At 59.0% G+C, this 57,671-nt stretch carries 46 protein-coding genes and 3 pseudogenes (2 of these 49 only partly in view); 23 read left to right on the top strand and 26 right to left on the bottom strand.

The window, feature by feature from the left end; translation table 11 throughout:
• Positions 1 to 21: the start of a FadR/GntR family transcriptional regulator gene (locus tag PAB09_RS12780; protein WP_271034012.1), read on the bottom strand. Its footprint begins 729 nt before the window's first position; the window shows 21 of its 750 coding nt (coding positions 1-21); it begins with the start codon at positions 19 to 21; its stop codon lies beyond the left edge, outside the window.
• A gap of 171 nt (positions 22 to 192) precedes the next feature.
• Between PAB09_RS12780 and PAB09_RS12785 the strand changes: the two genes are divergently transcribed.
• The 4 genes from PAB09_RS12785 to PAB09_RS12800 all read left to right on the top strand — a co-directional run bounded on the left by PAB09_RS12785 (position 193) and on the right by PAB09_RS12800 (position 5,451).
• The gene (locus PAB09_RS12785) at positions 193 to 1,098 is read left to right on the top strand and encodes a proline iminopeptidase-family hydrolase (RefSeq protein ID WP_271034013.1); all 906 of its coding nucleotides are present in this window, start codon (positions 193 to 195) and stop codon (positions 1,096 to 1,098) included.
• 11 nt (positions 1,099 to 1,109) lie between these two features.
• Positions 1,110 to 2,507 carry an APC family permease gene (locus tag PAB09_RS12790; RefSeq protein ID WP_271034014.1) on the top strand — a complete coding sequence of 466 codons (1,398 nt, stop codon included), beginning with the start codon at positions 1,110 to 1,112 and terminating at the stop codon, positions 2,505 to 2,507.
• 821 nt (positions 2,508 to 3,328) lie between these two features.
• Positions 3,329 to 3,532 carry a hypothetical protein gene (locus PAB09_RS12795; protein WP_442873676.1) on the top strand — a complete coding sequence of 68 codons (204 nt, stop codon included), beginning with the start codon at positions 3,329 to 3,331 and terminating at the stop codon, positions 3,530 to 3,532.
• A 491-nt stretch (positions 3,533 to 4,023) separates the two neighbouring features.
• Entirely contained in the window at positions 4,024 to 5,451 is a 1,428-nt protein-coding gene (locus tag PAB09_RS12800; RefSeq protein WP_271034015.1) for an APC family permease, read from the top strand.
• Positions 5,452 to 5,601: 150 nt separating this feature from the next.
• Here PAB09_RS12800 and PAB09_RS12805 read toward each other — a convergent pair whose 3' ends face one another.
• From PAB09_RS12805 to PAB09_RS13400, 7 genes and pseudogenes are all read right to left on the bottom strand, one after another.
• On the bottom strand, positions 5,602 to 6,564 hold the full coding sequence (locus tag PAB09_RS12805) for an NAD(P)-dependent oxidoreductase (RefSeq protein WP_271035402.1): 963 nt from the start codon (positions 6,562 to 6,564) through the stop codon (positions 5,602 to 5,604).
• A gap of 8 nt (positions 6,565 to 6,572) precedes the next feature.
• Entirely contained in the window at positions 6,573 to 7,352 is a 780-nt protein-coding gene (locus PAB09_RS12810; protein ID WP_271034016.1) for an amino acid ABC transporter ATP-binding protein, read from the bottom strand.
• Complete coding sequence (locus PAB09_RS12815; protein WP_271034017.1) at positions 7,349 to 8,260, bottom strand: amino acid ABC transporter permease; 912 nt, start codon at positions 8,258 to 8,260, stop codon at positions 7,349 to 7,351. Before PAB09_RS12815 ends, PAB09_RS12810 begins: the two co-directional genes overlap by 4 nt.
• A gap of 53 nt (positions 8,261 to 8,313) precedes the next feature.
• The gene (locus tag PAB09_RS12820) at positions 8,314 to 9,243 is read right to left on the bottom strand and encodes an ABC transporter substrate-binding protein (RefSeq protein WP_271034018.1); all 930 of its coding nucleotides are present in this window, start codon (positions 9,241 to 9,243) and stop codon (positions 8,314 to 8,316) included.
• A 112-nt stretch (positions 9,244 to 9,355) separates the two neighbouring features.
• Positions 9,356 to 10,567, bottom strand: coding sequence for an aminotransferase-like domain-containing protein (locus PAB09_RS12825; protein WP_051645758.1), 1,212 nt, complete (start codon positions 10,565 to 10,567; stop codon positions 9,356 to 9,358).
• Positions 10,568 to 10,641: 74 nt separating this feature from the next.
• Positions 10,642 to 11,070 (bottom strand): cupin domain-containing protein, encoded by a 429-nt coding sequence (locus tag PAB09_RS12830; RefSeq protein WP_333780172.1) that lies wholly within the window; start codon positions 11,068 to 11,070, stop codon positions 10,642 to 10,644.
• Between the two features lie 3 nt (positions 11,071 to 11,073).
• Positions 11,074 to 11,154: pseudogene (locus tag PAB09_RS13400) on the bottom strand (XRE family transcriptional regulator); the annotation flags it as partial.
• Positions 11,155 to 11,371: 217 nt separating this feature from the next.
• Here PAB09_RS13400 and PAB09_RS12835 point away from each other — a divergent pair.
• The 4 genes and pseudogenes from PAB09_RS12835 (at position 11,372) to PAB09_RS12845 (ending at position 15,510) form a co-directional block, all read left to right on the top strand.
• Positions 11,372 to 12,385: a dimethylarginine dimethylaminohydrolase family protein gene (locus tag PAB09_RS12835; protein WP_271034019.1), complete on the top strand. Its 1,014-nt coding sequence runs from the start codon at positions 11,372 to 11,374 to the stop codon at positions 12,383 to 12,385.
• 54 nt (positions 12,386 to 12,439) lie between these two features.
• Positions 12,440 to 12,754 (top strand): annotated as a pseudogene (locus tag PAB09_RS13250) (thiamine pyrophosphate-binding protein); the annotation flags it as partial.
• 39 nt (positions 12,755 to 12,793) lie between these two features.
• Complete coding sequence (locus PAB09_RS12840; RefSeq protein WP_333780200.1) at positions 12,794 to 14,122, top strand: thiamine pyrophosphate-binding protein; 1,329 nt, start codon at positions 12,794 to 12,796, stop codon at positions 14,120 to 14,122.
• A gap of 143 nt (positions 14,123 to 14,265) precedes the next feature.
• Positions 14,266 to 15,510 carry a M20 family metallo-hydrolase gene (locus tag PAB09_RS12845; protein ID WP_271034021.1) on the top strand — a complete coding sequence of 415 codons (1,245 nt, stop codon included), beginning with the start codon at positions 14,266 to 14,268 and terminating at the stop codon, positions 15,508 to 15,510.
• A gap of 268 nt (positions 15,511 to 15,778) precedes the next feature.
• Here PAB09_RS12845 and PAB09_RS12850 read toward each other — a convergent pair whose 3' ends face one another.
• Both PAB09_RS12850 and PAB09_RS12855 read right to left on the bottom strand, forming a co-directional pair.
• A complete protein-coding gene (locus PAB09_RS12850) occupies positions 15,779 to 17,017 on the bottom strand; it encodes a M20 family metallo-hydrolase (protein WP_271034022.1) in 1,239 nt (412 codons plus the stop codon).
• A gap of 33 nt (positions 17,018 to 17,050) precedes the next feature.
• Positions 17,051 to 18,670, bottom strand: coding sequence for an amidohydrolase (locus PAB09_RS12855; protein WP_034652031.1), 1,620 nt, complete (start codon positions 18,668 to 18,670; stop codon positions 17,051 to 17,053).
• A gap of 128 nt (positions 18,671 to 18,798) precedes the next feature.
• On the opposite strand from PAB09_RS12855, the gene PAB09_RS12860 reads away from it, so the two are divergent.
• From PAB09_RS12860 to PAB09_RS12870, 3 genes are all read left to right on the top strand, one after another.
• Positions 18,799 to 19,947 (top strand): helix-turn-helix domain-containing protein, encoded by a 1,149-nt coding sequence (locus tag PAB09_RS12860; RefSeq protein ID WP_271034023.1) that lies wholly within the window; start codon positions 18,799 to 18,801, stop codon positions 19,945 to 19,947.
• 157 nt (positions 19,948 to 20,104) lie between these two features.
• The gene (locus tag PAB09_RS12865; protein WP_271034024.1) at positions 20,105 to 21,490 is read left to right on the top strand and encodes an MFS transporter; all 1,386 of its coding nucleotides are present in this window, start codon (positions 20,105 to 20,107) and stop codon (positions 21,488 to 21,490) included.
• Between the two features lie 131 nt (positions 21,491 to 21,621).
• A complete protein-coding gene (locus PAB09_RS12870) occupies positions 21,622 to 23,268 on the top strand; it encodes a thiamine pyrophosphate-dependent enzyme (protein ID WP_271034025.1) in 1,647 nt (548 codons plus the stop codon).
• Between the two features lie 259 nt (positions 23,269 to 23,527).
• On the opposite strand, the gene PAB09_RS12875 is transcribed toward PAB09_RS12870, so the two are convergent.
• Both PAB09_RS12875 and PAB09_RS12880 read right to left on the bottom strand, forming a co-directional pair.
• Complete coding sequence (locus PAB09_RS12875) at positions 23,528 to 24,907, bottom strand: aldehyde dehydrogenase family protein (RefSeq protein WP_271034026.1); 1,380 nt, start codon at positions 24,905 to 24,907, stop codon at positions 23,528 to 23,530.
• A 284-nt stretch (positions 24,908 to 25,191) separates the two neighbouring features.
• Positions 25,192 to 26,664: a PucR family transcriptional regulator gene (locus tag PAB09_RS12880; RefSeq protein ID WP_271034027.1), complete on the bottom strand. Its 1,473-nt coding sequence runs from the start codon at positions 26,662 to 26,664 to the stop codon at positions 25,192 to 25,194.
• 158 nt (positions 26,665 to 26,822) lie between these two features.
• Between PAB09_RS12880 and gabT the strand changes: the two genes are divergently transcribed.
• Both gabT and PAB09_RS12890 read left to right on the top strand, forming a co-directional pair.
• A complete protein-coding gene (gabT, locus tag PAB09_RS12885) occupies positions 26,823 to 28,148 on the top strand; it encodes a 4-aminobutyrate--2-oxoglutarate transaminase (RefSeq protein ID WP_271034028.1) in 1,326 nt (441 codons plus the stop codon).
• A 29-nt stretch (positions 28,149 to 28,177) separates the two neighbouring features.
• A complete protein-coding gene (locus PAB09_RS12890) occupies positions 28,178 to 29,677 on the top strand; it encodes an NAD-dependent succinate-semialdehyde dehydrogenase (protein ID WP_271034029.1) in 1,500 nt (499 codons plus the stop codon).
• A 132-nt stretch (positions 29,678 to 29,809) separates the two neighbouring features.
• Here PAB09_RS12890 and PAB09_RS12895 read toward each other — a convergent pair whose 3' ends face one another.
• The 6 genes and pseudogenes from PAB09_RS12895 to PAB09_RS12920 all read right to left on the bottom strand — a co-directional run.
• Positions 29,810 to 30,673 carry a 3-hydroxyacyl-CoA dehydrogenase NAD-binding domain-containing protein gene (locus PAB09_RS12895; RefSeq protein WP_271034030.1) on the bottom strand — a complete coding sequence of 288 codons (864 nt, stop codon included), beginning with the start codon at positions 30,671 to 30,673 and terminating at the stop codon, positions 29,810 to 29,812.
• Between the two features lie 185 nt (positions 30,674 to 30,858).
• A complete protein-coding gene (locus PAB09_RS12900) occupies positions 30,859 to 31,959 on the bottom strand; it encodes a Wadjet anti-phage system protein JetD domain-containing protein (RefSeq protein WP_271034031.1) in 1,101 nt (366 codons plus the stop codon).
• Positions 31,943 to 35,287, bottom strand: a complete 3,345-nt coding sequence (locus PAB09_RS12905) for an ATP-binding protein (RefSeq protein ID WP_271034032.1) — start codon at positions 35,285 to 35,287, stop codon at positions 31,943 to 31,945. Before PAB09_RS12905 ends, PAB09_RS12900 begins: the two co-directional genes overlap by 17 nt.
• Complete coding sequence (locus PAB09_RS12910) at positions 35,280 to 35,891, bottom strand: DUF4194 domain-containing protein (RefSeq protein ID WP_231494063.1); 612 nt, start codon at positions 35,889 to 35,891, stop codon at positions 35,280 to 35,282. The genes PAB09_RS12905 and PAB09_RS12910 overlap by 8 nt, the downstream gene beginning before the upstream one ends.
• Complete coding sequence (locus PAB09_RS12915; RefSeq protein WP_271034033.1) at positions 35,881 to 37,338, bottom strand: DUF3375 domain-containing protein; 1,458 nt, start codon at positions 37,336 to 37,338, stop codon at positions 35,881 to 35,883. Before PAB09_RS12915 ends, PAB09_RS12910 begins: the two co-directional genes overlap by 11 nt.
• 1,352 nt (positions 37,339 to 38,690) lie before the next feature.
• Positions 38,691 to 38,984, bottom strand: a pseudogene (locus tag PAB09_RS12920) (class I tRNA ligase family protein); the annotation flags it as partial.
• Between the two features lie 330 nt (positions 38,985 to 39,314).
• On the opposite strand from PAB09_RS12920, the gene PAB09_RS12925 reads away from it, so the two are divergent.
• Together PAB09_RS12925 and PAB09_RS12930 are read left to right on the top strand one after the other, a co-directional pair.
• The gene (locus PAB09_RS12925) at positions 39,315 to 39,881 is read left to right on the top strand and encodes a Panacea domain-containing protein (protein WP_271034034.1); all 567 of its coding nucleotides are present in this window, start codon (positions 39,315 to 39,317) and stop codon (positions 39,879 to 39,881) included.
• 3 nt (positions 39,882 to 39,884) lie between these two features.
• Positions 39,885 to 40,364, top strand: a complete 480-nt coding sequence (locus PAB09_RS12930) for a type II toxin-antitoxin system death-on-curing family toxin (RefSeq protein WP_271034035.1) — start codon at positions 39,885 to 39,887, stop codon at positions 40,362 to 40,364.
• A gap of 61 nt (positions 40,365 to 40,425) precedes the next feature.
• On the opposite strand, the gene leuS is transcribed toward PAB09_RS12930, so the two are convergent.
• Positions 40,426 to 43,290 (bottom strand): leucine--tRNA ligase, encoded by a 2,865-nt coding sequence (leuS, locus tag PAB09_RS12935; RefSeq protein ID WP_271034036.1) that lies wholly within the window; start codon positions 43,288 to 43,290, stop codon positions 40,426 to 40,428.
• A 639-nt stretch (positions 43,291 to 43,929) separates the two neighbouring features.
• On the opposite strand from leuS, the gene PAB09_RS13405 reads away from it, so the two are divergent.
• Both PAB09_RS13405 and PAB09_RS13410 read left to right on the top strand, forming a co-directional pair.
• On the top strand, positions 43,930 to 44,163 hold the full coding sequence (locus PAB09_RS13405) for a BRO family protein (RefSeq protein WP_271034037.1): 234 nt from the start codon (positions 43,930 to 43,932) through the stop codon (positions 44,161 to 44,163).
• A gap of 44 nt (positions 44,164 to 44,207) precedes the next feature.
• Entirely contained in the window at positions 44,208 to 44,621 is a 414-nt protein-coding gene (locus tag PAB09_RS13410) for a phage antirepressor KilAC domain-containing protein (protein ID WP_271034038.1), read from the top strand.
• 117 nt (positions 44,622 to 44,738) lie between these two features.
• On the opposite strand, the gene PAB09_RS12950 is transcribed toward PAB09_RS13410, so the two are convergent.
• From PAB09_RS12950 to PAB09_RS12960, 3 genes are all read right to left on the bottom strand, one after another.
• Positions 44,739 to 45,452 (bottom strand): ABC transporter ATP-binding protein, encoded by a 714-nt coding sequence (locus PAB09_RS12950; protein WP_271034039.1) that lies wholly within the window; start codon positions 45,450 to 45,452, stop codon positions 44,739 to 44,741.
• A 54-nt stretch (positions 45,453 to 45,506) separates the two neighbouring features.
• On the bottom strand, positions 45,507 to 46,598 hold the full coding sequence (locus PAB09_RS12955; protein ID WP_271034040.1) for an ABC transporter permease: 1,092 nt from the start codon (positions 46,596 to 46,598) through the stop codon (positions 45,507 to 45,509).
• A 337-nt stretch (positions 46,599 to 46,935) separates the two neighbouring features.
• Positions 46,936 to 47,394: a hypothetical protein gene (locus tag PAB09_RS12960; protein WP_271034041.1), complete on the bottom strand. Its 459-nt coding sequence runs from the start codon at positions 47,392 to 47,394 to the stop codon at positions 46,936 to 46,938.
• A gap of 265 nt (positions 47,395 to 47,659) precedes the next feature.
• On the opposite strand from PAB09_RS12960, the gene PAB09_RS12965 reads away from it, so the two are divergent.
• The 3 genes from PAB09_RS12965 (at position 47,660) to PAB09_RS12975 (ending at position 50,145) form a co-directional block, all read left to right on the top strand.
• Entirely contained in the window at positions 47,660 to 49,117 is a 1,458-nt protein-coding gene (locus PAB09_RS12965) for a sensor histidine kinase (RefSeq protein ID WP_271034042.1), read from the top strand.
• A 2-nt stretch (positions 49,118 to 49,119) separates the two neighbouring features.
• Positions 49,120 to 49,737, top strand: coding sequence for a response regulator transcription factor (locus tag PAB09_RS12970; RefSeq protein ID WP_271034043.1), 618 nt, complete (start codon positions 49,120 to 49,122; stop codon positions 49,735 to 49,737).
• A 195-nt stretch (positions 49,738 to 49,932) separates the two neighbouring features.
• The gene (locus PAB09_RS12975; RefSeq protein ID WP_271034044.1) at positions 49,933 to 50,145 is read left to right on the top strand and encodes a hypothetical protein; all 213 of its coding nucleotides are present in this window, start codon (positions 49,933 to 49,935) and stop codon (positions 50,143 to 50,145) included.
• A 356-nt stretch (positions 50,146 to 50,501) separates the two neighbouring features.
• Here PAB09_RS12975 and PAB09_RS12980 read toward each other — a convergent pair whose 3' ends face one another.
• On the bottom strand, positions 50,502 to 51,995 hold the full coding sequence (locus PAB09_RS12980) for a DUF1846 domain-containing protein (RefSeq protein WP_271034045.1): 1,494 nt from the start codon (positions 51,993 to 51,995) through the stop codon (positions 50,502 to 50,504).
• A gap of 84 nt (positions 51,996 to 52,079) precedes the next feature.
• Between PAB09_RS12980 and PAB09_RS12985 the strand changes: the two genes are divergently transcribed.
• Positions 52,080 to 52,733, top strand: coding sequence for a cation transporter (locus PAB09_RS12985; RefSeq protein WP_271034046.1), 654 nt, complete (start codon positions 52,080 to 52,082; stop codon positions 52,731 to 52,733).
• Positions 52,734 to 52,799: 66 nt separating this feature from the next.
• On the opposite strand, the gene PAB09_RS12990 is transcribed toward PAB09_RS12985, so the two are convergent.
• From PAB09_RS12990 to PAB09_RS13000, 3 genes are all read right to left on the bottom strand, one after another.
• Positions 52,800 to 53,471: an NAD(P)H-binding protein gene (locus tag PAB09_RS12990; RefSeq protein WP_271034047.1), complete on the bottom strand. Its 672-nt coding sequence runs from the start codon at positions 53,469 to 53,471 to the stop codon at positions 52,800 to 52,802.
• A 71-nt stretch (positions 53,472 to 53,542) separates the two neighbouring features.
• A complete protein-coding gene (locus tag PAB09_RS12995; protein WP_271034048.1) occupies positions 53,543 to 55,081 on the bottom strand; it encodes a multicopper oxidase family protein in 1,539 nt (512 codons plus the stop codon).
• 23 nt (positions 55,082 to 55,104) lie between these two features.
• Positions 55,105 to 55,731, bottom strand: coding sequence for a CueP family metal-binding protein (locus PAB09_RS13000; RefSeq protein WP_271034049.1), 627 nt, complete (start codon positions 55,729 to 55,731; stop codon positions 55,105 to 55,107).
• A 307-nt stretch (positions 55,732 to 56,038) separates the two neighbouring features.
• On the opposite strand from PAB09_RS13000, the gene PAB09_RS13005 reads away from it, so the two are divergent.
• Together PAB09_RS13005 and PAB09_RS13010 are read left to right on the top strand one after the other, a co-directional pair.
• Positions 56,039 to 56,764, top strand: coding sequence for a response regulator transcription factor (locus PAB09_RS13005; RefSeq protein WP_271034050.1), 726 nt, complete (start codon positions 56,039 to 56,041; stop codon positions 56,762 to 56,764).
• On the top strand, positions 56,761 to 57,671 hold the 5' portion of the coding sequence (locus PAB09_RS13010) for a sensor histidine kinase (protein ID WP_271034051.1). 310 nt of this gene lie beyond the right edge of the window; the window shows 911 of its 1,221 coding nt (coding positions 1-911); it begins with the start codon at positions 56,761 to 56,763; its stop codon lies beyond the right edge, outside the window. The genes PAB09_RS13005 and PAB09_RS13010 overlap by 4 nt, the downstream gene beginning before the upstream one ends.

Here is a 57,671-nt window from a genome sequence, read left to right on the forward strand (position 1 = left end):
AGTTCCTGCTTGAATTCGCATTCCTCAAGCTTTCTTCTGAAACGACCTAGACAATCAACTTGAGGATACATTCCCTACCCCTCATAGCCCCATTTCCCTCAAACCTATTGCTTAATAGAAATATGGACGGTATAAAAGGTATTGCGGCTATTCCTTTAACGAACTTCCCAGTTCAGAAAGTGAGGCTTCCGAATGTCTAATGTCGTAGAACGACAAATTCCCTTCGCCAATGGTTTCACCTGGGTGCGCATCACAGAGCCAGCGAATCCCACTGAAACCGCGTTGCCGCTAATCGTTCTTCATGGCGGCCCTGGCTTTTGCCATAACTACCTTCGTCCTCTCGAAGAACTCGCCGATTTAACAGGCCGAACAATCATTCACTATGATCAGTACGGTTGTGGAAACTCGACTCATGAACCGGACACATCAGCCGATTTTTGGACACCTGCATTATTTGTTGAGGAGTTTGAAAACCTGGTCACGTCGCTAGGCATCAATAGTGCGCATATTCTAGGCCAATCATGGGGAGGAATGCTTGCCGCAGAACTTGGCGTACGAAAACTTCCGGTAATAAAGTCGCTCATGATTTGCAATTCACCAGCCTCGATGCAGCTTTGGTCCCGAGCAGCCGACGAACTACGTTCTCATCTTCCTAGCGAAATCCAAGATACGCTCGCCAAGTACGAGGCAGCAGAGGATTATGACAACTCAGAATATGTCGAAGCTGCAGAGTATTACGACAGTCAGCATGTGATTCGGATCCCGGGAGGTCACCCTGCCTATGAGGAGTCCAAAAGGCAGGTTGAAAAAGATCCCACTGTATATCACACAATGAATGGTCCAAATGAATTCCACGTAGTTGGAACCTTGAAGAATTGGTCAATTATAGATCGGCTGCCTCAGATTAGTGTGCCAACCCTCGTTCTAGCAGGCGAGTTTGACGAGGCACAACCTATTGTGTGGCGACCTTTTGTGGAACGAATTCCAAAGGTTGAATCCGTGGTAATCGAGGGAGCTAGTCATGCTTCTCACCTAGAAAAACCAGACCAGTTTAACGAAATTGTCTCCCGATTCATGTCGGATCATGATCTTTCTTGAGAGAGGTTCTCATGTCAGAAATGCTATCTGCTGAAAAGGCCACCGCACAGTTAGAAGAGTTCGGATATAAGCAGGAACTTTCTCGAACTGTTTCTACGTTTGACCTCGTTGTTTACGGCCTTGTATTTATGGTTCCAATTGCTCCTTGGGCCATTTTTGGCACTGTCTACAACGAGTCAAAAGGTATGGTTCCACTTGTCTACCTCATCGGCGTGATCGCGATGATCTTCACCGCCTTAAGCTATTCACAAATGGCGAAGGCATTTCCTCTCGCCGGAGGTGTATTCAGTTACGTCGGTCGCGGCATCAACCCAAGCATTGGCTTCTTTGCAGGTTGGCTCATGCTGTTGGACTATCTTCTAATTCCGACATTGCTTTACATCATGGCCTCGGAATCTATGGTGGGACTGTTCCCGGGAACACCACGATGGATGTGGGGCTTGGTCTTTGTCATACTCAACGTATCGGTGAATCTCATGGGCGTTTCTTCCCTCAAGATTATGAACCGCATCTTCCTTGTAATGGAGCTATGTTTCGTCATTGCCTTTTTTGCCATCGCGATCATTGGACTCTCCGGAAACAAACTTCCCGAAGCTCACTGGTCTATGGATCCGATCTGGAACAGCGACTACGTAACTCCATCCCTGCTAGCAGCTGCACTTTCCATTGCGGTCCTGAGCTTTCTAGGATTTGACGGCATTTCTACCCTTGCCGAAGAAACCACAAGTGGTTCAAAGGCTCCGGGCAAGGCTATGATCATCGGTCTTATCACCGTCGCAGCCCTTTTCATTTCCCAAACTTGGTTAGCTTCGATGCTTGCCGGTAACTTCCACGAGGTACCAGAAGACAAAGTCGGAAACTATTTCTTCGATCTAGTTCAACAAGTTGCTGGAACTGGCGTTGTTAATGCCTTCTTCGTCTGCAACGTCCTGGCCGTAGGTATTGCAAACTCTATGGCGGCTCAAGCTGCAACATCACGACTCCTGTTCTCAATGGCTCGTGATAAGCAGATCCCAACCTATTTGCGACACATCAATTCTAAAAAGGTTCCAAGTTATGCCATCCTTACGGTGGGTGCGCTCTCGGCTGTTTTAGTTGTCGCTTTTGCTGGCCAAATTGACACAATGAGTTCAATGGTTAATTTTGGTGCTCTCGCTTCTTTCTCGCTCCTCCATATCGCCGTCATTTGGTATTACCTTAAGACAAAACAGTCCAGGAACTTCATTTCTCACCTGGTATTACCACTCATTGGTTTCTGCATTATTTTTTACGTGCTAATCAATGCAGGGGTTGAGGCACATGTAGCTGGCGGTGCATGGTTCCTGGTAGGTTGTGGCGTATTTGCTTACAACAAGCTCAAGGGCAATTCGATTGAGATTCGCGGGGAAAACGAATCGGTCGATTTCTAGAAATAGCATTTCACCAAGCGACGATTTTCCGATATCCGACTAGATTTGAAATCGTGTGAAGATTATGAGCTTCAGCCCTGTGTGCCACTGACTGCTTCATAGCAGCAGTCAGTGGCACACAGGGATTACTTTTTGCTAGTAAGTTTTCCTATTCACTAAAAACAGATCTAACACCTGTTAAGCAGAGTTGGCACCTAAAGCTAGAACCCACGCAAGCCAGTGAAGACTTTAGTGAAGACCTTAGACACTTTAGACACAATGGGGCAAGCACCCGGCCTTAGCCGTCAGTAAGTTGGTGCCGGTACGTATTTAGGCCAGGTTTGACAAAAATATATCAACATTGAGTTCGTCTGCCCTTAACGAGGGTCGCAATCAGCCGTCCTCGTAGACAAATTTGGCACCTCCTTTTAGATGCAAACAAATTTCTAAAGACCATTCCCTCTTGTGCCAGTCAATAAGCCGACCTGCGTTTACCCTCAATCTGTACACACACCCAATTAGTGTCTTTCGGCTACGCATACGTTGTTAGATGGGTTTGGATGCAGGGCTGTCAATTCAAGCGGAAAAAGGCGGTCCCCGCATCTTTGCAGGGACCGCCTTTGTTGGGGAGTTATCTTCCCGTTAGCACTTCGCGGATGGCAGAGGAGTTTTGCGCAATGCGCACTATAGAAACTATTAATTCGAGATAGATTCGGATCAGCATCATCACCAAAGACGATGCCGGTCGTGGAATTGAAACTGTAAGAAGAAAGCAAGGCCTGCTCGTTCACGAGCCAGCTCTTGCAGACCTCTCTGATGTCGACCGCACCTTCTTGCTGTATATGGCTCAAGACGATGGGCCGTCGAAGATCTCGGATATCGCCGAACGCTTCGGCAAGCAGGGCAGCTACGTCGGCAATTACCGCCGCCGCCTCATTGACGCCGAGATGATTACCCCAACCGCCCGCGGCGAGGTCACGTTCACCCTGCCGTATCTCAGGGATTACCTGCGCGAACACGCTGCCAGCCCCGTTGCCGATGTCTGATACTGCCAAGCCGGGAATGAACCCAGCTCAACCGCACACCCGCCGACGGCGGGCATCGAAGAAATGCGTGAAAAGCGGCGGAGTAAGAACCGCTTTAGCCGGTACTAGAAGGCCATAGGGGCCAAGAGAATTCCCCCACTCATAGTGGTGATTTAACCGAGCCTTCTTGGTTGCACCACCCAGTGGGTAGGCAACGGAGCGTCGAGGCCATTCAGCCGGATTCTACTTCCACTTTTTGAATTTAACGATTGACCTATAGAAACTCATTGGTTTAAGCTTTGTGCTGATCACCGTATGTTGGTCGATCGCAGAATCTTTTTATCAATACCTTTTCATAACTCACAAGCGGGCCGGCACCACGCGCGAAGCGTCGCCCTGCCACCGCATCGTGAATTCCCTTGCGCACCCCAGGGCGTGCGAAGCCACAAGACTGCACGGGACTTCCGCCGAGGGGCCGCAAGAACAACAAATCAATGAAGGAGTGGGGAGAAATGGCTATTCTTGCCCCGAACGTATCCACGCGCGCCGCCGAGCCGGGCGAGAACACCCAGCTTTCGGCCGGAACCTTGGGCGTGGGCTCGATCGTTTTCATGGTCATCGCCGCCGCGGCACCGCTGACCAACATCGGGGCGGTGGTTCCGCTGGGGATCATCAGCGGCAACGGGGCCGGTTTCCCGGCCATGTACGCGATCAGCGCACTGATCCTCCTGGTCTTTTCGGTGGGCCTGACCACAATGGCCCGGCGCATTAGCGAGCCCGGGGCATTCTTTTCCTACGTGGAGGCATCCATGGGGCGTCGGCTCGGAATGAGCACGGCCTACCTTGCCATCTTGACCTACACCGCCGTGCAGTACGCGGTCTACACCTATCTTGGATCCCAGCTTTCCCACTTGGCATCGATGATCGGGATTGACCTGCCCTGGTGGGTCTTTACCGTGCTCATGGTCGCCGTCGTGGGAACCCTGGGGTATCGGCACATCGAGCTCAGCTCCAAGGCATTGGGCGTTGCCCTCATCGGCGAAATCGGTATCACGCTGGTCATCGTCGCAGGCATCGTACTCAAAGGCGGTGCCGAAGGGCTGAGCATGACCTCCTTCGAGCCCTCGACGATTCTTTCCGGCACGCCCGGCGTGGGCCTCATGCTGGCGTTCGCCTGCTTCATCGGCTTCGAGTCCACCACGGTCTTCCGCAGCGAGGCCAAAGACGCGGACACGACCATCCCGCGGGCAACTTTCGTCGCGGTCAGCGTGATCGGTGTGTTCTACACGCTGTCGGCCTGGGCGATCGTCGAGGCCTGGGGACCGAACCACGTCGCCGAGGTGGCCGCGGCCGACCCGGAGGCAATGGTGATCACCACCGCCGTGGACTACGCGGGCCCCTGGGCCGGAGTTGTGGTACAGATCCTGCTGCTGACCAGCCTTTTTGCAGCCGCGCTATCCTTCCACAATGTGATCTCACGCTACCAGCACGCCGTGGCACGCAAGGGCTGCTTGCCCGGCCCCATCGCGCTTATTCACTACCGCCACCACTCGCCGCATAACTCCTCCCTGCTGCAGTCGGCGACAGTTGTGGTCCTCACGCTGGTCTGCGCCGCGCTGGGCTTCGATCCGGTCCTGGAGCTGTTTACCTGGGGCGCAGGCCTTGCCACCTTCACCATGGTGTGGCTCATGCTCGTCGTCGACGTAGCCATCCTCCTCTACTTCCGCACCCACCCCGCCGGCAAGGACAGCGCCTTCAAGCGCATCTACGCACCCTTGCTCGCACTCGCCGGCCTGGGCATCGCGGGCTACTTCATCACCACCAACCTCGTGAGCCTGGTCGGCGGCTCCATCACGGTGGCCTGGGTCCTGGGACTCTCGGCGCCGGTGGTCTTTTTCGCCGGGTGGCTCGTAGCTAAGTTCACCGAAGAGCCGGCATAGAGCCCGCGTGATTTCGGGCCGCAGTCGCGTCATTGACGCACTGTGGCCTGTTTTTTTGCTTTCCGACGATCAATGAAGGGCCTCCCGCTGCGCGGGAGGCCCTGTGTGTAGGGGAGCGTGCCGCCTTGGCCGTCGGCAAGCGTAATGCAACTACTTGAGGTAGTCGATGATCGACAGCGCTGGCTGCTGGGCATAGAGCAGCTCGGAGGTGGTCGAGAGGAAGGCAATATGGGGCGTGAGCAGCACGTCCGGTGCGCCCGTCAGTTCGGGTGCACCCTGCGGGGGCTCGACGGCGAGGACATCGGCGACGTAGGCGCGCAGACTCCCAGCCGCAAGGGCCCTGCGGATATCGCCCTCGACCACTAAATCGCCGCGCGATACATTGCACACAATCGTTGATGGTTGGAGCCTCGCTAGAAATGCCTCATTTACTATCCCCCTGGTCGCGGGGGTGGAGGGGACATGGAGGCTCAGCACGTCGCTGGCCGAGAGCAGCCGGGCTTCGTCCACCAGCCGCACACCCGCGGGGACACGTCCGTGCGGTGCGGCCGCGACGAAGGGATCATAGGCCACGATGTCCCTAAACAGGGGCGCCGCGAGCCGGGCGAGCTCAGCACCGATCCGGCCCAGGCCATAAAGACCCAGCGTGAGCTCGCTCAACCGGCGCGGCCGCCAAGAAAACTCCTCGGTCCAGCCACCTTTTGCTACGGTCTGCAGTCCAGGGATCAGGCCGCGTTCGGCGGCAAGGATGAGCGCGAGTGCGTGGGAGGCCACCTCCTCCGAGGCCACGCCCGCGAGGTTGAGTACGGCGATGTTGCGCCGGCGGGCAGTCTCGACATCGACCATATCGGTACCTACCGAGCAGGTGGCAATGACCTTGAGGTCCGGGAAAGCGTCCATCACCTCGGGCGTGATCCGCGCCCAACCCACGATCATGCCCACGGCCGTTTCAGCACCCGGCGATAGAGTTGGAGTGCCGGTGTGCATGGCGCCGGTGGGAAGGTCCAAGCGAAGCGTCGAATATCCGGCCCCATGAAGTGCAGCTTCGGCTGGGGCCGGATCGAGATCAGTGATATCACTGAAGACGATCAGACCCCGGCCGGTGGGTTCCATGCTCACGGCTACTGGATCCCTTCTAGCTGCAGGAACTTCCGGGTACGCTCGGCCTGCGGGTTGCCGATCACTTGCTCCGGCGCGCCCTGCTCCACGATGTATCCCTTGTCCATGAAGATGATCCGGTCACTCACGTCGCGGGCGAAGGGAATCTCGTGGGTCACGATGATCATCGTCATCCCGTCGTTCGCCAGGTCACGCATGACGCGGAGCACATCGCCCACCAGCTCCGGGTCTAGCGCGGAGGTCGGCTCGTCGAAAAGCAACAGATCCGGTTCCATAGCCAGCGCGCGGGCGATGGCCACGCGCTGCTGCTGGCCGCCGGAGAGTTGGGAGGGATACAGGTCCGCCTTCTCCTTGAGGCCGACCTTATCCAGGAGTTCGAGGGCGTGCAGATGGGCCTCGTTGCGCATTCGCTTGCGCACAATGATTGGGGCCTCCACAATATTTTCGAGCGCCGTCTTGTGGCTAAACAGGTTGAACCGCTGAAACACCATTCCCACGGCACGGCGCTGATCCGCGATCTCGCGTCGGCGCAGCTCATAGAGCTTGCCGTTCTTCTCGCGGTAGCCCAGGTACTCACCGTTGATCTTGATCTCTCCCGAATCCGGCATCTCCAGCCGGTTCAGACACCGCAGGAAGGTGGACTTTCCAGAACCCGAGGGCCCCAGGATGGAGACCACCTCGCCGCGTCTGACGGACATAGAGATGTCGTGCAGCACCACATTGTCCCCGAAGGACTTGCGGATGTGCAGCGCCTCGATCACGGGCGTGTCACGACTAATCATGCTGCTTGCTCCTTTCGGGAGGGGACGAGTGCCCTTGCATAGGAAGTAAGACCCCGCTTGGTGGGCGTTAGCTGCCCCTTGCTCTTTCCGAGCCGCTTTTCTAGGTAGGCTTGGCCGACGGTGGCAACGGAGGTCAGTGCTAGGTACCAGAGGCTCGCCACGATAAACATCTCCATGCGAGTGAAGTCGGTAGCACCGACCGCCTGTGCGCGAGTCAGCAGGTCACCAGCGCCGATCACGGATACCAGGGAGGTCTCCTTCAAGAGCGTGACCAGCTCATTACCCATCGGGGGAACGATGCTGCGCATCGCCTGCGGCAGGACGATCCGCCGCATCGCTTGACCGTCCGTCATGGACAAGGCCTCGGCCGCCTCCTGCTGACCAGAGTCAACAGAAACCAAGCCCCCGCGGATGATTTCGGATGAGTATGCGGCCTCATTCAGCGACAGCCCTAGGATCGCCGCAAACAATGGGGTGATGAATTCCGTGGTGTTCACCGAGAAGAACACGAAATCGAGGGCCGGAAGGAACAACGCCAGGTTGAACCAGATGAGGATCTGCACCAGGATCGGCGTTCCCCTAAACAGCCACACGAAAAAGGAGGAAATCGCGACGAGAACCTTGTTTCGGGAGATACGCATAATCGCTAAGATGGTACCGCCGATTATGCCCAAGACCATGCTCACCACAGTGAGGACCACGGTGATCCACAGGCCATTCATCAAGGTATCGAGGAACATCCTGCTTCCGATAACGTCCCACCTGATGAGGCCATTGGCCTTAATATCAAAGGCCAGCTTGACCAGCAACAGGATGATTAGGGCGGCAGCAACAACGTTTCCATAGTGCCGGAGCGGGACGACCTCCTTTGGCTTCCACTCGGCACCTTGAGGCTTTTCGCTTGTCATGAGAACTGACCTACCTTGATCTAATTCGGTTCCCGATCGGGAATCCGGCTGATTTACTTGCCGCCACCGTTAATGGTGGCCTCCGTCAATGCGCCGGTTGCCACATCGTGGGACTGAAGGATCTCCTCGTAGGTACCGTCATCCATGAGCGACTGCAGGGACGCCTGGATCGCCTTTTGAAGTTCAGTGTCGCCCTTGCGGAACACATAACCCAGGGGCTGCATGGCCGCAGGCTCAGCGTTGGCCACCTTGAACTGGTTGCCGCCGCCGACGTTCTTTGCGTTGTACTGGGCAACCGGATCCTGGCTTACCACGCCCACCGCGCGGCCGTTTTGTACCTGGAGAAGTGCGTCATTATCAGTCTGCAAGGCAAGGATGTCGATCGGGCTGTCTTTGCAGGTGGTGGAGTTGAGCTCCTTGAGGAACGTCTCCTGCGCCGAAGAGGTCAAGACACTGACAGTCTTCCCGCACAGGTCCGGGAAGTCAGTGATGTTATTGGGATTATCCTTGGTGACCACGATCGACTGGCCGGCCGAAAAGTAATCCACGAAGTCGTAATTAGCCTGACGCTCAGCATTGTCGGTCATGGCACCGACCACCGTGTCGAAACGCTTGGAGTCCAGAGATGGCAGAAGCGAATCGAAGGCGATGTTTTCCATGGTGTAGCTCACGCCAAGTCGATCCACCACCGCCTGGAATAGGTCGGGATCGAGGCCGACGACGGTATTTCCATCCTCGGCAAGGTACTCGTAGGGCGGATAGAAAGCTTCAGTTCCTACCTTGATGGTTCCGGAATCTTTAATCTCCTGAGGGAGCATGTCATGCAGTGCCGAATCGACTTCGACGGAAACGCTTGCCGCTGCAGCTGAGGTCTCAGTCGAGCTGGAGGAATCGGATGAACAGCTTACTAGGGAAAATGCGGCCGCAGATGTGGCAATGATCGAGCCAACAGCCTTGAAGAGTTTAGAAGCGGGCAACATCATCGTGTGCTCCTTTGAGAGGGTCCGTGAAGGTTGTCTGGGGGTTATTGCTGATGCAACAACCCCCAGAATATCTATACATCGACCGTTTTACAAGTGCGCAAACAATATTTACTTACAGGCAATTTATTAATTGTTTCTCCACGACCTTGCCGAGGCGCCGAGCACCCTGGATCAACCGCTTTTCCGGTACTTGAGAAAAGGCAAGGCGCAATTCATTGCGACCTTCCGAGCCTGCATAAAAGGCAGTGCCTGGAATAAACAGCACTCCATCATTAATAGCCGACTGCAGCATGACCTCGGAGTCGCACCCTTCAGGCAAGGTCAACCAAGTAAAGAAACCACCTTCAGGGTGAATCCAGGACACTCCTTCGGGCATAAAAGTGTCCAAGCCTTCAAATAGTGCCTCCATGCGCCTGCGATAATGCCCCACCGCCACCTCGAGATTCGACGCCCAGTCCGAATGCAAGAAATAAGAAGTGGCCAATACCTGGCTATACACAGACGGGCAGATAGCGGCGTTCTCAGCAGCCGCCTCCAGCAAGACCCGAAGCTCGACCGGAGCCGCCACCCATCCCAGCCGGAGACCAGGGGAGAATATCTTTGAAAGGGAACCGAGGTAAATGACGTTTTCTGGATCAATCTCCTTGAAGGATTCCGGCCTATGGTCGGTAAATGAAATAAGACCGTAAGGATTATCCTCGACGATCACTATTTCGGCCTCGCGACAAAGCTGTGCAATGACTCTTCTACGAGAATTCGACATGGTCACACCCGTAGGATTGGCAAAAGTTGGAATCAGATAGAGAAATTTCACAGCGTCGCCATTGCGGCGGCAGCGCTCGATCTCCTCCCGCAAGGCAACTGGGCAAATCCCCTGCTCATCGGATCGCAACTGAATGACCTTCGCCTCCATGCCTTGAAACGTATTGATGGCACCGGGGTAGGTGGGAGAGGTCGTAAGCACGACGTCGCCGGGATTAATAAAAAGCTTTGAGATAAGGTCGAGCCCCATTTGCGAACCACTGGTTACGAGGAATTCCTCCGAGCTTGCAGAAATCCCTTCGAGATTCATCAGCTCGATCATCTGCTCTATGAAAGGGTCATAACCTTTTGTTGCACCATATTGGAATGCAATTTTCCCCTTTTCAAGGACGGATTCTTGGGCACGTGTGGCAAGCTCCTCAAGCGGCAGGAATCCAAGATCTGGGTTTCCCCCAGCCAGTGAAATGCAATCCTCGCCCAGCTCTAGATTGAACACCGCACGGATGGGCGAGGGCTTATAGAAATGAGAACGCCTAGCTAGGCGCGTGGAGAACGTGCTCATCAGACTCCTTTAACTGTCATTAGTTAGATACTCTTTCGCACGCTCACCCCCTTACGTAGGGGACAACTAGTGCGTCAGAAACCTGAATTCCACGGGGCGGGAATGAGCGTCCACATGATCCGCGTCTCCACCGAGGGATCAGCAGATCGCCACGTGTGCGGCTCCCTACCACTGAAGGTCAAGGTATCGCCCGCCTTCAATGACCAGTGGTTTCCATTGAGATTGAAATCCACCTCACCACTTAGCACGGTCAAGACATCTACTTCGCAGTTGATGGTGTACAGCTCATCGCCACCCGAACCCGTTTCACCCTGGTCAACCACGGTAAGCACGATCTGACAGCGACGCTCCGAGCGTGGGCTCAACAAGTACTCAGTGACATGCTCGCCACCAAGGTTAATGCGTGGCGCGCGCTCCAATGAGGTCAAGTGAGAGTCCGGCTCATGAAACAAATCCCCTACGGAGATATGCAGAACGTCGCAAATCTGGACCAAGGTACTCACACTGGGCGAGGTTTGGTCACGCTCAACACGAGAGATAAAACCCTTGCTCAACCCCGTGACCTGCGAAAGCTGGTCAATGGTCATTTGCCTCGCTTGCCTAGTTGCGCGAATGCGGGAACCGATTGCACGTCGATCCGGACGAGGCTCGATTGGTGTGGGTCGCAAGATTTACCTCCAACTAAGAACAGATGGTTGATTTCAATTTACCTTGCCAAGTCTTGAGGTAGTTACTATATTTACCAGCAGGCATCATTGATTGCCTATTCCACAACCTATCAAATTATTGAATAGAGGGTAAGAAATGGGACACGAAGACCCAACCGTACGCATGCCGGATGCAAAGTTTCACCACATCTTGGGCCCTGAACCAGCGCCTGCATTTCTCGAGGAGTCGGAATTGCAGTCCGTGTGGGGTGCCAAGTGGGGTGCTGCCGACGAGTTCAGCCGCCTGCGTACCGTCATGGTTCGCCGCCCGAGCAAGGGGTTGGAGGAGGTTGCCCAGCTGGGCGAGTCGGCCTATCGCCCGGACCTAAATTGCTACCTCGACCCGAATCACCACTGGTACTGGGGCGGCCACGAGCTTCCCGACCTCGAACTCCTGCACAGCCAGTGGGACAACTTCATCGCTGCAATGAAAAGAGAAGGTGTCGAGGTCGTCGAGGTCCCCGAGGCCGAGGCTCGTTTCACCAAGTCAGTATTTACCCGTGATCCGCTGTTCACCATCCCGGGTGGTGCCATCATCGGCCGCATGGCCGCCCGCATGCGTCGCGGCGAAGAACAAGCAATCACACAAACCGTTGCCGCGCAAGGCCTGCCGATCCTCGGCACCATTACCGGCACCGGTCTCGCCGAAGGCGGCTCCTTTGCCAAGGTTCGTCGCGACCTCGCCTTCTTCGGCACTTCGGTACGCTGCAATGCTGAAGGATACCGTCAGCTGGCGAACATCCTTGAGGAACAGGGCATTCGCTTGGAGCGCGTCTCCATGCCGGGCTACCAGATACATATCGATCTTTGCTTGGCCATGCTCGACGATGACCTAGCTCTCGTAAACTCGAGGATCGCTCCGTATGACTTCCTTAACCGCTTGTCGGAGTTGGGGATCGAAACGGTGGAAGTTGAACCCGATGAAGACTGGGCTTGCAACCTGCTCTCCCTCGATCGTCGAAAAATCTTCTTCCCGGCACACCTGGTGAAGACCGCCGAGAAGCTGAACTCGAAGTACAACGTGGACATCATTCCGATCGAGTACCGCGAGATGAACAAAAACGGTGGCGGCCTGCACTGCTCCACGATGGAGCTTCGGCGCGACTGGTAAAAAGCAAAGTCCATCCCGTTAGGCCAACTACTCTTCACTTTCGAAAGGCAACCTATGTCCGCTAAGGCAACTTCTTATACCGGTGGCGACCTAGTCATTGATACGCTTGTGGCGTTGGGAGCCACCCACGTAGTTGGTCTGCCGGGCCAACACGCCCTACCTATTTTCAACGCCTTAAAGGACTCGGGACTGCAGTACTACGGTGCCCGGGTAGAAAACAACGCGGGGTTTATCGCTGACGGTGCTGCTCGGGCTACCGGAGCACCCATACCTCTCTTACTCTCTGCAGGTCCCGGCGCGTTGACCGTCCTGCCAGCCTTGCAAGAAGCTTTGACAGCTTCTTCCCCTGTCATCGTCATCGCCGCACAGATTCCGCGGGCTGGATTAGGCTCCCATAGGCGTGGATTTTTGCACGAGCTCGATGACCAAGAAGGGCACTTTCGAAATGTTTGCAAGAAGACCTGGAGCATTCGCAGTGTAGAGCAGATTGTGCCAATCCTCACTCAGGCGTGGAATCTTTCAGCGGCAGCCCCCTATGGTCCGGTCTTTGTCGAGATCCCCTACGATGTCCAAATTCAGAAGCTTTCCTCCGCTGCTTCATTTCCATCAGCACTTTCCCTTAAGGAACTTGGCTCGTCACCAAAGCAGCTTGCTGCCCCAGCATTCCTCCAAGCGGCCATCGACGTCCTCAACAATTCGAAAAACCCGCGCATTTATGCAGGTGGCGGAGTAGTTCGTTCCGAGGCATCAAAGGAGCTTCAAGCAGTTGCAGAACGCATCGGGGCGCCCGTTGTGACTACTTTCGCAGGCCGCGAAGCACTGCCTTGGAATCATCCATTGTCAGCACAGGGATGGATCGAAGATATCGCGACCACCGAATTCCTTGAGGAAGCGGACGCACTTCTCGTTATCGGTACCGGATTGGGCGAGCTGACAACTAACTACTTCACCTTGCGTCCGCGGGGAACAATCATCCACATCGACGCCGATGAACGCGTCTTAGGTGCTCATTTTCCGAGCATTGGCCTGTGCGGTGACGCTCGGATGATTCTCCAACAATTACTTCCTCAACTAGAACAGAAACACACGTGCGCCCGTGACGATATTCAGGAACTTCTGAACACGGTAACGAACCGACTCGACGCCCAAGACCTCGGGATGGAACGCACGCTGCTTTCTAGCATGAGAGCCTCAGTTCCTGCCTCGGTCGGTACCTACTGGGACATGACAATTCTCGCCTATTGGGCATGGTCGGCCTGGGACGCCCAGGGTGGACAATTCGAGAATGCGCAGTGTGGAGGCTTGGGTTTTGGACTTCCCGCTGCCATTGGGGCAAGCTTCTCCGGACAGGACGCGGACAACCCTCATGGCCTAAAGGCGGTTGCCGTATCCGGTGATGGTGGTGGACTATATTCCATTGCCGATCTTGCGTCACTTGCGGAGTCAGGGTTAGACGTGACGTGGATTGTTATCGATGATGGTGGCTACGGTGTGCTTCGAGGTTATATGGATGGTGCATTTGGCCAACACATGGGAACAGACCTCCAGGTACCTGATTACGTCGGCATTGCCCAAGCTATGGGGATCCCTGCGCAAAGAGTTCGCGGCGAGGAGACCGAGAAAGTCAGCTCCGTGATCGCAGAGGCTATCAAACAAGCAGGTCCTCGGGTCATCGTGATTGAGGCACATCCTGAGCTTTTTGCCGCAACACACCTTGATCGGGTTCCTCTGTACTGATGGAACCAATGTTTCACCGGATGGTTTTTGAAAAACGGCAAGCGTGTGATCGGTTCATTCTGCCCTAGGTTGGCGCAGAAGCAGTCCATACATCCAATTCAAGGTTCACGGGAACGCACCTTTTTAGGACGAAAGAAGCAATCATGACTTATCCGACTTCGGATCAGCAATTCCTTTCTGATTTTCAAACTATGTCTTCTCACGGCGCGACCGCTGGTGGTGGTGTCGAACGTCAGGCAGCCAGTGCCGGCGACATTGACAATCGTGCGTGGTTTAGCACGGTGTTGCAATCAATGGGCGCCCGCGTCATTTACGACGAAATCGGTACCCAATATGGTCTTTTCGAGTTCATCGAGGATGCACCGTTTGTCGGGCTAGGATCTCATCTTGATTCTCAACCGCTGGCGGGACGTTACGATGGTGCCTACGGCGTACTCGCAGCAGCCCACGCAGCCGCCAGAATAAAATGCAACATCGAAGCAGGCCTTATCAAGCCTAGGTTTAATCTAGCGGTCATCAATTGGTTCAATGAGGAAGGATCTCGCTTTGTCCCTTCCATGATGGGTTCCGGCGTATTTACTGGAGTGTTGTCTTTAGATGAGGCGCTTCGTTCTCACGACCTCGAGGGAGTTTCGGTAGATAAAGCGCTTGCAGCGGCAGGATGGGGTCCCATTGAGAAGCAACCTCAAGTCGTTTCGTATGCGGAAATCCACGTGGAGCAGGGTAAAGAACTTGAGATAGCCGGAAACACCATTGGCTTGGTCACTGCAACATGGGGTGCAAAGAAGTTCGAGGCTATTGTCCACGGAGAACAAGGACACACCGGATCCACGCTCATGGCGGATCGCCATGATGCTCTGTTCAGTGCCGCTGTCATCATCGCGGAGGTACAACGGCTCACCAAGGAGTTCGAGGTGGGCAAGCTTCAAGCGTCCGTTTCCCAATTGACCCTGTTGCCCAATTCGCCAGTAACTATTGCTAGGGAAGTCCGGTTCAACATTGACTTACGCTCCCCCGACAGCGATATTCTCGCTAAGGCTCAAGCACGCTTAGATGAGATTATCCACGCTGCGGAGGAAGAGTCTCGAACCACCGTCGAACTGGTTACTACCCACGAGTGGGATCTCAATCCATACCCCTTAGACGGTGTAGAACTTGCCCGTTCTGTCGTCACTGATCTTGGCTACCCCTTTCAAGAAATCTTGACTGTCGCTGGTCACGACTCCACAAATATGAAGGAGCATGTCCCAACCGTCATGCTGTTTATCCCCAGCGTCGACGGCATCTCCCATAACGAGGCCGAATTTACGAAGGACGAGGATTGCCTCGCCGGTGTTGATGTTCTTACCCAGGTCGGTGCACGCCTGGTAGAAGGCGCCCTCGCCTGAGTATCCCTGCGGAGATTTTGGCGAAGGGAAAGCTCGTGTCCAAGCTGTAGGCATAAGCTTGCCATTGTGCCTCACTGAAGGGAGGAGCCTCCTTTGCGCTTAGTGCCTTCGCTGGGCGTTGTCATGCACAAGTAGGGAAACCAAAAGGAGACGAAGGGGCTGCGGTGCTATCGAGTGCAACTCACTTTTATTAGCTCACAACCTACGAATACGGGGCGCCATGAGGAATATCCATCTGATGGCGCCCCGATCAATCTTAAGCTCGGCCCTATATTCCCCCCTCCACCATCTTCTCCGCCACCTTTGCCAGAACGTGCACGCCCGCAACGCAGTCCTGCGCGTTGGTGTACTCGGCTTCGTTGTGGGAGATGCCATCGACGCTGGGGATAAACAGCATGACGGTGGGTACCTCGTCTTTGAGGTTGGTGGAATCGTGCCCGGCCACCGTGAGGATCTCCTGGTAGGGGTAGCCCAGCGCCTCGACGACCGTACGGGCGAGTTCGACGCCCGGGCTGGGGTAGGGGTTCAGTTCCCAGGAGTGCGTTAGATGCAGGTCAACGGATGTGTCTGAGGTCTTGGCGGCGTCGGCAAGCAAGGCCTCGAGCTTGCGGTGCGCGGCGTCGAGGACGGCGCTGTCGGGGGAGCGTAGGTCGATGTTGAAGCTCACCTCGCGGGCGATGGTGACGGGGGAGTTTGGTTCGATGAGCATCTTCGATACCGAGGATTGCAGGTGGCCTTCCGGGAATTCATCGGCGAGAAAACGCACGCCCGTAACGATGAGCGAGGCCCCGAAGAGGGCATCCTTGCGGTCGGCCATCATGGTGGAGCCGGTGTGGCCTTGTTCGCCGCGCACGGTCACTTCGAACTTGCGCGCACCCCAGGTGGCGGTGACAAGCCCGATGGTATTACCCGCCTTTTCCAGCAGTTTCCCCTGTTCCACATGGATTTCGGCATAGGCGGCGATAGGCGGCAGGGCCACGACAGGTTGCCAGTTGGCCGCGGTGATGGCGCTGGCAACGCTGGTGCCGGCCACATCCGTTGCGCCCATCGCTTCCGCGAGCGTGAGCTTGCCGACGTACACCGCACTGCCCATCATCGAAGGCTCAAAACGCGAGCCCTCCTCATTAAACCAATTGACCACAATGAGATTGCGTTTCGGCACCACCGAGCCCTCTTCAACGGCCCGCTTCACGCGCGCGGCGGCATGCGCGCCCGCGAGCACCCCGTAGGCGCCGTCGAAGCGCCCGCCCAGCGGTTGGGAATCCAGGTGCGAACCCACCGCGCAATAGGGCGCGCCCTCAACGAAGGTGAACAGGCCAAACTGGTTGCCGATCTCATCGAAGTAAACCTCGGCGCCCATCTCCTCCAGGACACCGGTCAGCCACGCCCTGGCCTTGCGGTCCCCGTGGCTGGCCGCCTGACGCTCAACGCCGCCGCCTGCGGTGGCCCCGCGCGCCGACATGGCCTCGAAGTCCGCTAGAAACTGCTGGTCACTGGTATCTCTCATCGTCTTTCCTTCTAGTGCTGTGCGCATCCGATATCAGAGCTCACCGAAACGGCGCTCGCCGCCGACGAAGGTGGAGACCACCTCGATATCGCCGACCTCCTCAACGGGGACCTCGAGCGGATTTGCGGCGAGCACCGCAACGTCGGCAAGCTGGCCGGGAATGATCTGCCCCTTGCGGCCCTGCCAGCCGGTCGCCGCGGCCGAGCCTGCCGTATAGGCATACAGCGCCTCGGCGACGGAAATCCGATCGGCCTCGCCGTAGACATGGCCGGTTGCCGTCAGGCGCTGCGCAAACGCCTGCATGCCTTTAAGTGGATGCCCCTCCGCCACCGGGCGATCGGAACTACCAGGAAGGATGAGGCCCGCATCCAGGATCCGCTTGCCCGGATAGGACAACGCGGTGCGCTTTGCCCCCAGCTTCGCCGCCATCTGATCCCCAAACGCCGGAATGAAATACGGCTGGCTGGCAATAGCCACATTCAACCCCGACAGCTTCCGCAGCTGCTCATCAAGGGTCACCCCGCCATGCTCGATGCGGTGCGGGGTCGCCGGGCTACCGTAGCGCTTCGTGGCCTCGGTGATGACCTCAATGGCGAAGTCGATTGCGGCATCGCCGATGGCATGCATCGCCAGCGACCACCCGGACGCCGCCGCTGCCAGCGCCTTTGCCTTTAACTCATCCTTATCGCCCTGGAAGTAGCCGTGGTGGTGACAGCACTCGTAGTTCTCGCGCATCGCGGCGGTCTTACCCAAAAGGGAACCATCGGTGAAAATCTTCGTTGGGCCGATCTGCAGCCACTCATCACCCAAACCAGTGCGAATGCCACCATCGAGGCCAACGCCCACGCCATCGTCGGCATGGCCGGCAATCTCATGAAGCGCATCCAAGGTCACCATCACCTGCATGCGCGTATGCAGGTTCGCCTTCTGATACGCGCCCAACTCGATCGGGGAGTGGCTGATCCAGCCGCCCATGATGCCGGCATCGGTAATCGAGGTAATACCCTCGGACACATAGCGCTTCGTGGCCAGATCCAGCGCCTGCCCAATCCGCTCCTGCGACAGCGGCAACGTCACCTTCTGAATATAGCGCATGGCGTTTTCATGCACGAGACCGGTAAAACGACCCTGCTCATCGACGACGAACTCCCCGCCCTCCATCACCGGCGGCGCCAAAGGATCCAGCCCAGCCTCCACCAGGGCCTGCGAATTGACGGTATAGGCATGGCCGGAATTGTGCTTAATCAGCAGCGGATGCCCCTGCGCCGCGCGATCCAACCCCTCCAACTCCAGCTCATCCGCACCCAAATCCCCGGGCACAAAACCGGAAGCCACAATCCACTTGCCGGCAGGGGTGTTCGGCGCCTCCTTAGCAATGAGATCGTAGACCTCGGACGCCGCCTTCACGCTGGAGAGATCGACCTCCATGAGGGTTTGCCCGAACCAGACGGAGTGCGCATGCACATCATTAAAACCCGGCACCACGGTAAGCTTGTGGGCATCTATGCGGCTGGCGATGGGGAATTGGTCAACTGCTGCATCCACAGCGATGATCTTTCCTCCAGCCATGACGAGATTCGAGGCGATTGGATGCTGCGGATCCTGCGTCAACACCGTGGCGTTTTCGATGACGGTGAAGGGGATGTTTGACATGTTGCTGCACTCCAATCGGCATATATGAATCAGTGACACCGAAAGACTATCCCCCGGAACCCCTGGGGCCAGCACCCCTGAAACAATTCGGTTCAATTCCCCATAGATCGACAGGTATTATTGTGCATATGCACGATCCCGAATGGCATGCGGCCATCCTCGCAACCCTCGATAGTGTTCCTGAATTGGCGGATCGATTTCTCGAGACGTTTATGAAAGACGGTGGCTACGGCAATTCCGACATCAGCTCCGAGGAACTCCTTTTCACGGCCCAGGAGGTATTTACCACCCTCTTGGAGACTCTTCTCGGCGAAAGCACCGAAGCCGATCTCAAAATGCATGCCGATTCCCTGGGCCGTCGACGTGCACAGCAAGAGGCCCCCATCGCCACCCTGGTCGACGCCATCCAGCTCGACTTCACCGTCATCTGGAATCACCTACGAACCATCACCGGCGAACAGCCACCCGAGATGCTCATCACTCATGTCGACGAGCTGCATCAGGTTGTCACCCGTTACAACTACTACGTCCGCGATGCCTTCAGAAGGGAAGAGGCGCGCAAACTCCAGGACGCGAGCCTGGCCAACGCGCGCTACCTCGACCGACTTTTCTCCTCCCACACCATCAACTCCATGGGACTCGTGGAGGTATCCAAGGTCCTGGGAATTCCCATCGATAGCACCTATGAGGTGCTCGTCTTTCATCCTTCGGTCTCCGTGGAGGCACGCGCCGCACTGCGCCCAATCACCGCAACCGGCGATGTCCTTGGACATGGCTACCGCGGAATGTTTGCCGTCTTCTGGGACATCAGCGCCACTCCTCCCACGATCCCCGAGCAAGCAATGCACCTCCCAGGCATCAGATTCCAAGACATCAATGGGCTAAAAGGAGTGCGCAACGCCGTACGATCCGCTCCCACGCTTTTCGACGCCACCGAGGTACCAGCCACCATCGAGCTGGCTCGTGACCTCATGTGGGCCGTGGCTGGCGATGCATTGGCAACCATCGACAACGGGCAGCTCGAGAGGGTAACCCGCGCGATCGCTTCTATGAAGGCAAAGAAGGACCCCATCCTGGACACCCTCAAGGCCTATCTCCATACCGGTTCCATCAAGGAGACGGCACAGCAGTCGTATTGCCATCGCAATACGGTCATCAACCGTTTGACCCAGTTTGCCAACGCTAGCGGTGCGGACGTTACCTTGCCCATGGACGCCGCACTTGTGCTCTTGGCACTACACCGCAAGCAGCCACCCCCGAAACCTGTCGAACGATAGATTTTAAATGCCGAAACTATGCTTTTGCACAAAATTAGCCACTATCACTAGCGGTTCTTAACGAATTATCCCCGACAGCTTGGTTCTCCCTTTTCCTTCTCTTAGCGTTAGCCCCGTTCCCTCAACAGCACGATTTCGCAAGAAGGTGAGAGCTAAGATGACGACACTAAGGGAAGGACCTGGTGTACCGGGTAACAACGTTGTCGGGACTTCCAATCAGAAGGACCAACAAAACGTAGAAATTGAGGTGGACTCCAAAGACGTCCTCAAGATTGCAAGCTCCGCCTTCGTCGGAACTGCACTCGAGTGGTACGACTTCTTCCTCTTCGGCACAGCCTCGGCGCTGGTGTTCAACGAGTTATTCTTCTCGGGAGTCTCAGCCAGCGTGGCAACGCTTGCTTCACTGGCAACGTTCGGCGTGGGATTCCTCGCGCGGCCGCTCGGCGCGATCCTCTTCGGCCAGATCGGCGATAAACTTGGGCGTCGCCCAGCGCTGATCCTCTCCATTGTTGCGATCGGTGTCGCAACCGGATTGATTGGCTTGCTACCCGATTACAACTCGATTGGCATTTGGGCACCAGTCGCATTAACCATTCTTCGCCTCATTCAAGGCGTTGCCGTCGGTGGCGAATGGGGCGGTGCCACGACGATGGCAATCGAACATGCACCGGCCGAAAAACGCGGCCGCTACGCAGCCTTCGTCCAGATCGGTTCACCCGCCGGCACGTTGTTGTCCTCCGGCATTTTCTCCCTCATCCTCATGCTGCCCGAGGAGACCGTCAACTCTTGGGCATGGCGCATCCCGTTCCTTCTTGCCTTCCCATTCCTTGCGGTGGCCCTGTGGATCCGCATGAAGGTCGAGGAGTCCCCGGTCTACAAGGCACTGCAGGAGGAAGCCGAGCGCAACGAGGAGGCTCACAAGGGCTCGCTGAAGGAACTATTCTCCAAGCACTTCCCACAGATTCTGCTGGCCAGCGCTGCCGCCTTCCTAGGCATCGGTGGATTCTTCGTCATGAGCACCTACGTCTTAAGTTATGCCACCACGACCTTAAGCTTCGAGCGCCAAGAGGTAGTCAACGCCACTCTCCTTGCAGCAGTCTGTCAGGTCTTCGTCAACCTCGTCTGCGGCCGTCTCGGGGAGAAGCTAGGCCCTGGCAAGGTGATCGGCTGGGGTGGTATTGCAACTGCAGTCGCAGCCTACCCACTGTGGCAAATGATTGACTCCGGCAACACCGCGCTGCTGACTATCGCCGTGTGTGCTGGACTAGGACTGGTTACCGTTACTTATTCGGTCTCCGGCGTGCTGCTTTCCGAGATCTTCCCAGCCAACGTTCGCTACTCTGGCGTCGCCATTAGCGCCAACATCGCTGGTGCCATCTCTGGTTGCCTGCCGTTTATCGCCACTGCCATGAACGCAACGAGCAGCACGCCCAGTTCCACCCCGGGTGTCATCATCCTCGTCGTCGTCGCTCTCATCACCGCAGCCGGTGGCTTCCTCGGCGAGCGTCACCGCATGGTTGATGACGTGGTCATCAAGAACTAGGCAGCAACAATTCGAATCGATGCTTGCCTGTTGACCCACACGATCATCACTCGCCCCGGATGCCGTACCTTTTCTCCGGTACCACATCTGGGGCGTCTCTTCTTGCTCGCACACAATCGAAAAGGAAAAACATGTCCGTCCACGTAGGATCCGCAATTGCCCAATCCTTGAGCGCCCACGGTGTGCCCCGCGTCTTTCTTGTCCCTGGGGAAAGCTTCCTGCCCGTCTTAGATGGCTTGCACGACCTCGATATCTCCACCGTGGTGTGCCGTCACGAAGGCGGGGCAGCCTACATGGCAGATGCGCACGGCAAGTTCACGGGAATGCCAGGGGTTGCGATGGTAACGCGTGGACCCGGCGCGGCTAATGCCTTCGTTGGAATCCATACCGCCTGGCAGGATGCCACACCGCTGGTCCTTTTCATCGGCCTCATTCCGCTCAGCGACCGCGATCGGGAATCCTTCCAGGAGTTTGATCCCAAGGCGTGGTTTGGCACCCAGGCAAAGAAGGTCTTTGTCCTCGACGATCCTGCCCGCGCCAGCCAGGTGGTGGCCGAGGCCTTCTTTATTGCGCGCTCCGGGCGCCCCGGCCCGGTTATCGTCGGATTGCCCGAGGACATTCTCTATGAGGAATTCGCTGGGGTGATAAGCCAGCCGCTTCCGACAACGTGTGGTGCTGTGTCCGCAGCCCAGCTAGAGTCGGTGACAAGCGCGCTGTCACAGGCGGAAAAGCCACTCTTTTTCGTCGGCGGCTCAGGCTGGTCGGCAGCGGCCTCGGCGCAGCTGAGCGACCTCGCGCACAGATATGCCATCCCGGTTGTCCACGACTGGCGTGCCGCCGATCGCATGAGCTTCGATTCCCCCGCGAATGCTGGTTGGCTTGGGTATGGCAGGGACGATGCGGTAGTGGAGCTTGTGGAATCAGCCGACCTCATCGTCCAGATTGGTGCGCACTTAAGCGACGTGCCCACCGACGGTTTCCGCCTGCGCCAAGGCACAAGCAAGCGGCATATCGTCGTAAGCCTTGATACCCAGTTGACCGGCAATGCCACCACCTTTGACATGCAGATCCTTGCCAGTCCCGCGGAGTTTATCACCGAGCTGAGCACGGTCACGATGTCTGCCCCGAGCGAGCACAAGATTCAACGTTTCCGGCGGGCGCACGATGCGTTCGTACAGTTTGCCAGCGTCGGCTCCGACGTCGATGAGCAGGATGAGTTCGCCGACCCGCTGTTGCGCGCGGTTTTTGGCTCCCTTCAGGATCTCTTGCCACAGGATGCCGTCTTTAGCTTCGGCGCGGGCAACCACTGCATTTGGGCGCAGCGTTTCCTTCCTACGCGGTGTTTCCCCTCGCAACTGAGCGTGCGCAATGGCTCGATGGGTTATAGCGTTCCCGCCGCGGTGGCCGCATCGCTGGAATCCCCTGGGCGCACCGTAGTAGCGATCGCCGGCGACGGAGAGTTCCTCATGAATGGCCAGGAGCTGGCAACAGCGGTGCAATGTGGGGCTTCTTTTGTCACGATCGTCCTTGCCAATGGCGAATTCGGGACGATCAGGGATCACCAAGAAAACCATTTCCCGAACCGGGTATCCGGCACCCAGTTGCGCAATCCACGCTTCGCCACGCTTGCCGACGGCTTCGGTTGCCTTGGCGTACAGATTGCAGCTACCGCAAGCGCCCAATCCATCCGCGAGACGGTAGAAGATGCATTGGTACAGTCGCGTGCAAAGAACGTACCTGTTGTCATCGAGGTGCCGATGGCGCGCAAGTTCGATTAATTCCCTATCCAACGCGGTCTGGTCATTGAGCTCTGGGATCTCAACCCAGGCCGCGTTTGCCGCTTGCCGTGCCCTGCGAGGCTGAGGTTCGCACACGGGTTATTGCTTTGGCCTTGTGGCATGAGAAAAGCACACGTTGCCTTTCGCAAAGAAGAAAGGTGACGTGCGCTTCGTGGATGCGAGGGGAATGGCGCTGGACTTGAGGCTCGGGGCCCTAGGGTCTCGTCCCGTGGTTGAATGCTCGACCCTTTTCGCTTTCTTACTTATTGACTCGAATCATGCGTCGGTTGACGAACTCGCCCATTCCGAGCACGCCGAGCTCGCGGCCAAAACCGGAGCGCTTGATGCCGCCGAAGGGCAGCTCGGGTGCGGTTCCCTCAGCCTCGTTGATAAAGACCATGCCGCTGCGGATCTTCGACGCAACCTCCAGTGCCACGGCCTCATCCTCGGAGAACACGGCCGCGCCGAGCCCGAAGGAGGAGTTATTGGCGATAGCGATGGCCTCGTCGATGTCCTTTGCCTTGATAACCATGGCGACGGGGCCGAATAGCTCCTGGTCGAAGACCTCCATGGATTCCTCGATGCCGGTGAGGATCGTGGGCTTAAAGAAGGCGGAGTGCTTGTCCTCGCGCACGCCGCCGGTTGCTACCACCGCCCCCTCGGCGACGGCGGCCTCGACCTGCTGCTCGAGGCGGTTGGCGGCAGCCAGGGAGGACAAAGGCCCAATGTTGACGGAAGGATCAAGCGGATCGCCGACCTTCAACTCCTCGAAGGCGGCAATGAACTTGTCAAGGAACTCGTCGTAGTACTCCTCGAGCACGACGAAGCGCTTGCTGGCGTTGCAGGCCTGGCCGTTGTTCACGGTTCGGCTCAGCACGGCCTCGCTGATGACCGTGTCCATGTCGGTGGTATCTACCAACAGGAAGGCGTCATTGCCACCGAGTTCGAGAACCACCTTGGTCAGGGACTCGGCAGCCTCCTGGGCGACGATGCGGCCCGCGGCGTCGGAGCCGGTGAAGGACACGCCGAGGATGCGGTCGTCGGCGATGATGGTGGCCGCCTGCTCATTGGTCACATAGACGTTGGTGTACAGGCCCGCGGGCGCACCGGCGGCGTCAAAGATCTCCTGCAGGATCGCGGCAGTCTTCGGGCATTGGGGTGCGTGTTTGAGGAGGATGGAGTTGCCGTTCATAATGTTCGGCGCAACAAAGCGCGCGACCTGATAGAGCGGGAAGTTCCAGGGCATGATGCCAAACAGGGGTCCTAGCCCCTCGTTGACCTGGTAGGCGGTGCCGGGCAGGGAGGTCTCGAGCTCTTGGGTTTTCAGCAGGTCCGGGCCGACCTTCGCGTAGTAACGGTAGATGTCGGCAACCAGCGCCACCTCGGCCTTGGCCTGGCCGACGGGCTTGCCCATCTCGCGCACGATGGTCAAGGAGAGTTCCTCGGCGCGGGCCTCGTGCTCCGCTGCCACCGCCTCGAGCAGCTGTGCGCGCTGTTCGAAAGGGCTAATGCACCAGGTGACGAAGGCCTTGTCGGCTGCGGCGATGCTTTCTTCTACCTGGGCATCCGTTGCAACCTCGAAGGTCTCCTCCACCTCGCCCGTAGAGGGATTGGTTACGGCATACATAATCTCTGACATCTGTGGCCTCCGTCGTGATGTGCGTCCTTGTGCAGGTAAGCCTTCAATTGAGCTTTTTCCGTGACTATAACCAGCGCAAATCCGGCTTAACAATCTTCGTGCCAAACTGGCACAAAAAGCAATTTCTATCACCCAATAGTTAGGCATTTGCACAACAGACTAGCCGTACATGGGGGACCTGCACCAACCCGGCCGCACCTCTGCCTGCACCCGTGCTTGCCGACGCCTACGGTTCCTGCGCGCTAGGCAGCCAGCGCCGCTGCGGCCCGTATAGCCGAGGCCGGCTAGTTCGCATCCCGCGATACGGCCACGATGAGCAGCTCCGCGCGGGTGACGGGATCGGAAAGGTCGACCTCGCAGATGTCCTCGATGCGCGCGATGCGGGTGCGCACGGTGTGCCGGTGGATTCCCAGGATGTCCGCGGTGGCCTTCGCGTTGCCGCCGGCATGAAGGAAGGTGATGAGCGTTTGCTCAAGGCCGTGGTTGCTGCGTTTGTCCTCCTCGCCGAGCCGGGAGAAGGTCTCCTGCGCGCGGTGATCGAGCGCGGTGCGCACCTCCGGGTTGTTGATCCACTGCAGGGGAGAGTCCTCCGGGGTGAGAAACTGCCCCAAGGGCAGCGACTTCGCCGTGGTCACCAGCGAATGCACCCGCCGGGTGTCCACGGAATCCCATGCCTGCGGGGTGCCGATGGCCACCCGGGCAAACGAGCGCTGCGGGCCCAGCAGCTTGAGCACCCCCTCGGGCGAGCGCGTGCCGCGGAAAAACAGCAACGTCGTCTTCGGGTCGAGAACCAGGGCGCACAGCTCGCGGTCGGCCTTCGAGAGGGCGGAGTCAATAACGGACAACAGCCTGCTCATGTGCCGATCGACGTTGGTGTGGATGACGACCGGGCGCACATAGCCCTTGCTATCTGCGATGCGGGAAAAGGCGCGGATGAGGTGCTGCGGCTGCGCGTCCAAACCAAGCAGGACGGACATGGCCAGCGAGTTGAGCGAGGCCCTGGCCCGGCGCAGGCTCAGCGGCCGCTGGAGCAAGAGATCGGCCAGGCCCGCGACGTGCTTGATGTACTGGCGGTCATGGGCGGAAAGCGAATGATCGGACAGGGTGACCAGCGAGTGGAAGCGCTCGCCGAAGCTGAGCATGCGGTGGTGGATGTGGTGCTGGCTGCCAGCGGGGGCGTGGGTGGCATCAAGCCCCTCGTAGTCGGTGCGCGCGATGACGCGGTCATCGTTGTCCACGATGGCCACCGCGGCGTGGAGGTCCCTGGCTGCCAGCTCCACCAGCGCGTCCACGCCACCGGCAATGGCGACCTGGGTGGCGTTACGCTGCCGGGTGGTCACGAGTTGCTGCAGCATGCTTTCCCGTTGGGCGAACTCGCGGTTGACCGCCTGCGTGATGGAGATGAAGGCGGTGGCGTGGGGGACTTCGAAAAGCCCCAGCCCGAACTCCTGGCAGGCCTCGACGAGCACGCGGGGCACCTCGCCGAAGATGAGCCCGGTGCCAAAGCCAATAGCCACCACCCCCGCCGCCTGCAGTGCCTCAACATAGGGGCGAAACGCCTCGGGTTGTTCCTCAAACGCCAGCCCGACGCACAAGATGAGCGCCTGCTCGGAGAGGAAGGGGGTGGGATCCCGCAACTCGGTGGCCTGGACAACCTTGAAGGAGACTGGCTGTTGGATGATAGAAACTAGGCCGAGTGTTCGCTGGGAAAGTAGCCAGCGTAGTGGTAGTTCCTGATTCTCCAAAGCGGGTTCCATGAGCCACGATTATACAGTTTGGATAATCTTGAGTCTCAAATTTGTCCAAGTGGGACATAGCCATGCAGGCCTGCCGCAACCACAATGATGCTTACTTGCCGTCGGCAAGCAATAAAAGCAACAACCACAAGCACGAATGACAAGCACAAGGGAAAATCATGGAAGACCTCACCTACCGCCTGCCCCAAACCCGCACCGTCGCCGCAGAATCTGACGGCACCAATCACGCCCTCGACGCCCGCCGTGTGGCCGCCGTGCCGCGCGCGGTGACCCCAGGCCTGCCGGGTTACGTCGTCGACGCCGACGGGGGCGTGCTCGTGGACGCGGAGGGCAACTCCTACATCGACTTCGCCTCCGGCATCGCCGTGACCTCGGTCGGCGCCTCCAACCCGGCCGTCGTGGCAGCGGTGCAGGACGCGGTCTCGCACTTCACCCACACCTGCTTCATGGTCTCGCCCTATGAGTCCTACGTCGCCGCTGCCGAAAAGCTCAACGAGGTCACCCCGGGCGATCACGCAAAGAAGACCGTGCTGCTCAACTCCGGCGCCGAGGCCGTGGAAAACGCGGTGAAGATCGCCCGCGCCTACACCAAGAAGGGCGCGGTCGTCGTCTTCGACAACTCCTACCACGGCCGCACCAACCTGACTATGGCCATGACCGCGAAGTACACCCCGTACAAGACCGGCTTCGGCCCCTTTGCTTCCGACGTCTACCGCGCGCCGATGTCCTACCCGCTGCGCGACGGCCTGTCGGGCCCCGAGGCGGCGGCCCGCGCCATCCACATGATCGAAAAGGAAGTCGGCGCGGAAAACCTTGCCTGCGTGGTCATCGAGCCGATCCAGGGCGAGGGCGGCTTCATCGTCCCGGCCGCAGGCTTCCTGCCCGCGATCGCCGCATGGTGCAAGGAGAACAATGTCGTGTTCGTCGCCGACGAGATCCAGGCCGGCTTCGCCCGCTCCGGCAAGTGGTTCGCCGTGGACTATGAGGGCGTCGTCCCGGACCTGATCACCACCGCCAAGGGCATCGCCGGCGGCATCCCACTGTCGGCCGTCACCGGCCGCGCCGAGATCATGGACGCCCCGGTCGTCGGTGGCCTGGGCGGCACCTACGGCGGCAACCCGGTCGCCTGCGCCGCAGCCATGGCCGCCATCGGCCAGATGGAGGAGCTCGACCTGCCCGGCCGCGCGCTCGAGATCGAGGCGATTATCCGCGAAGAACTCGAGCCGCTACTCGAGCTGCCGCAGGTCGCCGAGGTGCGCGGCCACGGCGCCATGATGGCACTCGAGTTCGTCGACGAGGACGGCCGCCCCAACGCCGCGCTCACCGCCGCCGCTGCCGCTGCGTGCAAGGAACAAGGCGTGCTCATCCTCACCTGCGGCATGGACTACAACGTCATCCGCCTGCTGCCGCCGCTGGTCATCGCCGAGGCCACCTTGCGCGAAGGCCTGCGCGTGCTTGCCGACGCCATCCGCGCCAACGCCTAAGAAGTCCCCATCAGAAAGGCCACAACCTGATGACTAACCCCACCTCCGTCCCCGCAGGCGCACACATCGGTTCCGGCACCCGCACCACCAGCGTGCCCACCGGCATCTGGATCGGCACCACCGCCACCCATTCGAGCACAGGGGCGACCTTCCCGGTTATCGACCCCGCAACCGAAGAGGTTATCGCCGACGTCGCGGATGCCGCCGAGGCCGATTGGATGGCCGCCCTGGAGCGTGCCGAAGCCGCCCGCCCCGAGTGGGAAAACACCGCACCGCGCGTGCGCTCGGAGCTGCTGCGAGCCATCTTTGAGGAGGTCACCCGGCGCGCCGAGGACTTCGCCGTGGCCATGACCTGCGAGATGGGCAAGCCCTATGCCGAGGCCTTGGGCGAGGTCTCCTACGGCGCGGAGTATTTCCGCTGGTTCGCGGAAGAAGCTGTGCGCTCACACGGGCGCCTGGCGTCGGCGCCGAATGGCAACGGCACCATCCTGGTCACCCGCAAGCCGGTGGGCACGGTGGTGGCTATTACCCCGTGGAACTTCCCGCTGGCCATGGCCACCCGCAAGATCGCACCGGCCCTGGCCGCCGGGTGTCCGGTGCTGGTCAAGCCGGCCGCGGAAACGCCGTTGACCCTGTTGCTGCTCGGCGAGGTGATCGCCGAGGTTGCCCAGCGCCTCGGCGCCCCGGACGGCATCGTGTCCATCATCCCCACCACCCAGGCGGCGGATTTCTCCGCCAGCCTCATGGCCGACCCGCGCGTGAAGAAGGTGACCTTTACCGGCTCGACGGGTGTGGGCAAGCTGCTCGTGCGCCAGTCCGCCGATAACCTGCAGCGCACCTCGATGGAGCTGGGCGGCAACGCCCCCTTCGTGGTCGCTGCCGACGCCGACCTCGATGTCGTGCTCACCTGCGCCCTGCAGGCGAAGATGCGCAACGGTGGCGAGGCCTGCATCGCGGCGAACCGATTCCTCGTCCACGAGTCGATCGCCGAGGAGTTCACCGCGCGCCTGACCGAGAAGATGGCCGGATTCACCACCAGCCACGGCCTCGATGACGGCACCACCTTGGGGCCGATCATCACCGCCAAGCAACGCGATAACATCGCCGCCCTGGTGGACGAGGCGCTCGCGCAGGGCGCCACCGCCACCACCGGCGGCGCCGTGCCTGAAGGGCCGGGCTACTTCTACCCGGCCACCGTCTTGGTGGACGTGCCCGCCTCCGCCGACATCCTGCACAAGGAGATCTTCGGACCCGTGGCCACGGTGACCACCTTCGCCACCAACGAGGAGGCGGTCGCGGCTGCGAACGATACCGAGTTCGGCCTGGCGGCCTATGCGTTCACGGAGAACGTGCACACCGCGCAGTACTTCGCCACCCACCTTCAGGCGGGCATGGTGGGCATCAACCGCGGCGCCATTTCCGAACCAGCCGCCCCCTTCGGCGGCATCAAGCAGTCCAGCTTCGGCCGCGAGGGTGGCACCGAGGGTATCGAGGAATACCAGCACGTCACCTACGTGGCCTGGACCTAGACTCCCTCACCTTCCCCAAAGATCACAGCACCTTGTTACGCAAGAAGGTGCTGTGATCTTTGGGGTTAAACCCCTAAAAACGGGAAACCGCTACGGTGCCTGCGGACTGTGGGCGTCGGCAAGCGTAAAAAACTAGCTGTCACCGGGGTCTTTTCGGGCCTCCACCACCGCGCGCAGCTTCCTATCGCGCAGCTGGCAAAGCCGCTCATAGGACTCCTCATCGTTGCCGTAGGCCTCGTCGACCTGTGCAAACAGCTCTTCCAGATGCTCGATATCCGGGGTGCCTGCGGGCATCGATTTGTCCCACGCTCCCGCAATGTGGCCGAAGATGGACGAGATTCCCTTCGGGCCGCCGCCCAAACGGTTCGCCTCAAACGGGCCGATCACGGCATAGCGCAAGCCCAGGGAGTTCTTGATCAGGGTGTCGAAATCCACCGCGCTGATCACGCCCTGCTGCACCAGGGAAATACCCTCCCACAGGATCACCTTCTGGATGCGATTTCCCACAAAACCTAAGATCTCCTTGTTGAGACGGGTGGGTTCGAAGCCGAGGTCCTCATATATCTGCAACGCCCGCCCCATGGTGTCCTCGCTGGTCTTTTCACCGGGAACCACCTCCAGCACCGGCATCAGATTCGGCGGGGCGAAAGGATGCCCCACGATAATGCGGTCGGCTGCCGGATTATCCTTGGCAATCAGCGACGGAAGAATTGCCGACGTCGACGACGCCAGGATCGTATCCTCACCCGTGAGCTGCGCAAACTTCCGGAACGCATCCTGCTTGAACTCCAACGACTCCGGGCCCGATTCCTGCACGAAGTCCACACCGCGGGCGGCCGGTTCTAGTTCCGTGAAAAACCTCGCCCCCATGTCTTCTACCTCATCCTTGAGCGTGGCGTTGACGTCGAAGACATTGACGTCCCAGCCTGCCTCCATGAAACGCCGCGCGAACGACATGCCGATCACGCCGCTACCGAAAATCAAAACCTTGCTCATGATGCCCATCGTAGGAGCCCGGGGAGGAAACCGCAGCCGAAACCGGGCCTCATCCGTGTGGTTTAGCAGTCACTGGGACAAGGCTTTTCTCACAGAAGTCACAGCCCGCCCAATCAAGAAGCTCCGAACTTCAGGTTCGCTGGCCAGGCACCCCCTGCTATGACGCTACCCCGCACTCTCATTTCCTACTCATCGAGTTGGCTGACTGTCGGCAGGGCCACCTGCATTTCAGTATCCTGAATCTCTTTTGAAATCCTGCCTACGGCGTAATCCAGCAAAATCCGCTCTTGCTCGATGCGAAAATTCTTTTCGCGCAGGTAATAAACTGCCTCGCGTTCTTTGTCGCTGAGCCTAGTGTAGGTGAATATGTTCTCTTGGTCGGTAACCGCCATATCTTCGAAAGCACGAACTGTTTCCATATCCATCAGGACAGATCTGGTACCCGGACGAACTTTGCGGAAATTGTCAAGGATCTGAAATCCGTGGACGTCCATATCTCCCCAATAGAAAACGTTCCTATCCTTCAACCAGCTTGCCGCAGCCAAACGACTGGCAGCGAAACCTCCGCCGTTGACGAACGCCATTCCGGGAAGGTCGGGCAAGGCAAGAAAAGTGGTCCGGTTCTCAATAAACAGCACGTGGCGACATGTTTGGGGCAGCTCGATTTTGGCGAGGGGCAGCGCCCCGAGGAAGCCTTGGTAGCGGTGCTCACAGAGATTTACTGGGGTCTTGAAGTTGAGTTCGCTGCACGCTGCCTGCAATACCACGCGGTGGTTTTCCACCCACTTGCTGTGTACTCCCCGAATGGGAAGCTCACGGACGTAGAAGCGCGAGAGGTCGTTGTCTTTGATCCACAAACAGGCCTCCAAGACGAGCTGGGCTTCCTTCGCATCGTAACTACGCCAGTGTCCAAAGGTAGGCTGCAACGCGCTATCGCCGAGTGGGCGTAGGGTCTCGTACACCGCGAGGATTCGCGCAAGCTCATTTGCAACACCAACAAATCGCGCCACCTCCTCCCGACTCGATAGTTTGAGGTGAGTAGGAATCTCGGTGGATCCGTAGTTTCCTAGGCGTTTGCTTACCCACTCAATGTGGCCAGGCCCTGAGAAATTGCTCCACTGTTTTCGCCATTCCAAGACCTCTTCGGGGTCCTCGTTGACCTGTTTCTTAGTAGGGTTGCCGAGCGGGATGCTTATGTTGACCGGGTCGCCGAAGACCCAAGAACGAAGGTTTCTGCTGTAAGAAATTGCGGCCTTGGCGCGGGCTTCTTCAACGCTTCTTAACATCTTCAATCCCGATTGGTGTCACAGTCGAATGCATCCGGTCCTCACAAGACACGATAACCATGCCGTCAATGTAGTGCTCAATTGTTTGAAGCATCTTTTCTGGCGTAGCCAGCACCATATGAAACCCGAACTCCGTGAACACGTCCATGGCCTTGCGAGTAAACGTGGTATCCGCGCGATCGAAAGCCTCGTCGAGGATCACGGTACCGAATCTGGACACGCCCTCTGCTGTGGTGCATCGCTTCGTCTTCTCCGATCCGAGCCCCGCACCCGTCAGCTGATAACGCAGCGCGGCAGCAAGACAGAAGAAAACCAGCTTCTGTGCTTGCCCGCCGGAAAGCCCCTGCGAGGAGTCGTAGACGGCGCCCCTGTTGCCGTCCTCAGAGATCTCTACTCCGAGGAAGGAAACGTGCATCCGAGTGTCAAGGCGAAGTTTGACGATACGATCTGGGTTGGAGTCGGATGCCTGTAGCATGCCGATTACTTCCTTGAGCGTGAGAAACCTTTGTTCGTCCGCTAGGCTGTCCTCGTCATTGAGAACACCGTCAACGACCGCCCTGAGTCTTGTTACCAATTCTCGGGCGGCAGCGGGCTGATCTTCCCGAACCTCAATCTGCAGGTGCGTTCCGCGGTCAAACTCCGCGACCATGAGCGGTGGGTTGATCTCCTCCTCAATCTTTCTCCTGACGTCCGAGGCAGCACGCTGGATCTGCAGGAGGAGGTGATTAAGGTTCTGTGAAGTTTGCTTCCTGAGCAACTCACGAAAATGCGTAACGAACTTTGGTAGGTCATCTCCCTCCAGATGCTCAAGCAGCTTGAGGAAGTCTCCCCGAAACCCTAGGTCGGGTTGTAAATCGCCCCGCCGTTCCGGCCACAGATTGAGGAATTCATTCATCGACTGCAAGACCTTGGCGTTGATCTTGTCGCGGCGGTTTTTGATCTTATCTAGGCGGATTTCAAAACTCTGGGCTGTCAGGCGTTCAATTTCCCTCAGGTTATCGGCCCGCACCGAGCGCTTCCGAGCATGAAACGCGGCATCCAGCCGAGCTCGGCTGGCGGGGGAGATCTCACCATGCTGAGCCACCTCTTCGCTCAGATTCTCACATATACTTGCCGCCTGATTTCGCTCGGTCTCGACCTGCCCGTATCGGCCAGCAGTTGCGCCACGGTTGTCATAGATCTTCTTCCAAAGCGCGCTAAGGGTAACCCGTTCTGCACGCCACTGTTGTAACTTGGTATCGCCCTTTTCAAGACGTTCGACGTTTGCAGCGGATTCTTGAACCCTTAGGGTTGCGCCATTAATGTCCACATCCGCAAAATCCCGCACGTCTAACACCTTCTGTGCGAAGCCCGCACGCCTATTCTCGACGTCTACCTGAGTTTCGAAGGCCACCAGATCCGCGTTGGACTTGTCCACTTCCCGTTTAGCCGCCCGGAGTTGGCGTCTTAATTCGTCAAACTTCTCCTCGGTATTGCCGCTTAAGACCCATCGTGAGCGATCATCGATTAGCCGCCGGTCATCCTTTTCATGGCGGGAATGATCGTGTTTGACCTGCCCGTTAAGGGTCACGGCGCGACGTGCTTTCCGCATGTCGAAGGTAGTTTCCACGCAGCCATAGTCGAAGCGGGACTGTAGCTGAGTTTGAATCCAGCTAAAGAAACGACCATCCTCCACATCGATTTTCGTCCCGAGTGTTCCCGGCTCAAATTTCTTCGGGGCTTGGTTCTCATCTGCTGCGCTAAGCCGCACGTACATCAGCTTCGCACCGAGATTGGTGACATTGATAGCGTCACTGACTTGCTCGTAATATTCGTCAGCGACAAGCAGGGTGCGCGCAAAACCACCCATGACTCGCTCAGCTGCGGGCTGCCAACGCTTCTCAGAATCGCGCACCTTGATTAGATCGGCGACGAAGGGGAGGGCTTTGGTCTCAATGCCAGTCAGCGAACAGATACGCTCTCTAGCTGTAAGCAGCGATGGATCCATGGCAGATCGGTGCTTTTCCAACGAAGTGATGTCGGCGACGAGCCGGTCGCACGATTGCTCAGCCCGGTAGAGGTTATCGTAGAGAGCCTTTCGTCTCAGGGAATGCTGCGCCTTCTTTTGCTCTAATTCGGATAGTAGGTCCTGCAGCTGTAGTTGCACCTCAACAAAAGACTCCGCGTCTTCGGGAAGCACTGCGCCAAGCGCCTTGAGTGCTTTTCCTAGATCCTGGGCTTGCTTGGCCACAAATTCCCTTTTTTGTTCGGCCTTTTCCAACTCATTGCGAGCATCGAGTAAGACCGTGCCCTCTCGGCCTGCGATAGCCAGCTGGACCTGATCGAGGCGTTTGCTGACCTCCGCAAATTCGCCATCCAATACGTCAAGCTGCGCCTGAATCTCCTTCAGCATCGCTTCCTTCACGCGTTTTGTTTCCTGCGCTTGGGCCAGTTCAAACTCATTGGCAAACGCGCGAAGGTTCTTTTGATCCTCGCGCGTGGCGCTTTCTTCCGCCTCTAGCTCCACTAACCACTGCTCGGCTTCCTTGACCGGCGCTAGTATCTCCACCTGCCTTCTCGCCGTATCCACCGCTTGGTAGGCAGCGTTAAGCTCGTCGAACTGTTCTACTGCTTTGCTAGCCATGCCCAAGGTCTCCGGCTCCGGAAGCATGAAATCGCGCATGAGTTGGTTCAGGTCACCGAGGGACTTGGCGGATTGTGCCCGATGAAGCAGGGACAGTGCCGCCTGATCGGCGATGCCAACTTCGCGTCGGAAAGCGGAAATAAACTGACCATGGCTGCGGTGCAGGCTAACAGCGTCGGAAAAATCGCGCTTGGCTTTACGCAGGTCAAGTCCATCCTTGGCCAGATCATTGAATTCAGTGAGATCCGCGCGTCGACGAAAAATGAGAAAGATTGAGGTAATCTCTGTTGGGCTCATGCAGCTTGCACCTAGGTGCATGAGCCGAATAGCGCTTAGGTACTGTGCACCATCGAAATAAACGAGGTTGACGCCAGTCCAGGTTGCCCCGTTGCGCAGGAAAGACTGCTTTAGCTCGTTATACTCATCCGAGTGCTCACGGCGCCAAGCTCCACGGCAGTAAGTAACGAGGTTTCGACCGGAACGAGTACCACCCTCTTGAGCCGCTGCGTTGTAATGTACCTTCGACGCTGGAACTATGAGCGCTGACACCGCGTCGATGAGCGTGGATTTTCCAGAGCCGGAACTACCCGTTACCAGGAATCCTTTCCGGCCCACCTCAATGGTGTGCAAGCCTCCAAAGGTGCCCCAGTTATAGAGCTGTATCTCGGCGAGCCGAAACTGCCCGGGGTGGATAACCTCAACCATTGTTTTCCTCCAGTAGCTGCCTATAATTAGCCTCGAGTTGGGCAATCTCCTCGGCGGAGAAGATGAGCCTTAGAACTGGCGACACGTCAAAGCGACCGTCAACCGGTGTTGCTCGAACGATTGAAACGTCCTTAAGCTTGTTCCATGCGGCATCGAGCTTCTTCCATGCGGCTGTTTTATCGGTGCCGAGGGAGCTGAGAAATGGTAGACAACCTTCAAAGATTTCGTCTCTGGACACTACGACACGCTCGCTGGGAGATTCGCGCATCAATTCGTGCCGGAGACTGAGCAAGAGTACGCTCTCGGCAAAGCTGAGGGCCTTCTTGCGCATCAGGGTGCGAGATTCTGTCGCGTCTTCTTCCCAGGACTTCGCGTAAGCGATGCCTGCTGCATCGTCGACAACGAGCGTCAGGAAGAGGTTGTCTAAGTGAGAAGCGAATAACTCACGGTGAACCGAAATTGTCTTGAATACTTCCGGAGTGCGGTCGATCGACACAAAAGGGCCCTTCAGCAGCTCTCCGAACGCACGGCGCTGGGCTGCCGTCATAGTCCCATTGTCATTCTCATGGAGCTGGGTGTTCGCTTCCATCGCCTCAGTTGCCATTTTCTACCTCACTTCCAAAGACAAAGAGCGGAATCTGTGCTGCCCGAGCCTGCCCCTCGGTATTGATCCACCGCACCCGATCGGTGCCCGTAACCCGCTGCGCACCTTCAATAGCTAGAGAAATCAGCCCCACGATGCTTGCCAACCCTTGGGTAGCTGGATAATCCTCCAAGACATCCGAGACCGTTGCCGCACCGCGCTTTTCTAGAGAAAGACGAAGATTCTCGCGCAGTTCCTCCCAATCGATCTCCGACTCCCGCACCCGTCTGCGCAGTTCCTCAAGGCTATAGCTTCCTTGTTCCGCAATAACCATGTCTTCCTCGATGCGCGACTCAGCCGGGTCTTTCAACTGCCAGGTAGAAATGGAGGAGAACTGTCGCCCAGTCAGCTCGATCTCGGTGGCCAACTTGGTACTCGGATTGATCTTGGCACCAACCCTCAGGGCTAACGATTGCGCGCTCGTGATGCGCTTAGCCAGCTCCTGTTGAGCTTCAACCTCCCTCGACTGAACGAACCTGCGAAGGGAACGCGAAAGCTGCAGTAATGCTGTGTGAACCTCCTCGGCATGGCCCTCGAGGTCACGCATCACCCAGCGTAACCGTGCTTGCTCTGCCTCCGAAAGCCGCTCTATGAAGGGTCGGCCGAGGATGTCATCAAGTGTTTGCTCCAACTGCGCCGATTGTTCTCGGTCGAACAACAGTTCATAGAAGCCGTTAAAGCTTTTCCCTTCGTCGGAGTCTTGGATTAGATCCACGCCTCGAAATACATTTTCCAAGACTTCTCTCGCTGAAACCTCGTTACGTACAAGCTGCTCACGGAGGGTTTGGTCAAGCTCCTCCGTCGCTTGACGAACCCGGGCGAAATCTCCCGGTATGTCGGCAACGAGGCTGAGAATATTTTCCACGTACTCGACCGCGTCTTCGTGCGAGACAACATCAACGCCACGCTCCCGCACCGCTGCGATACGCCGTTCGAGTTCCTGCTTTTCCTCTTCGAGCCTTGCGAGAACCTTGGCTTCATCTGAGTCTGTCTCGATAGCAAGGCTATCGAGTTGGTCGATGACAGTTGCAAGGCGCGAGCGGGTAGCCGACTTTCTGGGAGCAGACAGTCGTTTTACATAGTCAAGCGCGTCAATCGCCTCGCGGGAAAGTTCATAGTATTCCTCCCGCTCCCCGCGAGGACTTCTCCTGATCAAATACCCAGCTTTAACCCAGTCGGTGATGTAGCCACCAGCACTACGTGGGAGGTCGAATCCTACCTCGCGCAGGTCAATGAGAAGTTCATCCAACTCTTCGATCACGATGGAACCCGCGATTTGACGCCGGTCGGTGGAAAATATGCTGGACAGGACACCAGCAATGACGGGTGCCAGAGGAGAACGTAACAGCGCCCACGCCGGCGACTCCTCTGCTTGACGTTGAAATGTCAACGCATTCGCCACACTCATGACAAAGCCTCCACCTTGGATTTGCGAACTTACCCCAATCGTAGACAACCCCTGCGACACGAACTCCCACCAATTCGAAAACCTCCCTACAGCGATATTCCGCAGGCATCGATGGAACCAGGACACCGCATCATCGTTAGCAAAGTGGCATGTCAAATAACGTTTCAGAATTGTTAAGTATTTTGCTTTGCGTAGCGACACCATTGGCTTAGGACATGCTTTCCGACGTTTAACGCGCACTCGATCTTCGAATAGACCCCTCGGCGGGCATCGGCACGCACACATGAGGTAGCAAGTAGGGCAAAACCCGTGACCTAATCACAATTTTCAAGGGCGGCTGCAGTTCTACAACTGAGACTTGATTATCTTCCCAAGAATTGCCTTATTCAGGTGGACTGCCTCACCATCTGGCCTACCGCCTAGCTTGCGTAAGGAACATCATGGCAGACATTCTCGATATCGGGAAGTACGTCGTTGAGCTCTTCGGCATGGTGGATATGCACAGACTCTCCAAGTTCTGTCTTGTTCTTTCGCTCAGAGTTGGCATCTAGCTTGGACAGGTAGTTTTTGACCGACAGCGCCTTCTAGACATGGAAATATGGATCAGTCCCGACAAGGCTTGGTCCTGCCAGCATGGTCGTTGACGATAGTGGGATTGCACAGGGAGTTTCCGCGCGGCTTAATGAATTCGAGCACGCGGCATTTAAGGAGAGCTATTCAACTTCTATGGAGACATGGACTTCTAACATCTGACGCAGTTGAGCCACGGGACAGCATGGTAGGACGCTCGCCGTGGACTGCCAAAGGACGCGCGCTCTACCTCTGAGTGGAGCGTCTCCACAACGTGTGTCGATTTAACCAATCTCATCTACACGGGAGCAGATACTCCGAAGGTGCCTGTGCATAAGGAGACCTTCGATCTGGGCAAGGATCTATTAGCGGCCAACAAAGTCAAAGCCGATTGGAAAGATGCCTTCAATCTTCTTGCTTTACGTGGAGGGCGTTCTTTACAGCGGAAACATTGAACCAGACTCCCTAGAAGCCGACGGCGGGCAACAGGGTGAAGCACTCGCAGCCCAGTCCACGCCCGAATCGGCTATATGGATCCACCACGAACTACACCGAGCGCAGTCAAACAACGATCAATTGAACTATGAGAATTGTGGGAGGAACCCATCTACCTCGACGCCACTCAAATACGAGGGCCTATGTTTATCAAAATGAGCGATTTTTATTATTTAGCAGGGCTGGAAAGGCGTCGTTGTTATTAAAAGTAGCGATTTTGATAAAAAGGGGACGTCACCAACCCTCCTCGGTCGGTGCCGCCCACTTTAGACGTCGTGAAGCAAAAACTACTTGACCACCAGGTTGACCATGCGCCCTGGCACGACGATCTGCTTGATCAGGTTCTTGCCCTCGATGTGCGCCTTGACATTATCGTCGGCAAGCGCTGCGGCAACGATGCCATCTTGGGCCGCATCGGCGGCGACCATGATGCGGGCACGGACCTTGCCGTTGATCTGCACCGGAAGCTCAATCTCATCATCCTTGAGCCACTTCTCCTCAAAAGTGGGGAAGTCCACGAAGGTGATCGTGCCCTCATGCCCAAGACGGGTCCACAGCTCCTCCGCGATGTGACCATTCACTTTAGTCGCCACGGCTTTTACAAACTCGCGGGTCGACCGCGCAGAACCAAGTCCTTCTCGTTCGTCACTCGGCACGGTTCCAAATCGGCTCGTTGGGGTTCTCGCCCTACAACGTTGCTGCCGACCAACGCGAGCTCCACGATGGCCTCCTTTGCACGGCGTCGGCCAGCATCGCCATGTGGGAGCCAGGGTTGCCTTTGATCCGAGTGAGGATTTCTCATTCAAGATCGGTGAAGGGAAGAATAGTCCTCTTCTATTCCCAAAGGAGGCGGGCCAGGGTAAGATTTTCGTTCCCAGCCCATGACTAGTTAGACCTTTGGAAGGAGCATCATGGCCGACATTCGCGACGTTGGGCAGTACATAGTTGAGCTCCGCGGCGGGACAGTTGATAAGCACAAGCTGGCCAAGCTTTGTTTCTTCGCACAGGGGTGGCATTTGGCGTGGACTGGAAAGCCTTTGACGACAAGCCATTTCCAAGCGTGGATTTACGGACCCGTGCCCACGGAGCTCGGGCGGTACAGCACTGTCGCCGAAGGATCTAAGGATGTGACGCGGATCGCCACGGGTGACTCTTCTCGTCTGAGCGACTACGAACGCGCGGTGGTTGCAAGCATTGTCGATTTCTACGGCGACATGGATTTTGCTGTCTTGACGAAGCTCAGCCATGGCCGGTCGTGGGAAGAGGCACGCCAAGGCCTTCCCGAGAATGCTCCTTCGAGTGAGAATCTCAGCGTCAGCACCATGCGGGAGGAATTCTCCCATCTGGTCCATGACAGCGGGGAGCTGCCGCAGGCCCCCACATTTAACGAGGATCTTGATCTTGAGGCTGCCTTGGCAGCCTCCGAGCTCGTTGAGAACGATTGGATGGAAACCTTTCACCTCTTGGCCACCCGTTAACCCGTGACCATCACTAACGAACAAGAGTGGGTTCAGCTACTCACGGATCTTGCGCTCAGGCTCAACCAAGAATGCGGAACGCGTCAGAATGGCGCATCCCATGATGAGTACGCGGGATTCAGTTACGACGAAGGCGCTTTGTGTTCTGCCATCGCGGCCCCGTTTCAAAGCGTTTTCGGCGCTCCGCGTTATGAATCGGTCTACGACCGCGCAGCCGCGCTCATGGCCCATATCGCAAAGGCCCACGCCTTTAGGGACGGAAACAAGCGGACCGCTCTCAAGCTGTCCCTGGTGTATCTCACCATGAGGGGAATCAGGGTGGTGCCTCCTAGCGCTGAGCTTGGTGCTCAGCTTGTTGAGAAGTGCGTGCTGGCCAACGGTAACCAGTTCGAACAGATGGTTGTCGAGATCAGCACATTCCTCATCGCTTGGACAGTTCCAGACCAGATCGCGCGCGAGCATCGAAGGAATGTCCAAGGATGAAAAAGGCGAGGCCCCCGGTATGGGTTGGCCTCGCCTTGAACTTTCGCGGGTTTCCTAGCCCTTACTTGACCACCAGGTTGACCATGCGCCCTGGCACAACGATCTGCTTGATCAAGTTCTTGCCCTCGATGTGCGCCTTGACATTATCGTCGGCAAGCGCTGCGGCAACGATGTCATCCTGGGCGGCATCGGCGGCGACCATGATGCGGGCACGCACCTTGCCGTTGATCTGCACCGGAAGCTCAATCTCATCATCCTTGAGCCACTTCTCCTCAAAAGTAGGGAAGTCAACGAAAGTAATCGTGCCCTCATGCCCAAGACGGGTCCACAGCTCCTCCGCGATGTGCGGGGCCACCGGGGCGACCATGATCGCCAACGGCTCCACCGCAGCGCGCGGCGCGCCGTCCTTGTACGTCTTGGTCAAATAGTTGACGTACTCGATGGCCTTGGCCACCACGGTGTTGATCCGCAGGTTCTCATAATCATCGCGGATTCCGGCGATGGTGCGGTTGAGCTGCTTCAAGTCATCGTCGGTAAGCGCGGCATCAGTAACGGCAAGCGCGCCGGTTTCCTCGTTGACCACCAGGCGCCACAGGCGCTGCAGGAAACGCTGGGAGCCCACGACGTCCTTGGTCGCCCACGGACGCGAGGTATCCAGCGGGCCCATCGCCATCTCGTAGACGCGCAGGGTGTCGGCGCCGAAGTCGCGTGCAATGTCGTCGGGGGCGACGGCGTTCTTGAGCGACTTGCCCATCTTGCCGTACTCCTGGAAGACCTCTTCGCCCTGGTAGAAGAACTTGCCGTCCTTCTCCTCCACCTCAGCGGCCGGGACGTAGACGCCACGGGCATCGGTGTAGGCGTAGGCCTGGATGTAGCCCTGGTTGTAGAGGCGGCGGTACGGCTCGCGGGAGGAGACGTAGCCCAGGTCGAACAGGACTTTGTGCCAGAAGCGGGAGTAGAGCAGGTGCAGCACGGCGTGCTCCACGCCGCCGACGTAGAGGTCTACACCACCCGGATCATTCGGTCCGTGCAGGTCCGGGCGCGGGCCGGTCCAATAGCGCTCGTTTTCGATGTCGCAGAATGCTTCATCATTTTGCGGATCGATGTATCGCAGCTGGTACCAGGACGAACCCGCCCACTGCGGCATGACATTGGTGTCGCGGACGTACTCCTTCGGGCCATCGCCGAGGTCCAAGGTCACGTGCGTCCAGTCGGTCGCCTTGGCCAGCGGCGGGTGCGGCTCGCTGTTGGCGTCATCCGGATCGAAGGAGACCGGCTTGTAGTCCTCGACCTCCGGCAGCTCGATCGGCAGCATGGATTCGGGCAGGGCGTGCGGCATACCGTCGGCATCGTAGACGATGGGGAAGGGCTCACCCCAGTAGCGCTGGCGGGCAAACAGCCAGTCGCGCAGCTTGTACTGGATCTTCTGGGATCCCTTGCCGCGTTCCTCGAGCCAGGCGATGGCGGCGTCGATGGCCTCCTGCTTGCCTAGGCCGTTGAGATCGAGGCCCTCGTCGTTGGCCGAGTTGATGTGCGGGGCATCGCCGGTAAACGCCTCTGCGGACACGTCACCATCGAGGACCGGGATGATCGGCAGGCCAAATTCGGTGGCGAACTCGTAGTCGCGGGTATCGTGGGCGGGCACGGCCATGATGGCGCCGGTGCCGTAGCCGGTGAGCACATAATCGCCGATGAACACGGGAATCTGCGCGCCGTTGACCGGGTTGGTGGCATACACGCCCAAGAACACGCCGGTCTTTTCCTTGTTCTCCTGGCGCTCCACGTCCGACTTCGCAGCGATGGCGGCGCGGTAGGCGGCAACGGCCTCGGCCGGGGTGGACTTGCCGTAGGTCCAACGGGGGTCGATACCCTCGTAGGAACCGGAACCACCGGCAACCAGGTCGTCGACAAGCTCATGCTCCGGCGCGAGCACCATGTAGCTGGCGCCGAACAGGGTATCCGGGCGGGTGGTAAACACGGTCAGGTTGTGGCCCTGGGCAACGAAGTCCACCTCGGCGCCGCGGGAGCGGCCGATCCAGTTGCGCTGCATGGACTTGACCTTCTCGGTCCAGTCCAGGTACTCCAGATCGTCGATGAGGCGATCGGAGTAGGCGGTAATCCGCATCATCCACTGGGACAGGTTCTTGCGGAAGACGGGGAAGTTGCCACGCTCCGAGCGACCGTCGTGGGTGACCTCCTCGTTTGCCAGCACGGTGCCCAGGCCCGGGCACCAGTTCACGGTGGAGTAGGAGCGGTAGACCAGGCGGAAAGAGTCTACGACCTTGCGCTTGTCTAGATCAGACAGCTGCGCATAGGGCGCACCGAACTCCTCCGGGGTTGCCACCTCGCCGGATTCCAAGAGCGGAATGAGCTCCTCGATGCGGCGGGCCTTGTTCTGGGCCTTGTCGAACCATGCGTTGTAAATCTGCAGGAAGATCCACTGCGTCCACTTGTAGAACTCCGGATCGGTGGTGGCTACCTTGCGGCGGCGATCATGGCCCAGGCCGAGCAGGCCCAGCTGGCGCTCCATGTTTTCGATGTTGGCCATCGTCGTGGTGCGAGGGTGCGTACCAGTCTGGATGGCGTACTGCTCGGCCGGTAGGCCGAAGGCGTCGTAGCCCAAGGTGTGCAGCACGTTCTTGCCCAGCATGCGGTTGAAGCGGGCGAAAACGTCGGTGGCAATGTAGCCGAGCGGGTGGCCTACGTGCAGGCCAGCGCCGGAGGGGTAGGGGAACATGTCCTGAACGAATAGCTTGTCCTTGGGCAATTCCTTGCCGTCTTCCGTAGCAAGGGCGCCCACCGGGTTCGGGGCGTTGAAGGTGCCGTTGTCGATCCAGTACTTCTGCCACTTCTTCTCGATCTCACCCGCAAGCTCCGGGGTGTACCGGTAGGAAGGACCTGCCATGTTATCGCTCGGATTAGTCATGGGTAAATATGATAGTCGCTCCCGCCCACACCGGCCCCCATCAGCGCACCGTTACCTGCCGGAATTGTTGCTTTCCGACGCCCACCGGGCCCGCACCAGTTGCCCTTTGATCGGCCGTTGCCGGTTGTCTTTGCCAAAACGGCACAACCTTTGAACGCAATTGACCCCGCAGCACATAGTCGCGCAGGTCAGCGCCGAGGGGTGATGAGATTACTGACTCACCCTTCCCAGCCGAAACAAACATGTTTCCTCAGGTAAAGATGCCCCGCGTATGCGCAGCTACCACCATTTCATCGACGGTGATGAAATGCTCACCTGCTCCACGCGCACCCCTGTTTGATACGAAAAACGAAGACCGGCCCTGGACTCCCACCGAGGCGGGCAGCGGAACCGGTCATGTTGACTACAAGGCTACCTGGTTGATGACGCCGAAGCAAGAGCACGGGCACGGAGCCATCGGTACGTTCACACACCAGTGTGCCCTCTGACCCGTCCGGATTCGCCGGCCCTCGGGGGCGTATGGGCGAGAGTCTTCCTCACACCGTGTCCGGTTTCGGTGCCTGCCGTGCCTGACAGGTGAGAGCCTAGCGCATCCCGCGCCCGCGATTGTCTACCCGGCTCTCAGAAAAGGAACCGGTCATGGCTACCGCGCTACAAGCGTTCACCAACCACGAGTTCGGCACGATCCGAACCATCACCTCCGGCGGGCAGGTCCTGTTCTACGGCAAGAACGTGACGACCGCCCTCGGCTACGCCAACACGAAAGATGCCCTGGCGCGTCACTGCAAGGGGGTCGTGAATCACTACCCCTTGAAACGGCTGGTGGCATCCAGCAGGTCAGGTTCATCAGCGAAGGCGACCTGTACCGGCTGATCGTCTCCTCCAAGCTGCCCGCCGCCCAGCAGTTCGAGGCGTGGGTGTTCGACGACGTCCTCCCGTCCATCCGCCGCCACGGCATGTACGCCATCGACGAGCTGCCCAATGATGACGAGTTCCTTGAGCGAGCAATCGCCACCCTGCGCGCCGAGCGGGCCAAGCGGCTCGCCGCCGAACAAGCCCTGTTGGAGGCGGCACCGAAGGTGTCCTATTACGACGTGGTGCTGGCGTCGCCGTCGCTGATCACCACCACCGAGATCGCCAAGGACCACGGCCTGTCGGCGAAGAAGCTCAACCAGATTCTGCGCGAGGAGCAGGTGCAGTTTCACCAGTCCGGCTGCTGGTTCCTCTACGCCCGCTTCGCTGCGCAGGGCTACACCCAGTCCAAGACGCACGAGTACGACGAGGGCAAGACCCGCACCCACATGTACTGGACCTACTCCTGTGCCACTTAGCGGCGAGAGCTTCATAAGCTCGCCGCTAAGAGGCAAAGGTTTTCCCTACATCCACATAAGGTTGCGTTCATCTGGGCAAACTCGCGAAGCACGAATATCGCGGAGTCGACTTTCTTCCTAGGCGCTAGGCATCCCCGCCAGCACCTTGGCCTTGCCATCCACCATCTCCACGACCTGGTCGGCCAGATCGAGCTGGCTGCGGTCGTGGGTGATCATGACAGTGGCCACGCCGAACTCGTCGGTGACCTGACGCAACAGCTCCACGATCTCGCGGGAGAGCCGCTGGTCGAGGGCGGAGGTGGGTTCGTCGGCAAGCACAAGCTGAGGTTGGCCCATGAGCGCGCGGGCGATGTTGACGCGCTGGCGCTGGCCGCCGGAAAGCTCGGAGGTGCGGCGGTCGCCGAAGCCGGCTAGGCCCACGCGGGAAAGGAGCTCGTCGGCACGGGTGGCGCGAGCGCGCAGCGCCCCGCGACGCAGGCCGCGGATGTGGTCGGTGATCATGAGTTGCTCGCGGGCGGTGAGCGAGCCGAGCAGATTGGGGGACTGGAAGACTACGCCGATGTGGTCGCGGCGCAGCGCAGTGCGCTGCTTGTCGTTCATGTCGGTGGCTTCGCGCCCGGCGATGATGACCTGGCCGGAGGAGGGAATCACGAGGCCCGCGGCCACGGACAGGAGGGTGGACTTACCGGAGCCGGACTCACCGACGATGGCGGTCAGCTGCCCGGCGCGCGCATCCACGGTGGCGCGGTCGAGTGCGGTGACGGTGGAGGTGCCGTCGGGGTAGACGACGCTGGCGTTGCGCAGGCTCAAGACTGGGGTTGTGGTGGTCATCGTGGTGGTCCTTGATGTGAGGCTGGTTTCGGAAATGGGGTGGGGAAGTGTTGCTTAGACGGAGGCGCCAAGTGCGGTCATCGGGTCGACCTTGGTGGTCTGGCGCACGGCGAGCAGGGCGCCGGCGATGCCGAGGACGAAGACGGCAACCGCGGGGCCGGCAATAGTCAGCCAGGACAGCTCGAAGGGGACGGTGCCGGAGACGAGGGCGCCCAGCCCGAAGCCGATGAGGGCACCTGCACCGGTGCCGACGGCGAGGATGATGGCGGCCTGAGTCAGCGCGTCGGCAAGCACATATCGCGGGGAGGCGCCGAGCGCGCGCAGGACGGCGATGTCGCGGGTACGCTGCAGGGTCCACACGCTAAGGAAGGAGATGGTGACCAGGGCGGAGATGCCGTAGAGGAATCCTTGCATGCTGGTCAGGGAGGTGCGCTCAGACTTGTAGGCGGCCAGGCCCTCGAAGGAGCCCTTCGTGTCGGTGATGGCGGTGTGGGTATCGGCGGCGATCGTGTCCCATTGCTGGGCGGTGGCATCGCCATAGGCCAGCAACACCGTGCCGGTGGTGGCGGCCTCGGCATGGCTGACCTGCTGCCAGGTTGCGATATCAACCCAGACCACCGGCGAGTGGCTGTAGTATTCGTCGGCAACGATCTGGCCTACAGTGACCTCCGTTCCGCCCAGAGCGATGGTGTCGCCGGTGGAAAGCCCCAGTTCCGTAGCGATCGATTCAGAAATGTTTGCTTGCTTGCCGACGGCTACGCCTGCCGCCACCGTGCCGTCGGGAAGCCCGAGCACGGCAACCGGCTGCGCCCCCTGGTCGGACTCGAGGCGGGTCTGGCCAACGCCGAGCGGCACAATGGCGTCGAGGCCGCGGCCCGTGACCTGGCTAGCTGCGGCCGTGACCGCGCGGGCGGCATCCTCGGTTGCCACGGAGTTGCTAAAGGAGACCTCCGGGGTATCGGAGAACGGATCGACAAACGCCACGGCGTCGGCATCAAGCGAGCTCAGCGCTGAGGTATTGCGCGCGGCCAGCCCCTGGGTCAGGCCGGTTAGCATGATGATTAACAAGGTGATGAACATGGTAACCGAGCCGATAAGAATGAATCGCCCGCCGGCTGAGCGGATCTCGCGGATGCTCAAGAACATGGGTAGTGCTCCTTGGGAAAGATCAGTTTTGTTGGCTACTACCCATTCCACCGTTTTCGCAGGCCAGATACATCGGTAGGCTCGGTCAACCTGCAATCAACCATGTGGTTGATCGATCATCATCTGCGCGGCGTCCACCGCACAGCTGCGGGAAGATAAAGGTACACGGTCGCAGTGTTGGTGCAGCTAGTAGAACACCACCAGAGCACCAAACAGGCCTTCACGTTGGCTGCCACCACAAAGGCGCACCAGGCCTGGCAAAGCCCGATGCGCCTTGAAAGAAAGCTGTGGCACCAGAAGTTGGGGAAGGCAAGGAAAGAATCTGCCCCGGGTTCCCTTAGTGGGTCAGCACCGCCTTTAGTAGGGCAACTCCCAAACCCACCGCCGCGAAGATGATGCCAGCCACCAAGGTGCGGAAGCTGATCTTTTCCTTACGGAAGTGCGAGATAACAAAACCTAGGGAGAAAAGGCGGGCGATGAGGAAGAAGATGGCTAGGTACCACGCCCATTGGGGAGGGATGACATCTGCCATGGCTAGCAGCAATGCCACCGCCGGTGCCGAGGTGGAGCTTAAGATCGGCACCGAGTTTCGCAGGGCGTGCAGGTAGTCACTGGTGTTGGCCCACCGCCCATGTAGCAGCCGATGTTCTTGCAGCTCGGCCAGGCCGTGGGCAAGCAGGGTGGTAAACCCGGTAGCCAACAAAAGTATGAGAGCATGTCCATGCTCAATGTCGGCCGGCGCAACGAGCACGATGGCACCCAGGGCCAAAATGTTGCCGTAGGTATAGGCCGACACCCGCTGGGCGACATCGTGTGGGCTTCAGCTTCCCGTCCCGGCTCAACTCCAGCGCGTGGTCATCGCCGTCGGCTGCAACGCCGGGGCCAGGTGGCAAGTGGGAGGTCATGGATTCATAGTAAAAGCCACATCGGCCAGCCTGAAAGTCTTCTACACGCGCGGCATGGCGTGACAGGTGGCCTGCCAGTCGCCCAAGTGATGGATTTTCGCCCGTAGGCAAGGATCGGGGAGGAATTCTCGGTGGTGAATCACTAGCGTTGAGAGTGTGAAATTTCCCCGCCACCCCAAACACAGGCATGGTGACACCACCGGTCACCGTGAAGGCAACGACCCCAGTCCTGGCCACGCGCACGATTCCAGCGAGCACACCCAACGCAGCGGGCATGGGAGGCATCCCAGCCCCTTCGCCGCGAGTGGCTTGATCGCTGCCGATGACCTTGCCTCCGGCAAGGCCCCCTCCCCGGAGCAGGCCACTCAGGCTTTGTCGAACATCATGGTGTTCCTGCGCGTGAGCTTGCATCTTGTGTTCGCGTTCCTGCTGGGGTTTGCGGTGGTGCAAAACGTGGCGGCGGGCACCGCGTCGTGGGGCCAGATCACCGGCGCGTGCCTATTGGCCTGCGTGTACCTTGTGGGAACGGTGTGGGAAAACCGCAAGGCACATTCGGTGCTGGTGGATTTCACGTTGGATTCCACAACCAGGTTGCTGGCAACTGGTTGGCTGTGCGTGGTGCTGCTGTTGTGGGTGTGCCTTGTCGCCTCCTCGATGAGCTTCGTATGGCTGCTGTTCCCGTTGGTGTTCCTGATCTTGCACGTGCTTCCCACAGCCGCCTCGATAGTCACGGTCTGCGCGGCGTGGGCGGTGGCAGCGTTTCTGCCAGCGCTCGTCCATCACCCGGGGTGGAATGTGGCCAACGTGGTCGGCCCGTTCATCGGCACGTTTTTCGCCATCGGCGTGTACTTCACCTACCGCGTGCTCGACCGCGAGGTGCATGCGCACGCGCTTTTGACCCAGCAGTTGATTTCTGCGCAGCAGCAGCTGGCGATGAGCGAGCATCAGGCGGGGCGCATGGAGGAGCGCGAGCGTTTGTCGCGGGAGATCCACGACACCGTCGCCCAAGGTTTGTCCTCGATCGTGTTGGTTTCGCGTGCCGCGCGTGCCAACCTGCGCAAGGGCAACCTCGCGGAGCTTTCCGCCCAGCTGGATACCATCAGCGAGCAGGCAGGCGACTCCCTCGCGGAGGCCCGCCGTTTCGTGCGCGACCTTGCCTCCCCGGATCTCAGCCAGTCCCTTCCAGTTGCGCTCGAGCGTGTCGTTGCGCGTGTGCGCGCCCGCCAGGAGGCGCTTTCCGACGATCTGGAGGTGGTACTGACCATCATCGACGAGACCAACGGCGCCAATGGGGCAGCCCAACTCCCGGAACCCGTCACGCGCACGGTGGTGCGGGTGGTACAAGAGGCGCTGGCGAACGTCGTCAAGCATGCCGACGCAAGCAAGGTGGTCGTCACCGTCGGGTTGTGGGACGAGCAAGTAACGATCGACGTCGTCGACAACGGGCGCGGTTTTGATCCGGATGCGTCGCATTCCGGTTTTGGCATCGACGGCATCCAGGCGCGGGTCAGCGATCTGGGCGGCGCCGTTACAATCGAATCGAGCCCGGGCGCGGGAACCACGCTGACCTGCGCCATCCCGCTGACCTCCCGAACGCGACACGAAGAAAGCTAATCATGAACCCCATCTCCGTCATGCTCATCGATGACCACCCCGTCGTGCGCGCGGGATTGCGCTCCATCGTGGACTCCTTCGACGACCTCCGGGTTATCGCCGAGGCAGCCAACGGCGACGGCATCACCTCCCAGTCCCTCGCTGAGATGGGTATCGATGTGGTGGTCACCGACATCCAGATGCCCGGCACCGACGGGATCACGCTCACCCAGCGGCTCGCCGAGGCCGGCCCACCGGTGCTCATCTTGACCACCTACGACACCGAGGCCGACATCGTCGCCGCCATAGAGGCCGGCGCCATGGGCTACCTGCTCAAAGACGCCCCCGAGCAAACGCTCCACGACGCGATCGTGGCTACCGCCCGCCGCGAGCGCACGCTGGCACCCGAGGTAGCCACTGCGCTCATGAACCGCATCTCCAAGCCGCGCCAGGCGCTGTCGGCCCGCGAGATCGAGATTCTCAAGGCACTCGAGTCCGGGGCCACCAACCGCCAGCTGGCCGCCACCCTTTTCATCTCCGAGGCAACCGTCAAGACCCACCTCGTCCACATTTACTCGAAGCTTAGCGTGGACAATCGCACGGCTGCGATCACCGAGGCACGGCGGATGAAGCTCATTTAGCTAATCCCTGGATAAAGAGGATTTCCCGGTGATTTATGGGCCCTAATTATTGTGGATTATTCGGTTCCCACCGCAGTTTTAGAGCAATACCCCGGAGAAGTTTTTTATCTCAAACACTTGCTATTACAAAAGCGGCCTGTTGTAATGCAATAAAGCGGGAATTTTCCCGCATTTCCCGACCGAAAGGAACCCATCATGGAATTCTTTGACATTCTCTCCTCTGGCATCTCCTTCTTCTTCAACGAAAGCCTTCCGCACATTTTGAGTCTTTCTTGGGCATCTTTACCTCCAGCAAGTAGCTCTTATGCCGAGGAACCGGCCCAAACCCCTGGGGGTGTGGCCGGTTTTTTCTCTCTTCACCCAAATTATTTCTCCGGAAGAATGGCGAACAGAGTATTTCTGATTTAAATTTACGGTTTATTCAATAGGCAACCTATTACTATCTCAGCTTCGGAAAAAACCCAATCATTTCAGATGCAAAATTAAGCTAATTGCCCTTGTTTTTCTTTATTTGCCCTGATTCAATTTCAGTTAGTGGTAGCGCCCGCTGCTACGTGAGCCGAGTGAAAGGTAACCTGGCATGTCCTCTATTCTCGATATTTATAACAACGTCGATAATTTTGTCTTCTCCATCTACGACGCGCTTTACTTCCTTGGTAAGTCGTTCTTTACGGCACTCGATAGCCTGTCTTCCTAGCACAGGAAATGACTAACGCGCCGGCTAGCATGTGTGTGCAGCTGGCGCGTTTCGTGCTTAAGAAGGTCTAGCGCTTCTGGTACAAAGACTTCTTCTGGAACTTCGGATCAGAGGTCACCAGCACGCCTAGGTTGCGGAAGATGGACTCGTCGACCGAGCCCAGGATGGTGGTGGTGTGGGCATCGCAGCCGCGCAGGTTCTGCAGCTGCTCCAGGGCCCGGCGCGCCTCCTCGTTCGTAGATGCCGAGACCGACAAGGCGATGAGCACCTCGTCGGTGTGCAGGCGCGGGTTGTGGCTGCCCAGATGGTTGATCTTGAGGCTTTGAATCGGCTCGATCGACTCCGGGGACAAGAGGTGATGGTCATCCTCAATGCCTGCTAGGTGCTTGAGCGCGTTGAGCAGCATCGCCGCCGAGCACCCGAGCAGCTCGGAGGTGCGGCCGGTGATGATGGTGCCGTCGGCGAGCTCAATCGCGCAGGCAGGTCCGCCTGTTTCCTCCGCGCGGGTGCGGGCGGGCAGCACCACCGGGCGATCGGTGGCCTTGATCTTGGCCTTCGCCATGACCACCGCGGCGCGGTCGGACTGCGTGGAGTCGAGGCCGCCGCGCGCCTCGTCGACAAGCGCCTTGAAGTAACGGCGGATGATCTCCTGGCGGCTGGCCTGCCTACACACCTCGTCGTCGATGATGCACAGGCCCGCCATGTTCACGCCCATGTCGGTCGGCGACTGGTAGGGGGTCGTGCCGGTGAGCTTTTCCAGCAGCACCTTCAGCAGCGGGAAGGCCTCCACGTCGCGGTTGTAGTTGACGGTGGACTCACCATAGGCCGACAGGTGGAAGTGGTCGATGACGTTGGCGTCGTTGAGGTCCACCGTGGCCGCCTCGTAGGCCAGGTTGACCGGGTGATCCAGCGGCAGGTTCCAGATGGGGAAGGTCTCAAACTTGGCGTACCCGGCCGATCCGCCGCGCTGGTACTCGTGGTAGACCTGCGAGAGGCAGGTGGCCAACTTTCCGGAGCCCGGCCCCGGGGCGGTGACCACCACGAGGTCCCGGGTGGTCTCGGCGAACTCGTTGCGACCCAGCCCGTCGGGGGAGACGATGAAGTCGGTGTCGGAGGGGTAACCGGGGATCACGCGGTGGCGGGCAACCTTCATCCCCAAACGCTCAAGGCGGTCCTTGAACTCCACCGCTTGGCGGTTATCGTCCTCCATCTGGGTGAGCACGATGTTTTCCACCAGGAAACCGCGCCCGCGGAAGACGTCGACCAGGCGCAGCACGTCCTCGTCGTAGGTGATGCCGAGATCCGCGCGCACCTTGTTGCGCTGCAGGTCCTTGGCGTTGATGCAGACGAGGATCTCCACCTCGTCCTTGATCCGGTCGAGCATCGCGATCTTGTTGTCCGGGGTGAACCCAGGCAACACGCGCGAGGCGTGCATGTCGTCGAAGAGCTTGCCGCCCATCTCCAGGTACAGCTTGCCCCCGATTTTCTCCCGGCGCGCTTTGATGTGCTCCGATTGCAAGTCGATGTATTTTTCGCGATCGAAGCCGATCCCGTGCGCCATGTAGCATTCCCTTCCGAGGTCCGTTTTGGGTTTAGTTTAATTCGCTTACCGACGCCCACGGTAACCGGAATAGAATCAACAACTATGACTTCAGCCTCCGCAGCTCGCGACGCTTTCGACCGCGACGATGACGATGACGAAATCAACGCAGCGAATCTGACCACCCGCTCCCGCAGGATCGTCGCGATCGTTGCGGGACTGAATCTGCTCGGCTTCGCCGGCGAGGTTATTATCGCCTCCATCATCGGCTCGGCCTCGCTTTTCGCCGACGCCGCCGACTTCCTCGAGGATTTCCTCATCAACCTGCTCGTGCTCACCGCCCTCGGCTGGTCGGTGGCCTCCCGCCGCAAGGCCTCGGTGGGTTTGGCAGGACTCATCCTCATCCCCGCGGTCGCCGCGTTCGGCACGGCGATCTGGAAGATCATCACCGGAACCCCGCCAGAGGCCTTTACCTTGTCCGGCACCGCCATCGCCGCCGGACTCATCAACCTCGTCTGCGCGCTCCTGCTGCTCTCCCTGCGCAACGGCGGGGAGGCTCTGGTGCGCGGTGCCTGGCTGGCCGCGCGCAACGACGTGCTCGCCAACATCCTCATCCTCGCCGCGGGCATCGTCACCATTTTCTGGGCCACCATCTGGCCGGACGTGGTGGTGGGCATCATCATCGGTGTGATCAACCTTGGCGCGGCCAAGGAGGTCTTGGAGCAAGCCCGGGCGGAGGTCCCTGAGCTCGAAGACTAGCTCCACACACGGTACAGGCGCGCTTCCCAGCTATGAGGGGAAGCGCGCCTTTTCTTCGCTTAAGATTTAACCGATGCTGCTGACTGGATTCACTCCATCGACAAAAGCCAGCGGGCTGGCCGGGAACTCATCACGGCCCGCAACCTCCGCGATCACCTGCGCAACCAACTCGCGGGCTGTGTGCGTGCCCTGGGCCGGGGCATCATCAGCCACCACCTCGATACCTACGGCCGGCTCATCTGTCAGCGACGAAGGGCCAAGAATGAGATAGTCCAGCGTGCTCTCGCCCAGGCGCAGATCCACCGCCTTTTTCGCCTTCACATAGGCATCCCACGAGCTGCCGTCATTCGGCTCCTCCCGCAAGGTAGCCCCAAGGTAAGAGATCATGACATAACGCGGCGGACGATCCATCGACTCCAAGGCATCGATGGTGGCAAGAGCGCCATCACGATCAATGTCCAGGGTCGCCTGCGCGCCGGCGCGCCCACCATTGCCCGCACCCCAGATCACCAGATCGTAGTTGCTAAAAAGCTCGGCCCAGTTCGCAGCCGATTGCTTGGTCAGATCGCGTACCACCACGCCCGCACCGAGTGCCTCCAGCTCCGGGGTGTATGCGGGAATGCGCACCAGCGCATCCACGCTGTGGCCCGCCTGCACCAGCAGGGGAGTGGCCAGCAGCGCAATCTTGCCGTGGCCACCGATATAGAGAATCTTCTTTGCAGTCGTGTTTGTTGTCATGACGCCCAACCTACCACCGCTGGCGCGCACGGAACCGTCGCCTCAACGTTGCCGCGCGCGACGCCAAGGCTTTAGTAGTTCAGCTGTGCCATCATGCCTGTTGCCATGTGATATCCGTTGTGGCAATGTAACACCCACTCGCCGGGGTTGTTGGCTATCAGCTCCGCGTTGACCGACTGGCCGGGCGGGATCAAGATGGTGTCCTTGCGCAGACCCCCGTTGTCCGGCAGGGACCAGGTGTGGCCGTGGATGTGCATCGGGTGGGCCATGGCGGTGGTGTTGCGCATGGTCATCAGCACGCGCTGGCCGGAGGAGACCGTGGCCAAGGTATCGCCGCCAATGGACATGCCCCACCTATACGGCATCATCTGTCCGGTCAGTTCCACATCTAGGCGCACGTCGGGCTCGCCTGTGGCAAGGCGCGCGGAGTCGGCGGCGACAAGGTCCGTCAAAAATGACGCAGGGGCCTCGAGCTGGGCGAAGCTGGCCTCAGGGCTTGGCGCTTCGCCGGAGGCGGTGCGTATCACCGCGAAGGCGCGCCCGTCTTTTCCGGCCGCGAGTGCGGTCAGCGGGAAGACACCGTCGGCAAGCGTGACCTCGACGTCGGCACGCTCACCCATGCCGAGGTAGAAGGAATCGACCTGCTTGGGCACGACCGCATAACCGTCGGTCGCGATAACGGTCATCGTGTGCCCGCCGAGGGCGACCTTGAAGATGGTGTCGGCACCTGCGTTAATAAAGCGCAGCCGAGCCTTCTGGCCGGCCTTGGCCTCGAAGGTGCGGAAGGCAGCTGGAATGCGCTCGTTGAGCAGGTAATGCGGGTAGGCCAGATCGCCCGCGTCACCGCCGAGTGCGGGATCACCCGGGCCTGCATGCATACCCGCCATGCTTGCCGACGCCACGCTGCCCGATGGCATGCTTGCGGATTCTGCCATGGCAGCGTGGTTGTGCATGGAGTGGTCCATGCCCTCCATCGCGCTACCACCAGAACCGCTCATGGAGTCGAACATGGCCAGCTGCTCGTCGGGGGTGTGCCCATCGATGCCGTCAAGCCAATCGTCGAGAAAGATCGTCCATTCGACGTCGTAGTCGCCTGGATCGGAAGGATCGCGCACAATCAAAGGAGCGTGCAGGCCACGATCGAGCTGGATGCCGCTGTGGGAGTGATAGAAGTAGGTGCCCGCGTGCGGCACCTGGAAGCTATAGCTAAAACTTTCGCCGGGCTCGATGGGGTCCTGGGTAATCCCCGGCACGCCATCGACATCGTTCGGGATCGCCAGCCCGTGCCAGTGGATGGAGGTGGACTCGGGCAGCTCGTTGCTGATGTCGACCTGCAGGATGTCCCCGGCTGTGACCTCAATGGCGGGATCCCCATCGGAGGATTCATAACCCCAGGTGGTGGCCTCGATCCCGCCGAGATCGATGCTGCGCTGTTTCGCCACAAGGTTCTTGTGAACCGCGGGATCAGGCAACACCGAGGGAGTGGGGAAGGCTTTGGTGACAGACGGGCTCGAGGAGGAGCCACCCGTTTGCCCGCCGCAGGCTGCAAGGGTGACCCCACCCGCAATGCCGAGGCCGCCGAGAAGGAATTGCCGTCTCGTGACATTCATTACTGGGTTGATTTCCCTTCTGTTTAGGAGAGCTTGAGTGTGGTGACGCAGGTAGCACCGTCGGCGGTGGAATCAAAGTCGACCGTGCCCGTCTTGCCTTCGGACTCAACGGTGATCGTTCCCGTGGTCTCCTTCGGCACCCAGAACCCGGCGAAGCCGTTGTCAAAGGTCGTGGTGTCCTCGTCGATGAGCGTGTTTCCGTCCTTGTCGGTGAAGGTGACGTGAATGGGTGTGTTGGCCAGCTCCCCCTTGCAGGTGGTCAGGCTGTGGTAGAAGCAATCGTGCGTCTGGAACTCATAGGGGGCCACGGAGATGTAGGTGGTGTTGTCCGGAAGCGGGAGGCTGAGAAACTCCTCCTTATTGTTCGCGTTGGCAATCTGAAGCTCGTCCGGGCGCACCGATGCCCGCAGGTCGCTGGGGCGATCCGCCACCGCCAGGCGATCGAGCTCGTCGATGATCGTGGTCGCGTCCTTGTCCTGCAGCTCGTACTTGGCAAGCAGCTCGTTGGCGCCGGCTGAGGAGCTGCTTGCTGCGGAGGCGTTCGACGCTGCAGAGTCAGCTTGCTCGCTGCCGCAGGCTGTCAGCCCTACGAAGCTGGCTGCAGCGGTCAGAATCGATAGCGTTGCGATTGTTCCTTGCCGACGTTTCACGGCTTCTCCTTGGTTGCTTGCTCGAGGTCAGCCACTAACGCGGAAGCGTCATGCGTGGCACGGGACTTGAGAAAGTTCTAACACCCCCGAGGTGAGAAAAGTAAGGCCGTACCTCGCCCGTGGCGCACCCCTTCGATCGTTAGTGGTGATCTCCCTCACACACATTGGGAAGGCATGCCGAACACGGAGCTGAAAAGCCCAGCCTGTGACGCCTTGTCACCGTCGGAAAGCAAGAAAACTCGGGCACAGATGGTGAATATGAAGATTATGTAAAGATTGCGCGGGTGATACTGGCGATACTGGAGTAATGACCCTTCCGACACAGCCGGAGCAATACGTGCTCATCGTCGAAGACGAAAGGCCCCTATCGAAGATGATCGCGGCCTACCTCGAGCGGGCAGGATTTCGCGTGGGACAGGAATTCACAGGCCCCGGCGCGGTCGCCACCGCCCGCCTGACCGCGCCCGATGTCATCATCCTCGACCTCGGCCTGCCCGGGATGGACGGGCTCGAGGTATGCCAGAAAATCCGCGAGTTTTCCGACTGCTACATCCTCATGCTCACCGCCCGGGGTGCCGAAGAAGACCGGATAACGGGGCTGACTACCGGGGCGGATGACTACCTCTCCAAGCCCTTTAGCGTGCGCGAACTCGTCACCCGCATTCACACGCTTCTGCGGCGCCCCCGCGCCCGGCAAGCCGCCAAGGAAACGGCCAGCACAGCGATTGATCCGGCACACACAGTAGTCGAGGATCTCACCATCGACACCGCCGCCCATCAGGTCTGGTGTGCAGGCCGCGAGGTGGCACTCACCAAACTCGAGTTTGACCTGTTGCAGGCACTGGCCACCAAGCCCGGCCAGGTGCTCAGCCGCGAGGAACTGGTCGCAACCGTGTGGGAGACGGACTGGATAGGGGAGGAGCGCGTCGTCGACGTGCATGTAGGCAATGTCAGGCGCAAGCTCGCAAGCCACGGCAGCCGCGCCACCATCGCCACCGTGCGCGGGGTCGGCTACCGAATGGGACAGCCATGAACCGAGTACCGCTCAGCATCAGATTTCTCTTAGCTCAAATCGCCGTTGCGGCGGCGAGCCTGCTGGCGGCCGGGGCGATCGCCCTTGTTATCGGGCCGCGGTTGTTCCACGAGCACCTGCTTATGGCGGGCCTATCCGATCCCTCCAGTGAGCTCACCCATGTCGAGCAGGCCTACCGCGATGCCGGGGCGGCTACCCTTTCGGTTGCGATCGTTGTCGCCGCCCTGTGCGCCGGTGTCGCCGGGTGGCTTTTGTCGCTGCGCATCAAGCGCCCCCTCACCGAGCTCACCCGCGCAGCCTCGAACGTGGCCCGGGGACGTTACGCTACCCGGGTGCCTACCGACGTCGCCCGTGTCGCAGGCCCCGAGATGGCCATGCTCACCAGCGCCTTTAACATCATGGCCGAGCGTATCGACAACACCGAGGCGCTGCGTCGGCAGCTCCTTTCCGATCTCGCCCACGAGATGGCCACGCCGGTGTCCGTGCTCGGCGTGTATTGCGAGGGGCTCCAGGACGACGTCGTGGAGTGGAACCAAGAAACCCAAGACGTCTTCGACGAACAACTAGGGCGCCTCAAACGCCTCATTGCCGACATCGACGAGGTTTCCCGCGCGCAGGAGCGGCGCATCGAATTGCACCGGCAACCGATCTCCCTAGCGGAGCTGGTGCAGGTGACTTACTCCTCCTATCGCGAGCCCTACGCCACCAAAGGGGTCCAGCTCCACCTGCGCGCCGTCCCACAGCAATGGGTGGTCAACGCCGATAGGCAAAGGCTCGGGCAGGTACTGGGCAACCTCCTAGCCAACGCCCTGCGCCATACGCCGCCGGGCGGCACGGTCACCATCTTTGCCGAAGGGCCAGGTATTGAGAGTTCCGGTTCATCAGGCGGCACCGGCGAAGTGGGGGA

Origin of the sequence: Corynebacterium sp. SCR221107, from assembly GCF_027886475.1 — a bacterium.
Lineage (GTDB): Bacteria > Actinomycetota > Actinomycetes > Mycobacteriales > Mycobacteriaceae > Corynebacterium.

Bases quoted from the DNA above. Each gene is read 5' to 3' on its own strand.
- PAB09_RS12900 (WP_271034031.1), bottom strand. From the start codon at position 31,959: ATGTTAAGAAGCGTTGAAGAAGCCCGCGCCAAGGCCGCAATTTCTTAC.
- PAB09_RS12975 (WP_271034044.1), top strand. From the start codon at position 49,933: ATGGAATTCTTTGACATTCTCTCCTCTGGCATCTCCTTCTTCTTCAAC.
- PAB09_RS12925 (WP_271034034.1), top strand. From the start codon at position 39,315: ATGGCCGACATTCGCGACGTTGGGCAGTACATAGTTGAGCTCCGCGGC.
- PAB09_RS12805 (WP_271035402.1), bottom strand. From the start codon at position 6,564: ATGGAACCCACCGGCCGGGGTCTGATCGTCTTCAGTGATATCACTGAT.
- PAB09_RS12985 (WP_271034046.1), top strand. From the start codon at position 52,080: ATGACTTCAGCCTCCGCAGCTCGCGACGCTTTCGACCGCGACGATGAC.
- leuS (WP_271034036.1), bottom strand. From the start codon at position 43,290: ATGACTAATCCGAGCGATAACATGGCAGGTCCTTCCTACCGGTACACC.
- PAB09_RS12875 (WP_271034026.1), bottom strand. From the start codon at position 24,907: ATGTCAGAGATTATGTATGCCGTAACCAATCCCTCTACGGGCGAGGTG.
- PAB09_RS12995 (WP_271034048.1), bottom strand. From the start codon at position 55,081: ATGAATGTCACGAGACGGCAATTCCTTCTCGGCGGCCTCGGCATTGCG.
- PAB09_RS12850 (WP_271034022.1), bottom strand. From the start codon at position 17,017: ATGAGAGATACCAGTGACCAGCAGTTTCTAGCGGACTTCGAGGCCATG.
- PAB09_RS13405 (WP_271034037.1), top strand. From the start codon at position 43,930: ATGGCTACCGCGCTACAAGCGTTCACCAACCACGAGTTCGGCACGATC.
- PAB09_RS12785 (WP_271034013.1), top strand. From the start codon at position 193: ATGTCTAATGTCGTAGAACGACAAATTCCCTTCGCCAATGGTTTCACC.
- PAB09_RS12955 (WP_271034040.1), bottom strand. From the start codon at position 46,598: ATGTTCTTGAGCATCCGCGAGATCCGCTCAGCCGGCGGGCGATTCATT.
- PAB09_RS12895 (WP_271034030.1), bottom strand. From the start codon at position 30,673: ATGAGCAAGGTTTTGATTTTCGGTAGCGGCGTGATCGGCATGTCGTTC.
- PAB09_RS12855 (WP_034652031.1), bottom strand. From the start codon at position 18,670: ATGTCAAACATCCCCTTCACCGTCATCGAAAACGCCACGGTGTTGACG.
- PAB09_RS12910 (WP_231494063.1), bottom strand. From the start codon at position 35,891: ATGGCAACTGAGGCGATGGAAGCGAACACCCAGCTCCATGAGAATGAC.
- PAB09_RS12845 (WP_271034021.1), top strand. From the start codon at position 14,266: ATGACTTATCCGACTTCGGATCAGCAATTCCTTTCTGATTTTCAAACT.
- PAB09_RS12905 (WP_271034032.1), bottom strand. From the start codon at position 35,287: ATGGTTGAGGTTATCCACCCCGGGCAGTTTCGGCTCGCCGAGATACAG.
- PAB09_RS12915 (WP_271034033.1), bottom strand. From the start codon at position 37,338: ATGAGTGTGGCGAATGCGTTGACATTTCAACGTCAAGCAGAGGAGTCG.
- gabT (WP_271034028.1), top strand. From the start codon at position 26,823: ATGGAAGACCTCACCTACCGCCTGCCCCAAACCCGCACCGTCGCCGCA.
- PAB09_RS12990 (WP_271034047.1), bottom strand. From the start codon at position 53,471: ATGACAACAAACACGACTGCAAAGAAGATTCTCTATATCGGTGGCCAC.
- PAB09_RS12860 (WP_271034023.1), top strand. From the start codon at position 18,799: ATGCACGATCCCGAATGGCATGCGGCCATCCTCGCAACCCTCGATAGT.
- PAB09_RS12800 (WP_271034015.1), top strand. From the start codon at position 4,024: ATGGCTATTCTTGCCCCGAACGTATCCACGCGCGCCGCCGAGCCGGGC.
- PAB09_RS12795 (WP_442873676.1), top strand. From the start codon at position 3,329: ATGGCTCAAGACGATGGGCCGTCGAAGATCTCGGATATCGCCGAACGC.
- PAB09_RS12790 (WP_271034014.1), top strand. From the start codon at position 1,110: ATGTCAGAAATGCTATCTGCTGAAAAGGCCACCGCACAGTTAGAAGAG.
- PAB09_RS12970 (WP_271034043.1), top strand. From the start codon at position 49,120: ATGAACCCCATCTCCGTCATGCTCATCGATGACCACCCCGTCGTGCGC.
- PAB09_RS12890 (WP_271034029.1), top strand. From the start codon at position 28,178: ATGACTAACCCCACCTCCGTCCCCGCAGGCGCACACATCGGTTCCGGC.
- PAB09_RS13005 (WP_271034050.1), top strand. From the start codon at position 56,039: ATGACCCTTCCGACACAGCCGGAGCAATACGTGCTCATCGTCGAAGAC.
- PAB09_RS12810 (WP_271034016.1), bottom strand. From the start codon at position 7,352: ATGATTAGTCGTGACACGCCCGTGATCGAGGCGCTGCACATCCGCAAG.
- PAB09_RS12950 (WP_271034039.1), bottom strand. From the start codon at position 45,452: ATGACCACCACAACCCCAGTCTTGAGCCTGCGCAACGCCAGCGTCGTC.
- PAB09_RS12980 (WP_271034045.1), bottom strand. From the start codon at position 51,995: ATGGCGCACGGGATCGGCTTCGATCGCGAAAAATACATCGACTTGCAA.
- PAB09_RS12825 (WP_051645758.1), bottom strand. From the start codon at position 10,567: ATGAGCACGTTCTCCACGCGCCTAGCTAGGCGTTCTCATTTCTATAAG.
- PAB09_RS12820 (WP_271034018.1), bottom strand. From the start codon at position 9,243: ATGATGTTGCCCGCTTCTAAACTCTTCAAGGCTGTTGGCTCGATCATT.
- PAB09_RS12880 (WP_271034027.1), bottom strand. From the start codon at position 26,664: ATGGAACCCGCTTTGGAGAATCAGGAACTACCACTACGCTGGCTACTT.
- PAB09_RS12865 (WP_271034024.1), top strand. From the start codon at position 20,105: ATGACGACACTAAGGGAAGGACCTGGTGTACCGGGTAACAACGTTGTC.
- PAB09_RS12835 (WP_271034019.1), top strand. From the start codon at position 11,372: ATGGGACACGAAGACCCAACCGTACGCATGCCGGATGCAAAGTTTCAC.
- PAB09_RS12815 (WP_271034017.1), bottom strand. From the start codon at position 8,260: ATGACAAGCGAAAAGCCTCAAGGTGCCGAGTGGAAGCCAAAGGAGGTC.
- PAB09_RS12870 (WP_271034025.1), top strand. From the start codon at position 21,622: ATGTCCGTCCACGTAGGATCCGCAATTGCCCAATCCTTGAGCGCCCAC.